We start from the raw sequence: 55,109 nt of genomic DNA on the forward strand, positions 1-55,109 counted from the left end.
AAGATCAAGGAGAAGCGCGACCGCTGAGTCACGCTTCCTTCTTCCTTCTTCCTTCTTCCTTCCTTCCTTCCTCCCCCTTCTCCGCGGATCTGCCCACAGAAGGACGCGAATGACCTCCGAGATCACCGCCGGTGACGCGCGGCCTGAAGCGCGTCGTCGCGGCGGGTGGTCGCTCGTGCGCGACGTTCTGGTGATCCTGGTCGTCGCCGTTGTCGTCTCGTTCCTCATCAAGACGTTTCTCGTGCGCTCGTTCTACATCCCTTCCGGATCGATGGAGCAGACGCTGCAGATCAACGATCGGATTCTCGTCGATGAGCTGACGCCGCGGTTCGGCGGCTACGACCGTGGCGACATCGTGGTCTTCCGCGATCCCGGCGGCTGGCTTCCGGTCCAAGTGGAGCCCGCGCAGAGCGTCGCGGTACAGGCGGTCGACTGGTTGATGTCGATCGTGGGCATTTCGGCGTCGGACAGCAAGGATCATCTGATCAAGCGGATCATCGGCATCGGCGGAGACCGCGTCGTGTGCTGCAACGCGCTGGGGCAGATCACGGTCAACGGGACGCCGATCGATGAGACCTCCTACCTCAACCTCGCGGCGGGTCAGAGCGCACCCGAGGTGATGCCGTTCGACGTCACCGTTCCGGTCGGCTCCCTGTGGGTGCTCGGCGACAACCGCGACCACTCGCGGGACTCCCGCTACAACGTGGACCAGCCGTCGCGGGGCTTCGTTCCAATCGACAATGTCGTCGGTCGGGCCTTTCTGACGACGTGGCCGCTGACCAGATTCGGCTTGCTCGACTTCCACCACGATGTCTTCGACGGGACCCCGGCGCCGCGATGACGGTCGTGATGCCGCGGCTCACGGTCGAACGTCGGCTCCTGCGTGAGCACACGCTGATCATCGCGTGCGACGAGGTTGGACGCGGTGCAGTGGCGGGGCCGGTCGCGGTTGGTGCAGTCGTGATGGATGCCGCGGCAGCGCGCCGCCGGATCCCCGAGGGGCTGCGTGACTCGAAGCTGGTCGCGGAGCACCACCGGCCTGCCGTGGCTGCACGCGCCGCGGGGTGGGTGCCTGCATCGAGCGTCGGGTGGGCGTCTGCGCGAGAGATCGACGAAGTCGGGATCATCCGCGCACTGGGCTTGGCGGCGGTTCGGGCGATCGCTGATCTGAGGACGTGCGTCGTCGTGCCGGAGGATGCCGTGGTCATTCTCGACGGAAACCACGACTACATCACCCCGGCCGGCGGTGCCGGTCTCCGCGTGCAGCCCATCATCAAGGCCGACCGCGACTGCGCGTCCGCGGCGGCGGCATCCGTCCTCGCCAAGGTCGCCCGTGACGAGCTGATGGTGAGGCTTCATGATGAGCAGCCTGTCTACGGCTGGGCGCGCAACAAGGGTTACGCGAGCCCCGCGCATCGCGAAGCGATCCGCGCACATGGGCTGAGCCCCCACCACCGGGCGTCGTGGGCTATCACGGACGCTCCGACGCTGTTCCGACTCGGCGACATCTAGACTGGAAAGACCATGGACGACGAAGTATTCGAGGACTACGACCGCGAGCTGGAACTGGCGCTCTACAAGGAGTACCGCGACGTGGTGTCGCAGTTTCAGTACGTGATCGAGACCGAGCGTCGGTTCTATCTCGCCAACGACGTCAACGTCGTGCGTCGCGACACCGAGCACGATTTCTACTTCGAGATCTCGATGACGGACGTCTGGGTATGGGACATCTACCGCGCGGACCGCTTCGTGAAGTCCGTCCGGGTGTTGACCTTCAAGGATGTCAACGTCGAAGAGCTTCAGCGCCGTGACTTCCAGCTGCCGGACGAGCTGTCGCTCGATTCCTGAGGCGACTCCATCGCCCTCTCCCCAGGCGGCTGATCTTCGCGACTGTCCACCGATCGGTCGTGTTCGAGGGCGGGCGTTCGCCGACGCGAGCACCCTGCTCTCATGGCACAAAAGGACGACCGCGGTCGCGCAGGCGAGCATCGCGCGGCGCGGCATCTGCAGGATCAGGGGTTCACGGTTGTCGACCGCAACTGGCGGTGCGCAGCCGGTGAGCTCGACATCGTCGCCGTCGACGGGCGTGATCTCGTTGTCGTCGAGGTCAAGACGCGACGCACCGAGTGGTTCGGCCATCCGTTCGACGCCGTCGACAAGCGCAAGCGCGATCGCCTCTGGCGGCTTGCCTGCACGTGGGTGACAGCTCACCCTGATCTTGCTCGCGGCCGGCGCCTGCGACTCGACGTCATCGGAGTCACGGGGGAGGATCCGGCGACGGCCATCCTCGAGCACCTGGTGGACCTGCGATGACGCTCGGGCGTACCTGGGGCGTCGTGCTCTCGGGACTGCGCGGCGACCTCGTCGAAGTCGAGGCCGACCTGTCGAACCAGGTCCCGGGATTCCAGATCATCGGGTTGGCGGACAAGGCGATCGGCGAAGCCCATCAGCGCGTGCACAACGCGTGCTCCAACAGCGACCTGCCGCTTCCGCGCCGCAAACTCACGGTGAATCTGTCCCCGGCGAGCCTTCCGAAGCAGGGATCGGGGCTCGACGTGGCGATCGCGATCTCCGCGATCGCCACGGTGCGGGCGATGGATGCCGCTTCGCTCGCGTCTACCGTGCACATCGGCGAACTGGGCTTGGACGGGCGTCTGCGTCCCGTTCCCGGTGTGCTGCCGGCGGTGCGCGCGGCCGCACGAGCGGGAATGCGGCGCGTGGTCGTCCCCCATGCCAATCGCGCTGAAGCCGAACTGGTGTCGGGTGTCGAGGTCACCGGCGCGGTCGATCTGCGCGATGTCGCCCGCCACCACGGTCTGGACGTTGAGGACGCCGGCCTCGCTCCCGTGCCGATCGCCACCGTCGAGGTCGCCCCATCGGTCGAACGACTCGACCTGGCCGACGTGATCGGTCAGCAAGACGCGGTGGATGCCCTCGTCGTCGCCGCGGCGGGCGGCCATCACGTCCTGATGAGCGGGCCGCCCGGAGCCGGCAAGACGATGCTTGCTCGGCGGCTGCCGGGCATCCTCCCTGACCTCGACGATGAGGCGGCGCTGCAGGCCGCTTCGCTCCGTTCGCTCGCCGGGCTGCCCGTGCCCGGTCTCAGTCGGACTCCGCCGTTCGAGGCTCCGCACCACTCGGCAAGCGTCGCGGCGCTGGTCGGCGGCGGCAGTCGCACCGTGCGCCCGGGCGCGATCGCGCGGGCGAGTGGTGGCGTGCTCTTCCTGGATGAGGCGGGCGAGTTCGGCGGCCAGGCGCTGGACGCGCTGCGGCAGCCCCTGGAGAGCGGGGATATCGAGATCCATCGCGCCGGATTCCGTGCGACCTTCCCGGCCCGATTCCAGCTCATCCTGGCGACCAATCCCTGCCCCTGCGGCAATTACGGCGTGCCGGGCGGGGAGTGCGTGTGCCCCTCGCTGTCCATCCGCCGGTATCTCGGGAAGCTGTCCGGTCCGCTGCTGGATCGCATCGACATCGAACTTTCGCTGCAGCGGGTCGCGGTCGCGCGGCGCGCGGATGCGGATGTCGCGACCATCACCACGGCGCACGCGCGCGAGCTGGTCGCCCAGGCGCGCGAGCGCGCACTGGCGCGGTTGCGCGGCACGCCGTGGCGCATGAACGCGCAGGTATCCGGTTCCTGGCTGCGGACCGGACCGATGGCACCGGAGCCCGCGATCCGGCGGCCGCTGGATGCCGCGCTGCACCGCGGCTCGCTGACGCTGCGCGGCTACGACCGGGTGCTCCGCGTGGCCTGGAGCGTCGCGGATCTGGCCGGTCGCGAGCGCCTCTCGGTGGCGGACATCGGGCGCGCGCTCTACCTGAAGAAGGGAGCTCTCGCATGAGCGATATCGACCTGCGCCCCTCGGTGGCGCGCGCCGCGCTCGGCGCACTCGTCGACGTCGATGATGATACGGCGGCAGTGACGGCCTACGCGCGCGCGCTCTGGTCGACGCTCACCGAACCCGGCGACGGCGTGGCCGGTGCCCTCGTCGCGACCTTCGGCGCCGTGCGGGCACTCGAAATCGCGGTGGGTGATTCGTCCGCAGAGGCTCCGGCGGCGCAGGCCGGTCTGAGCTCTGCTGCGCTGAGCGCCGGACGAGCGCGCTGGCAGCCGCGGCGCGGCGATCACAGGCAGGCATTGGATACGGCGCGCCGAGCCGGTGTACGCCTCATCACGCCCGAGGACGCGGCGTGGCCGGTGCGGCTGACCGATCTGGGCGCGCACGCGCCACTGTGCCTCTGGACGCTCGGGGATATCGCCCAATTGGCGCCCAAGGTCGCGGTCGCCCTCGTCGGCGCGCGTGCGGCGTCGGCATATGGTGAGCATGTCGCGACTGATCTGGCGGCCGAGTGTGCATCATCAGGGATCGCCGTCTTCTCGGGCGCAGCCTACGGGATCGACGGCGCCGCGCACCGGGGGGCGCTGTCGGTCCGCGGCTCCACGATCGCTGTACTCGCCGGCGGCGTGGAACGGCCCTACCCGGCTGGACATCGAGATCTCATCGACCGCGTCGCGCGCCAGGGGGTCGTCGTCGCCGAGGTTCCGTGCGGGTCGTCGCCGACCAAGTGGCGCTTCCTCGGCCGCAACAGGCTGATCGCAGCACTCTCGGACGCGACCGTCGTCGTCGAGGCGGGGTGGCGGTCGGGCGCGCTGAACACGGCCCATCACGCCGCCGAACTCGGACGCCCGCTCGGCGCGGTACCCGGAGCGGTGACCAGTGCCACCTCGGCCGGGTGCCATCGCCTGCTCCGCGAGTTGGATGCGGTGTGCATCACGGGTCCCGCGGATGTGCGGGAGATGCTCGGCGCCGGTGACGTCGAACAGTTCGATGGCGCGCTGTTCGATGCGAGGGACTACACGGGGGAGCGCAGCCGCATCCTCGATGCGTTGACGAGCCGATCCGCGCGGTCGACGGTCGACGTCGCACGTCGTAGCGGGTTCTCGGTCGCCGATGCCGCAGCACTGCTCGGGTTGCTGGAGCTGGAGGGCACCGTCACGCGATGGGGCGAGGGATGGCGGCGCGGCCCCGGAGAATGACGGTGTGGCCGACGTCGTCGGGTCAGCCCGGAGGGCATGCTGGTGCTATGCGAATCTCGGAGGCGGCGGCCGCGTGGGCCCACGACCTCACACACGTGCGCCGGCTGGCGCCCGCGACGGTGCGTGCGTACCGCAGTGATCTGCGGGACCTCGCGGAATCGCTGGGAGATCCCGACGTGACCGATGTGGACCTCGAGATGCTCCGCGAGTGGTTGTGGCGCGCGACGCAGCGCGGTGATGCCCGCTCGACACTCGCACGCCGCACCGCGTCGGTGCGGGGGATGTTCGCGTGGGCGACCGAGGAACAGCTCATCGCGATCGATCCCAGCCTGCGCCTCGTGGCTCCCAAGCGAGGTCGCACGCTGCCCACCGTTGCCACCGCTGCCACCATGAGCACTGTGCTCGACGCGGCGCGTGAGCGTGCCGCCGACGGTGACCCCGTCGCCCTCCGCGATGCGGCGCTGCTCGAGTTGCTGTATGCGGCCGCATTGCGCGTCGCCGAGATCTGCGGGACCGAACTCGCCGACCTCGACCGCGCCCGCCGCACGGTGCGGGTGCTCGGCAAGGGCGGCAAGGAGCGGGTCGTGCCCTACGGGGGCCCGGCCTCCGACGCACTCGACGCGTATCTTGTCCGCGGCCGCCCCGCACTCTCCGCCCGTGGCGCCGGTACCCCCGCCGTGTTCCTCGGTGTGCGTGGAGGGCGCCTGGGCGCACGATCGGCCTACGAGATCGTCTCGCGCACGGTCGCCCCGGCGCTGGGCGCGACGACGGTGGGTCCGCACTCGCTCCGGCATTCCGCCGCGACGCATCTGCTCGATGGCGGTGCGGACCTCCGCACGGTGCAAGAGATGCTCGGTCACGCGAGTCTCGGAACCACCCAGATCTACACTCACGTCTCCGCCGAGAAGCTGACGGCGAGCTATCGCCTCGCCCATCCCCGCGCGTGAGCACGCGGCGTGCGAACCAGACGTCAGCAGCACGGCAGCAGGACCGCCCGTGGAATCGCGCTCACGAGCAGCATCGGGTTGATGTATTCGCCGTTCTCCCGGACTCCGAAATGGACGGTGCCGCCGACCGCGTGCCCGCCGGATGCCGCCGCCGCGACGGCCTCGCCGGCGCGCACCGGCGCACCCACCGGCAGGCTTGCCGTCACGGGTTCGAGCGTTGTGACGAGGCCGTGGCCGTGATCGATCGTGAGCAGCGGACGCCCTGCGACGCTTCCCGCGAACGCGATGACCCCCGCGGCCGGCGCCACGATCGCTGTGCCGGGCGACACGGCGAGATCGATGCCACGGTGCCCCGGACCATAGCTGTGCGCGGGTGCGCGATAGGGCTCGGTCACCTGCACCGGATCGACCGGCCACTGCCAGCCTTCTCGGCCGGTGGCAAGCGGGATGACGGCCGCCGCGGGCGGGGCAGCACCCGTGACGCAGAGCACGGCGACAAGCAGCACGACGGCGATCGATCGCATGTCGGACAGCTTTGCCGGGCACCACTGCGCTGCACGCGTGAGCGGCGCGATCGGTGGAGAACTGCGCCCGGCGATCGACGGGGGAGGAAGCTCCGCGGCTGATACACTGAGAGGGCATCCCGCTTGTCGGGGTGACTCCGCGTGCCCATAGCACCGCGAGGACGATCGGTTCTCGCATCGCGGCATCCACATCCCAGGTCCCCCCGCTCCGGCGGTGGGTGGGTGTGCGCCGGGCACCAGGCTCGCTGCGACCGTCCGGTCCGGCGAGGACAACCGAAAGGGCGCCCCCGCGCGCCGGAACAGGAGAACGGCCATGGCCGTCGTCACCATTCGCCAGCTGCTCGACAGCGGCGTCCACTTCGGACACCAGACCCGCCGGTGGAACCCGAAGGTCAAGCGATTCATCCTCACGGAGCGCTCCGGCATCCACATCATCGACCTGCAGCAGTCGCTGGGATTCATCGACAAGGCCTATGAGTACGTCCGCGAGACCGTCGCCCACGGCGGCACGGTTCTGTTCGTCGGCACGAAGAAGCAGGCTCAGGAAGTCATCGCCGAGCAGGCGACGCGCGTCGGCCAGCCGTATGTCAACCAGCGCTGGCTGGGTGGATTGCTGACGAACTTCCAGACGGTCTCCAAGCGTCTGGCTCGCATGAAGGAGCTCGAGGAGCTCGACTTCGAGAACCCGGCGGAGAGCGGCTTCACCAAGAAGGAGCTCCTGCTGAAGAAGCGTGAGCTCGACAAGCTGCACAAGTCGCTCGGCGGTATCCGCAACTTGCAGAAGACCCCGTCGGCCATCTGGGTCGTCGACGCGAAGCGCGAGCACCTTGCCATCGACGAGGCGAAGAAGCTCGGCATCCCCGTGATCGGCATTCTCGACACGAACGCCGACCCCGACGAGTTCCAGTTCCCGATCCCCGGCAACGACGACGCGATCCGCTCGGTCGGCCTGCTGACCCGCATCATCGCCGACGCCGCCGCCGAGGGCCTCATCCAGCGTCACCAGCCGAGTGAAGAGGCACAGGATGCCGAGCCCCTGGCCGATTGGGAACTCGAGCTGCTCGAGCAGCCCGTCACCGACGCTGCCGAGGACGTGGTCGAGGTCGAGGTCGAAACCATCGCGTCCGGATCGGACGAGGCAGCACCCGTGCAGGACGAGGCCGCGGAAGCAGTCAAGGAAGCCGCGGAGTAATTCCGCCACGGTACATCCACGAGAACTCACCACAACCAAGGAGCCGCCACCCATGGCAAACTTCACCATCGCTGATATCAAGACGCTGCGGGAGCAGCTCGGCACGGGAATGGTCGACACCAAGAAGGCGCTCGAAGAGGCCGACGGCGACCTCGAGAAGGCCGTTGAAATCCTGCGTCTCAAGGGCGCGAAGGGCAACGCGAAGCGCGCCGACCGGTCCACCAGTGAGGGCCTCGTCGCCGCCGCTGAAGTGAACGGCAAGGTGACGATCATCGAGCTGAACACCGAGACCGACTTCGTCGCGAAGAACGAGCGGTTCATCGCACTGGCCGACAAGGTGCTGGCAGCAGCGGCCGCCGTAGGCGCAGAGACAGTCGAATCCGCTCTTGCCGCGGATGCCGGCGGCCAGTCCGTGGCCGACCTCATCTCGGGCGAGGCCGCGATTCTCGGCGAGAAGGTCGAGCTCCGTCGCGCACGTACGCTCACCGGTGACGCATTCGAGATCTACCTGCACAAGACCAGCAAGGATCTGCCTCCGCAGATCGGAGTCGTGGTCGCCTACTCCGGTGCGGATGCCGAAACCGCGCGCAGCATCGCGCAGCACATCTCGTTCGCCAACCCGACCTACCTCTCACGCGAGGACGTCCCCGCAGCCGAGGTCGACAAGGAGCGCGAGATCGTCACCGAGATCTCCCGCAATGAGGGAAAGCCCGAGGCGGCGCTGCCGAAGATCGTCGAGGGTCGCGTCGGCGCGTTCTTCAAGCAGGTCGCCTTGCTCGATCAGGACTATGCGAAAGACAACAAGCTGTCCGTCGGCAAGGTTGCCGAGTCCGCAGGCATCACTGTCACCGACTTCGCACGCTTCAAGGTCGGCGCCTGAGGTGCCGAAAAGGGGCCCGCATCCCCGGATGCGGGCCCTTTCCATGCGCATGACTTCGATAGTCTGCATCCGAGAAGAGGAACCCGCGTGATCGATGAGCACACCGGACGCCGGCGCGTCCTTCTGAAGCTGTCCGGCGAGGCCTTCGGCGGTGGCCAGCTGGGCGTGAATCCGGATGTCGTCGGTCAGATCGCGCGCGAGATCGCCGCGGCCACCGGCCGGGTCGAGATCTCCATCGTCGTCGGCGGCGGCAACTTCTTCCGCGGCGCCGAGTTGAGCCAGCGCGGCATGGACCGTGGCCGCGCCGATTACATGGGCATGCTCGGTACCGTCATGAATGCCCTCGCACTGCAGGACTTCCTGGAGCAGGCGGGAGCGGCCACCCGCGTACAGTCCGCGATCGCGATGACGCAGGTTGCCGAACCCTACATCCCTCGGCGCGCTGAGCGGCACATGGAGAAAGGGCGCGTGGTGATCTTCGGCGCCGGCGCGGGTCTGCCGTATTTCTCCACCGACACCGTCGCGGCCCAGCGCGCGCTGGAGATCGGCGCCGACGAGGTGCTGGTGGCCAAGAACGGCGTCGACGGGGTCTACACGGCCGACCCGAAGAAGCACGCCGGCGCCACCAAGATCGACCGCATCACCTACCAGGACGCGTTGCAGCGCGGTCTCAAGGTCGTGGACTCGACGGCCTTCAGCCTGTGCATGGACAACGGCATCGACATGCGGGTGTTCGGCATGGAGCCGGCGGGCAATGTCACCCGCGCGCTCCTGGGCGAGCCGATCGGCACGCTCGTCACGGTCTGAGCTCCGGGAGCACCCGGCAGTAGACTTACCAGGACGTACCGACGAATGGAGTGACCGTGATCGGCGAGATCCTGGCAGACACGAAAACGCGCATGGCGAGGGCGGTAGAAGCCGCGAAGGAGGACTTCGCGACCGTCCGCACTGGACGCGCGAATCCTCAGCTCTTCCAGAAGATCCTGGTCGACTACTACGGTTCGCCGACGCCGCTGGCACAGCTCGCCTCGCTGGGCAACCCCGAGGCGCGCACCCTCATCGTGACGCCCTACGACAAGTCGGCGCTCAAGGCTATTGAGCAGGCCATCCGCGACACTCCGAACATCGGAGCCAATCCGACGAACGACGGCAACATCGTCCGTGTCACGCTGCCCGAGCTGACAGCGGATCGCCGCAGGGAATACGTGAAGATCGTTCGCAACAAGGGCGAGGATGCCAAGGTGCATCTCCGCGGCATCCGCCGCAAGTCGAAGGATGAACTCGACGCACTCAAGAGTGACGTGGGCGAAGACGATCTCGCGCGTGGGGAGAAGGAACTGGACGTCCTCACCCGCACGTACGTCGACGAGATCGATGAGGCGCTCAAGCGCAAAGAGGCCGAACTCCTCGAGGTCTGAGATCCGCCGATGACCGATCCTTCGGACTCAGCAGCGACGGACGATGTCGCTCCCGCCCATCTGTCTGCGCGACCGGCGGCCGAGACCAATCCGTCGTTCCACGAGCAGGTTCGCGCCGCCCGCAGCGAGCTCGAGCAGCAGGTCGGCAAGGCGCGTGCGGACTTCGAGCAGGTTCAAGACAGGATCAACGAACGCACCGGACGCAATCTGCTGCTGGCGACCCTGATCGCGCTCGCGATCGGCGCGGTGGTGCTCGGAACGCTCCTGTTCGTCAAGTGGCTCTTCCTGCTCTTCGCGCTCCCGGTCTGCCTGCTGGGCGTGTACGAATTCTCGCGCGCGCTGCAGACGTCCGGGCGTCGCGTCGACGTCTGGCCGCACCTCGCCGCCGCGCTCGTGATCACGGCGTCAGGCTTCTTCCTCGATCACTGGACGCACTGGGTTCTGACCTTCGTCGCCGTGGCCTTCGTGATCGTGTGGCGCCTTCTGGCGCAGATGGCCGCTGCCGACGGGCGCACCTATGGCGAAGTGCTCTCGGACGTGCTCGTCGCCGGATTGATCCAGATCTACGTCCCCTTCCTGGCGGGCTTCACGCTCGTGCTGTTGCGCCAGGATCAGGGCGAGTACTGGTTGTTGGCGATGATCGTCACGGTTGTCGCCGCCGACACGGGTGCCTATGCCACCGGCCTGGCGCTCGGGCGCCACCCGATGGCGCCGCGCATCAGCCCGAAGAAAACGTGGGAAGGGTTCGCCGGGGCGGCGGTGGCAGCGGCTGCCGCCGCCACCCTCTTCGCCATCTTCGTGCTCCACTCGCCGGCGTGGACCGGTGTCGTGTTCGGGCTCGTCATGCTCGTCTCCGCCACCCTCGGGGATCTCGGGGAATCGATGATCAAGCGCGACCTCGGCATCAAAGACATGAGCTCGTGGCTGCCCGGGCACGGCGGCGTGCTGGACCGCCTCGATTCGATCCTCCCGTCGGCGCCCGCCGCGCTCGCGATGTACGTCCTCTTCTTCCCACTGGTGGGTTCATGACCGATCAGCCGATGTCGGAGGCGTCGCCCTTCCCGCTCGCGAGCGGGCGGACGAAGGGGTATTCACCCGCCGCGGTGGACGCCTTCCTCGCGCGGGCGCGTGACGCCTTCGAGTCCGACGATGAGACCGATGTGGATGCCGGCGTGATCCGCACAGTCGCCTTTCCACTCGTCACGCGCGGGTATCAGGTCCTCTCCGTCGACGCCGCTCTCGGCCGCGTCGAGGATGCCTTCGCCGCGCGCGAGCGGGAGCGCGCGCTTGCGCGCGCGGGCGCACGCGCCTGGGTGAGCCAGTCTCGCCAGCTCGGTCAGGAGATCCTCGACCGCTTGACGCGACCTCGGGGGCACCGCTTCTCGCGCACGGGACCGTTGCGTTACGGCTACCGCATCGACGAGGTCGATCTCGTCGCCGATCGGATAGCGGGCTTCCTCGAGACGGGCGAGGCCGTATCGGTGGAGCAGATCCGCACGGTCGCGTTCCGCATGCAGCGCCGCGGGTACAGCGAAGCTCAGGTCGATGCCGTGCTCGATGCCATCGTCGAGGTCATGCTGGCGGTCGTGTGAGCGGCCTCGCATGACACGGCACGGGGTGCCCGCTAGAATCGGGGAACTGTGACTTCCGAAGCTGATCTGGTCCCCCAGGAGCCCCGCGCGATTGCTCCGCTCTCGCGGGCCGCCGCTCGCGCACGACCTCAGCAGCCCGCGCGGTGGTCGCGTCGCCGCGGCGTCATGGCGACGTTCGCCGTTTTGGCAGTCGCCGGATTCGCTGCTGCGTATGTTGGACCGCTCGCGGCGTCGACGTCTTCGGCGCAGGCCGCCGAACTCGATCCCGTGTCGCTGTACGCGACCTCGATCCACGATGCCCAGCAGTACCTGGCAGCGTCCGGGCGAAGCGTCGTCGACCTCGGTCGAGACGATCTGACGTATACGGTCTCTGTGACGCCGAAGCCGGCGACCACGTCCACGCCTGTGCTGACTGCAGCGAGTGGAACGCCGGCCCCGGGCCGCTGGTCACCGCCGTTCGTCGCGCCGGATCCGGGGTCTGCGCAGGCGATTGCGTATGAAATGGTCGCAGCCCGGGGATGGAGCGACGGCGAGTTCGCGTGCCTCGTGGCGCTGTGGAACAAAGAGTCGGGGTGGCGTGTCAACGCCTACAACGCTTCCAGCGGTGCCTACGGCATCCCCCAGGCGCTGCCGGGAGGAAAGATGGCGTCGGCGGGCGCGGACTGGTCGACAAACCCGGCGACCCAGATCAGCTGGGGCCTGGGCTACATCGAAGGCCGCTACGGCACACCCTGCGGCGCATGGAATCATTCGCAGGCCAAGGGCTGGTACTGAACGCATGCCCCGCGCGCACCGTCGGAGGCCCGAGCCTGCTGACGACTCGTTCGAGCGGATGCTGAACGGCTGGAAGCGCGCCGAGACGCGCCGTGGTCTCGAGTGGACCGTGCAGCCCGTCTCAGCTGCGAAAGCACTGAAGACCTACACCTGCCCCGGTTGCGGACGTGACGTGGTTCCAGGAATAGCGCATGTCGTCGTTTGGCGCGCCGACGGTGTCCTGGGCGATGCTGCAGACCTGGCCGCCCGGCGGCATTGGCACTCGGCGTGCTGGAAGATGGGTTGACATGGAGATTCGCGGACCCCTACAGCTCCCGGCGCGGCGCGAGCAGATCGAGCTGCACACACTGGACGGTCTGACGCTCGTCGGAGAGCTGGCACTGCCCGAACATCGGGCACCCGTCGCCACGCTGGTGACCTTGCATCCGTTGCCGACGGCCGGTGGCTTCATGGACTCGCACATTCTGCGCAAGGCCGCGGGCCGGCTTCCGGCTCTGGCCGACCTCGCCGTCCTGCGGTTCAATACGCGAGGCACCTCCTCGCCGCGCGGGACCAGTGAAGGCGCCTTCGACGGGGGAGCAGCCGAAGAATTCGACGTCGCCGCAGCGATGCAGTTCGTTCATGACCGTGCCCTGCCGCATCCTTGGCTCGTCGGCTGGTCCTTCGGCACCGAGCTGGCCTTGAAGTATGGTCGTGACCACGCGATCGACGGCGCCGTTCTGCTCTCACCCCCGCTTCACCGGGTCACTGACGACGAGGTCGCCGCCTGGCACCATGATCCTCGCCGACTCGTGATCTTGGTGCCGGAGTTCGACGACTACCTTCGTCCCGCAGAGGCGAGAGAGCGCTTCGCCTCGGTACCGGAAGCGACCCTCATCGCCGTTGACGGCGGCAGGCACCTGTGGGTGGGGGAGACCCAGACCCGCCGGGTGCTGACCGAGATCGTGGCGGCCACGAACCCCGACGCGCTGCCCCTGCCGGTGGAGTGGGACGGGGCCCAAGGCCAGATGCCCTTCCCCGGCTAGAGCTCGTTCTGCCGAGGGATGATGACCTGTCGGTAGATGATGAGGATGCTGGCGGCGACCGGGATCGCGATCAGCGCGCCGAGGAGACCCAGCAGCGAACCGCCGGCCAATGCAGCGATCACCACGACGGCGCCCGGCACCGACACGGCGCGATTCATGATGCGCGGTGACAGGACGTACGCCTCGACCTGCATGTAGACCGCGTACCAGATCAGCGCGACGAGCGCCGTCAGCGGCGATCCGAGACCCGGGATGAGGCAGGTGAGCACGATGATCGTCGAGCCGGTGAGCGTTCCCACGAGCGGGATCAGCGAGAAGAAGAAGGCCACGACGGCCAGGACGGCGGGGAAAGGGGCTCCGATGATCGTCAAGAAGATCGCGCTGAGCACGCCGTTGATGACGCCCAGCGTGACTTGTCCGATGACGTAGAAGCCCACGGACGCCGTGATCTGCTCGGACAGGTCGATGAATCGTGCGCGCTTCGAAGCCGGCACAAGCTGATAGACGGCTGCCTTGAGCGATCGTGTCGAGGCCGTGAAGTAGATCGTGAGGATCAGGACGACGAGCGCACCGGTCAAGCCGGAGATGATGCCCGATCCGATGCCGATCAGGGTTTCGCCGGCGACGCCGCCGATCTGCCCGACATCCAGCGTCTCGTACCAATCCGAAATGTACGTGAAGAGCTGGTCGACATTGAGCATGGGGAAGGTTTCGTGCAACCAGTTCGTCAGGGTCTCCACCGGATTCCATTCGCCGGACACAGCGCTGGCTACCAGCTCCTGGATCTGGCCGACCAGTTGCGTGATCTGTCCCGCGATGATGGGAACGATCATCACGATGATCCCGCCGAACGCGGCCAGCAGCGCGACGAACGTGATCAGGAGCGCGGCCCAGCGGGGGAGCCCGCGGCGCTCGAGCCACGATACGAGTGGGTCAAGGCCCAGCGACAGGAACAGGGCGGTCCCGACGTAGAGGAGGATCGTCGACAGCGACGAGACGCTCTGGATCAGCATGATGCCGACCCCGACGCCGAGCGTCACTATCAGGGCGGTGCGAAACGGGTGCTGTAGCTTCACAGAAGACCTTCTTGCTGTCGTGGTGTCCGACATACATTACGCACGGAGCGCTCGAATGCCCTCGCGCCGCCCCCTCTGGGAGGATATTCAGGCCGCTTTCGCTAGTCTGGAGAGTCGATGTGTGTCTGCGGGCTCTGCGCGCATGCGGAAAGGTGTCATTCGTGCGTTTCGTCTGGGCTGTGGTTGCTTTTGTGCTTGCCGCCGTCATGATCGGGACGGGGATCGCTCAGCGCACGGTGCTGCAGGGTCCGACGACGGTCGACCAGCCCATCCACGTCGCCGCTGATGTGCCTTACGTAATGATCGACGGTGCGGTGCTCAACAGCCATGACGGCCCCCAGACGCTCCGCGTCGTGGGCCCGGGGACGATCTTCGCCGCGTACGCCCGCACGGACGACCTGAGCGCCTGGCTGCAAAAGGCGGATTACGCGCACCTGACCCTCGGCAATGATGGCGCGATCGTCGCCGAGACCGTCGTGCGGACCGAGGGAGGCGCGGACGCCGCGGTTGCTCTCAGCCCCATCGACTCCGACCTGTGGCTGGAGCAGTTCCAGCAGGACAACGTGCTGGACACCCGACTGCAGCTTCCCGAAGACATGAGCGTCCTCGTCGCCAGCGACGGCACACGGGCGGCTCCCGGCGACCTGACACTGTCGTGGCCGACGGGCGCAACGACTCCGTGGGCCGGCCCGTTGATCGTGGGCGGCAGCCTGCTGCTGGTGGCCGGTCTGGTGCTCTATTACCTCGGCGTGCGTCACGCGCGCCGGTCGAGGGGCCCCCGGCGTAAGGGCCTGCCGGTACCGGTGACCGAACCCATCGATCTCGCGATCGAGGCCGGCGACAAGGGTGTGATCTCGGCCACTCCGACGCGTCGATCCCTCACGCGCGGCAAGCGGTCGTTCGTGATCCTCCCGGTGGTCACGGTTTCTGCGCTGATGTTCGCCGGCTGCTCACCCGATGCCTGGCCGCAACTGGCGGGCTCGCCGACGCCGTCCGCGACCCCGAGCATCATCGTCCCCGACGACCAGGGGAGTCCGGCCGTCACTGAAGCGCAGGCAGACCGAATCGTCTCTCGCATCGCGGCGCAAGTGGCGATCGCCGATGAAGCGAACGACGCGGCGGCGGCGGCAGTCCGGCTGGACGGGGCGGCGCTCAAGGTCCGCGAGACGAACTACCGGCTGCGCACGGCGATCGCCGACCAGAACTCCCTCGACCCGATTCCCTCCTCGGGCATTCGCGTGCTGCTTCCCGAGGCTTTCGACGGGTGGCCCCGATCATTCTTCGCCGTGGTGGGTGGGGGCGCGGATTCGCCGGATAAGATCCTGAGCGTGACGCAGGCAGATGCCTGGTCTGACTACAAAGTGACCTACATGGCCGACCTCGCCGCGGACACCAGCTTGAACCTCGCGCCCTCTTATGTCGGGGCCATCTCGATCGACCCCGACTCCCCCTTCCTGCTTCTGGCGCCGTCGCAGCTCGCGGCCGCGTACGCTGACGTGCTGGACAAGGACCGTGACAGCGAGTTCGCTCCGCTCTTCGATGTCGACACCGATGCGTTCCGTACGCAGGTCGCCGCGAACCGGGCGTCGCGGCTCGACAGTTTCAACCAGACGGCGGCAGAGACCGGCACGCTTTCGTTTGCGGCGTCGGCCGGCGACACCGCTCCGGTCGCGCTGGCGACTCTCGACAGCGGCGCGATCGTCGCAGTCGAGGTCAACGAGACCGACACGGTCACCCCGACCAGCACCGACGCGGTGATCAAGCTCGACGACAGCCCCACAGTCAAGGCACTGGCGGGTGTGAGCCAGTCCGGCACGGGATTCACCACGACCTATGTCGACCAGCTCTTCTTCTTCGTCCCCGCGCAGAGTTCGGAGCAGCGGATCCAGTTCCTCGGCTACTCTTCCAGCATTCTCGACGTGAAGGCGGTCACACCATGAGCGATCAGACACCCCTTGCCCAGAGCCCCAGCGCCGTTCTCCGCGGCGCCGTCGATTTGACGTCTCTGCGTTCGCGTGCGGCGGCCCCCCCGACAACCCCCCCGGCAGGGCAAGCACCGGCGCTCGTCTTCACCGCGACCGATGAGAACTTCGGCGCCGTGCTCGAACTCTCGCACACGGTGCCGGTCGTCGTCGATCTGTGGGCCGAATGGTGCGGGCCCTGCCTGCAGCTCAGCCCGGTGCTGGAGCGGGTCATCACCGAGCTCGGCGGGCGCCTCGTGCTGGCCAAGGTCGACGTCGACGCCAACCCTCAGCTCGCGCAGAGTTTTCGGGCGCAGTCGATCCCGCTCGTGGTCGCCCTGGTCGCCGGCCAGCCCGTGCAGTTGTTCACCGGTGCTGTTCCGGAGCAGCAGGTCCGCGAGGTGTTCGCCCAGCTGCTGCAGCTGGCGGCGCAGCAGGGTGTGACCGGAACCGTGCCACAGGGAACTGCGTCAGCCGAGCAGGACGACACCGAGCCGCCGCTGGCGCCGCACCATCAGGAAGCGTTCGATGCGATCGAGGCGGGCGACTATGCGCGCGCCGCGATCGCGTACGAGGCGGCCCTCGCCGAGAACGTGCGCGACGAGCAGGCGCGCGCCGGACTCGGGCAGGTGCGGCTGCTCGAGCGGGTGCAGGGGCTCGACCCTCACGAGGCCCGCGCGGCGGCTGCCGCCTCGCCCGAGGACCCTCAGACGCAGTTCGCCGTTGCGGATCTCGATCTTGCCGGCGGTCATGTCGATGACGCATTCGACCGGCTTCTCGACCTTTTCGCGATTCTTCCCGAGGCCGAGCGCGGGCCGGTGCGCGAGCGCCTGCTCGAACTGTTCGGGCTCGTCGGCGACGCGGATGCGCGCGTCGTGCGCGCCCGCGGCCGCCTCGCCAGCCTGCTGTTCTAGGACCCGGCGCTGTGGCTGAGCCACAGCACACCCAGCGGCGGCAGCGTCATGCGCGCGCATCCGGCGTCATCGGCGTGCACGGATCCGAGGTTGCCGACGCCGGATCCGCCATACTCGCGGGCGTCCGTATTGAGGATCTCGGTCCAGGTGCCGCTCGCTCCGAGATCGAGCGAGAAGTCGTACAGCGGAGTTCCGGAGAAGTTGCCGATGATCGCAACCGTGTTCCCGTGGTGGTCGCGGCGCGCGAAAGCGATGACACTGGGGTTCCAGTGCGGGGCGCCGAGACGCGTGAACGCCGACGCATCGCGGTCGCGTGACCACAGTGGTGCGTGCGCGCGGTAGACTCGATTGAGGGCCCCCACGAAGTCATGAAGCTCGCGGTGCGCAGGCTGGTCGAGTAACCACCAATCCAGGGGCCGCGACTCGGACCACTCCGACATCTGCCCGAACTCCTGGCCCATGAACAGCAGCTGCTTGCCGGGGTGACCCCACATGTATGCCAGGAACGCACGCATGTTGGCGAGCTTCTGCCAGTGGTCGCCCGGCATCCGCGTGAAGAGGCTGCCCTTGCCGTGCACGACTTCATCGTGGCTGATCGGCAACAGATAGTTCTCGCTGAAGGCATAGACGAACGAGAACGACAGCTCGCCTTCGTGATACGAGCGGTACATCGGGTCTCGCTTGATGTACTCGAGCGAATCGTTCATCCAGCCCATGTTCCACTTCAGGCCGAACCCGAGGCCCCCCGCGCTGGTCGGCGCGGTGACGCCGGGATAGCTGGTCGATTCCTCGGCGATCATCGCGATGCCGGGATAGCGTTTGTATGCGGTCGCGTTGACCTCTTGGAGAAAGCTGATCGCCTCGAGATTCTCCCGCCCCCCGTAGATGTTCGGCTCCCACCGGCCCGGCTCGCGGGAGTAGTCGAGGTACAGCATCGACGCCACCGCATCCACACGTAAGCCGTCGACGTGGAACTCCTCGAACCAGAACAGTGCGTTCGCGACGAGGAAGTTTCGCACCTCGTTGCGTCCGTAGTCGAAGATCAGGGTGCCCCAATCCTCGTGCTCACCGCGGCGCGGATCGGGATGCTCGTAGAGTGCATCACCGTCGAATCGCGCCAGCGCGAATGCGTCCTTCGGGAAATGACCCGGCACCCAATCCATGATCACGCCGATCCCGGCCTGGTGCAGGCGGTCGATGAGATAGCGCAGATCATCGGGCGAGCCGAAGCGGCTGGTGGCGGCGTAATAACCCGTCACCTGGTAACCCCACGAGCCGCCGAACGGGTGCTCGGCCAGCGGAAGGAACTCCACGTGAGTGAAGCCCTGCTCCGTCAGGTAGTCGATCAGGGGGTCTGCGGCTTCGCGGTAGGTGAGGCCGGGCCGCCACGAGCCGAAGTGCATCTCGTAGACCGACATCGGCTGGTCGCTCGGGGAACGAGAACCGCGTTGCCCGAGCCACGCGGCATCCATCCATTCGAAGGTGCTCTCGGTCACGATGGATGCCGTGGAGGGCGGTACTTCGGCGCACTGAGCCATCGGATCGGCCTTCGTGATCCAGGGGCCGGCCTGGGTCAGCAGCTCGAACTTGTAGCGGGTGCCGACGCCGAGTTCGGGCACGAAGATCTCCCACACCCCGCTGGAGCCGAGGGAACGCATCGAGTGCCCCTGCCCGTCCCACGAGTTGAAGTCACCGATCACGCGGACTGCGCGCGCGTTCGGCGCCCACACCGAGAACGACACGCCCGAGACGCCGTCGAACCGGTGCACACGCGCACCGAGCACCCGCCAGAGCTCTTCGTGGCGCCCTTCGCGAATCAGGTGCAGGTCGAGCTCGCCCACCGTCGGAAGATGCCGATACGGATCGTCGCTGGTGTAGGAGAGGCCGTCGTCGTAGGTGGCCTCGAGCGTGTAGGAGGCGGGTGCGGTATCGGTCGTGCCCTCCCAGATACCACCGCGCAGGTGCGCGAGCGGCACCCGCTCGCCGTCCGGGAGCAGGGCCGTGACCGTTCGCGCGAGCGGACGACGTGCGCGGATGACCCACCCTCCGTCTGCATGACCGTGGAGCCCCAGCACGTCGTGCGGTGCGTAGTACGACCCGGTGGCGACGGAGTCGAGGACGGCGTCGGCAGGAACGTTCATCGTGTGCCTCTCACGTGCAGGATGTGGACGGGTTCGAAGAACGCGTCGAGGCGGACGAAGTTGTGATCGGACCAGGTCCAGGTGGATCCGGTGATGAGATCCTCCACGACGAACGGCGCGCCAGGCGTCCCGCCCCACGCCGTCTGGTCGAGATGGACCGTCGTCTGCCGCACCGAGTGCGGGTCGACGTTGGCCACGACGATGATCGTGTCGGATTCTCCGTCCGCGGTGAGGGGAGCGGGAATGTGCTTCGAATACACCAGGATCGCGTCGTCGTCGCTGTAGTGCACGCGCAGGCCGCGCAGCTGGCGGAGCGCGGGGTGCGCCCGCCGGATCTCGTTCAGGCGCCGCAGGTACGGTGCGAGGGAGTCGCCCGAGGCTTCGGCACCCGCCCAGTCACGGACCTTGTACTCGAACTTCTCATTGTCGATGTTCTCCTCGGCGCCGGGACGTGCGACGTTCTCGAAGAGCTCGTACCCGGCGTAGACGCCATAGCTGGCGCCGGCTGTGGCTGCGATCGCCGCCCGGATCCTGTAGGCCGGGCGGCCGCCGTACTGCAGGTACTCGGTCAGGATGTCGGGCGTGTTCACGAAGAGGTTGGGGCGCATGATGTCGGCGGTCTCGCCCGTGATCCCGGTGAGGAACGCCTCGAGTTCGGGCTTCGTGTTGCGCCAGGTGAAGTAGGAGTAGCTCTGCTGAAAGCCCGCCTGCGCGAGCGCGAGAAGAGGCGCCGGACGGGTGAAGGCTTCGGCGAGGAAGATGACATCCGGATGCTCGGCGTTCACCGTCGCGATCAGCCATTCCCAGAACTGCACCGGTTTGGTGTGCGGATTGTCCACGCGGAAGATCCGCACACCCTGTCCGATCCACAATCGCACGATGCGCAGGACCTCGGCGCGGATACCCTCGGGGTCGTTGTCGAAATTGATCGGATAGATGTCCTGGTACTTCTTCGGCGGGTTCTCGGCGTACGCGATCGAGCCGTCGGGGAGGGTCGTGAACCATTCCGGATGCTGGGTGACCCAGGGGTGGTCCGGCGCGGCCTGCAGCGCGAGGTCGAGCGCGACCTCCAGACCCTGGGTGGCGGCCGCGCGGACGAACGCACGGAAGTCGGCGAGGGTGCCCAGGTCCGGATGCACGGTGTCATGGCCACCGGCCGTCGAGCCGATCGCCCAGGGTGAGCCAGGATCGCCGGGCCCGGCCGTGAGCGTGTTGTTGGGTCCCTTGCGGTTGGTCTCGCCGATGGGGTGGATCGGCGGGAGGTAGAGCACGTCGAACCCCATCGCCGCGACGGCGGGGAGGCGCCCCATCGCCGAGCGGAATGTCCCGCTCTTGATGGATCCGTCCTTGCGGCGGACGGCGCCCTCGGACCGCGGGAAGAACTCGTACCAGGCGCCGACGCCCGCCCGCTCGCGCTCGACGAGCAGTTCGCGCGTCGGGCCCGCGGTGGTCAGCGAGGTGAGCGGCCGAGCGGTGAAGAAGGCGGAGAGCTGCCGGTCGCCCACGACGATCAGTGCGTCGTCGTCGGTGACGTCGGGGTCTTTCAACGACTGCGCCGCCGCTCTGAGCGCGCGGCGCTCGGCGGCGGGCCGGTCCTTCTGGGCAGCGGCGCGCGTGAGCAGTCCGACGCCCATCATGCGCATGAGCGGCCCGTCGACACCGGCGGCGATCTTGAGGGCGGCGGCGTGAGCCCACGTGGCGAAGTCGTCCGCGAACGATTCGAACCGGAAGCGCCACAGTCCCTCCTCGATCGGCGAGATGAGGACGCTCCATCGGTCGAAACCATCGCCGAGGGCCGTCAACCGGTGCAGGGATTCGTGTCCTGAGGGCGAGAAGACGCGCACGTGCACGCCGATGAGATCGTGCCCCTCGCGAAACGCCGTCGCGGTGAAGGGGACGGACTCCCCTGCGAAGGCGGAGGGCCGGAAGGCCGGGTCGAGGGCACGAGGACGTTCGTGCCCGAGCGGGATTCGGCCGGTGTGGGTGCCGGCATCGGGAGCCAGCACGCCGACGGGTCGGAGAGGGATCTCCGCGGTGCTCCGAAGGGGCCGGGAAGCAGGAGTGCTCGTCGTCTTCGCCACGCCTCGAACCTACCGCCGTTGAGGTCGGGGCCTGCGGTCGTCGTGCGGCGCGGTGGAGATCATGAGGAGGCACGACTGCGATTGCGGTGACAGCGTTGATCCCGTCTCTTTCGACGAGCGAGGGCTCGTCCGGCGCTGCGACCGGGTTTTCTGCGGCGGCAGTCCTCGCGGCCTCAGCTCATGCGGAAGAGCTGCATCGCCGTCCCGGGGAGGGCCAGCACCTCGCCCGGCGCGAACAACACTTCAGGCTCGTCCGGACGCTCGGGCACACTCGACCACAGCGACACGAACTCGGTGATGCCGTCGATCCGGGGAAGCGTCACATCGATCGGGCGCTCCGTGCCGTGCACGACCAGCAGAATGCGATTCGGAGCTTCGGTGTCCGGTGTGGACTGCGCGTCGTACTGCAGCGTGCGGTGGGACGGATCGGCCCACCGTTCGCTCGACATGGTCTCGCCATGCTCGTCGTACCAGTCGATGACCGACGAGTTCGGGATCGTGTGGACGGCGTGGGCGAACCTCCGTGGACGAAGAGCGGGGTTCTCCCTGCGCAGCTGGATGAGCCGCTGCACGTGCGCGAAGAGGTCTTCTTGCCACGGCGCGTGCTGCCAATCGAGCCAGGTGAGCGGCGAGGAATGGCAATAGGCGTTGTTGTTGCCGCGCTGAGTGCGTGCGAACTCGTCACCCGCGGTGATCATGGGAATGCCGGCGGACAGCAGCAGAGTGCCCATGAGGTTGCGCATCGCGCGGCGGCGGGCGGCGAGGATGTCCGGGTCGTCGGTGGCGCCCTCGGCGCCGTGGTTGAACGAGCGGTTGGTGTCTGCGCCGTCGCGGCCCTGCTCGCTGTTGCCCAGGTTGTGCTTGATGTCGTACGACACAAGGTCGCGGAGGGTGAATCCGTCGTGCGCGGTGACGAAGTTGACACTCGCGAGCGGACCCCGCTCGTCGCTGAACGTGTTGGAAGACCCCGCCAGCCGTGTGGCGAATCCGCCGACGCCGGCGGGAGCCGTGCCGGCGCGCCGTGTGTAGTCGACGTCGCTCAGCCAGAAGTTGCGGACTCGGTCGCGATAGCGATCGTTCCACTCCGCCCACCCCTCTCCGAAGTTCCCCGTCTGCCAGCCGCCCATCCCGACGTCCCACGGTTCCGCGATGTTCTTGACCCCCGCGAGGGCGGGGTCGTCGATGATCGCCCGCAGCAGCGGGTGATCGGCGGTGAAGACGTGCTGCGCATCACGACCGAGAGTTGCCGCCAGATCGAACCGGAATCCGTCCACCTGCAGATCGTTCGCCCAGTACCGCAGAGAATCGAGCACCAATCGGGCCGCGGCATCCGTCGACGTGTTCAGGGAATTGCCGCATCCGGTGACGTCGATGTAGGCGCCGTCATCGTGCTGACGGTAGTACGCGCGGTTGTCGATGCCTCGCAGGCTCGAGCGCGGATCGGCCATGCCGAGCTCGGCCGTGTGGTTGAACACGACATCGAGTATCACTTCGATCCCCGCGGCATGGAGGGACTTGACCATCTCCTGGAACTCACGCACGATGCCGGTCGCTCCCCGCGCCGACGACTCCGCGGTGGCGTAGCCGCCGTGCGGCGTGAAGAAGCTGACGGTGTTGTATCCCCAGTAGTTCGTCAGACCGTACTGCAGCAGCCGCCGCTCCGTCTCGAACGCGTGCACGGGCAGGAGCTCGACCGCCGTGACGCCGAGCGAGCGCAGGTGGTCGATCATGGTGGGGTGCCCGAGACCGGCGTAGGTGCCGTGCAGCGCGGGCGGCACATCGGGGTGCCGCTTGGAGAGCCCCGCGACGTGGGCCTCATAGATGACGGTGCGATCGAGGGGCGTCGCGGGCTTCGTGACGCCTTCCCAATCGAAGCCGGACTCGACGACCACAGATCGCCACTGGCCCCGACGCACCGCGGCGAGGCCACGACCGTAGGGATCGATGAGCAGGCTCTCGGGGTTGAACGTGTTGCCGAGACCCGCGGGTCCGTCGACCCGAAGGGCATAGGGCGTGCCGGGGCGGAGACTCGGCGTCGTGATCTCCCAGACTCCGCCGCCGGCCGGCGCGAGTGGGAGCGCCTCGGTGATCCAGTCGAGATCGGTCTCGTCGAAGATGACAAGTTCGACACTGGTCGCCGCCCCCGACCAGATCCGCAAGCGTCCGCCGCCACCGCCCAGCGTGACCCCCAAACCGTCGAGCGACGCGCTGAGGAATGCGGGGGGAGCCTTGAGGGGGCTCGAGTGCGTCGGGCTGAGCATGCGCTCTACAGTAGTAAATGCCGTGAGTCGGGCATGTAACGCGACGAGGAGGGCCATGTCGATCTACCTCGATCACGCGTCGTATTCGCCTTTGCGTGCCGTCGCGCGCGATGCCTGGCTCTCCGCGACCGATGTCGTGGGCAACGCGTCTTCCGTGCACGGTGCCGGACAGCAGGCACGGAGACTGCTGGAGGAGTCACGTGAGGCCGTGGGCGCGGCGCTGCGCTGCGAACCCATCGAGGTGGTCTTCACTTCTGGCGGCACCGAATCGGTCAATCTCGCGGTGAAGGGTCTCTGGTGGTCGCGTGACGGGGGCGTGGATGCCGTGGTTCTCCCGGACGGCGAGCATCACGCGACGATGGATACCGTCGCGTGGCTCGCGCAGGCAGAAAGTGCGCGGGTGCGCCCTGTCCCGCTCGATCGGCAGGGCCGGATCGATCCGGCCCTGTTCGCCGAGGCGCTTCCCGGGGCAGCTCTCGCGACCGCCCTGATCGCCAACAACGAGGTGGGGACGCTTCAGGACGCCACGGCACTCTCCGCCGCGGCGGCGGACGCGAGTGTGCCTCTGCACCTGGATGCAGTCTCCGCTCTCGGGCACATCCCGGTGGACTTCGCCGGGTGGCGCGCCGGAGGCGCCGGCACGGGCGGCCTCGTCGCGCTCAGCATCTCCGGACACAAGATCGGGGCGCCCGTCGGCACCGGCGCGCTCGTGGTTTCTCGCCACGCGGCCCTTACCGCCGGACTGCACGGAGGCGGCCAGCAACGCGGTCTCCGCTCGGGAACGCCCGACGTCCCCGGTGCGGCCGCGCTCGCCGCCGCCGCTACCGAGGCGGTCGCCGAGCAGGCGGCGGAGCAGGCGCGGCTGATTGCGCTGCGCACCCGCCTCATCGCGGGCGTCCGCGCGGCGGTGCCCGCTGCCGAACTCCTCGGCGACCCGGACGATCGCCTGCCGGGCAACGTCCACCTGCACTTCCCGGGCGCCGCGGGGGAGTCGCTTCTGTTCCTGCTCGATCAGGCGGGGATCTCGGTGTCGACCGGGTCGGCCTGCCAGGCCGGGGTCGCCGAGCCTTCGCACGTGGTCATGGCGCTCGGGCGGGATGAACGGGTCGCGCGGTCGGTGCTGCGGATCACGCTGGGCCGCACGACGGTCCCAGCCGATGTCGACGCCATCGTCGCCGCGCTGCCGGAAGCGTATGCGCGGGCATCCGGATTCCGCACAGTCGCGCGCTCGTAGACTGGGTGCGTGCGGATTCTGGCGGCGATGAGTGGTGGAGTGGACTCCGCCGTGGCTGCTGCGCGTGCCGTCGAGGCCGGTCACGACGTCGTCGGCGTTCATCTGGCACTCTCGCGCGCCGGCGGCACGCTCCGGGCGGGCAGCCGGGGCTGCTGCACGATCGAAGACGCGCTGGACGCCCGTCGCGCCGCCGATCTCCTCGGTATCCCGTTCTATGTGTGGGATTTCTCGGAGCGCTTCCGCGATGATGTGATCGCCGACTTCGTCGCTGAGTATCAGGCTGGTCGCACACCGAACCCCTGCATGCGCTGCAACGAGAAGATCAAGTTCGCCGCCCTGCTCGAGCGCGCCCTAGAGCTCGGGTTCGACGCGGTCTGCACCGGCCACTACGCGCTCCTGGTCGATGGTCTCGACGGCCGTGAACTGCATCGCGCGTCGGATGCCGCCAAGGATCAGTCGTACGTTTTGGGCGTTCTCACCGCCGACCAGCTGGCGCACACCTATTTTCCGCTGGGTGACACGCCGTCGAAGGCACTCGTGCGGGCCGAGGCGGCCGAGCGCGGCCTGACCGTCGCGCAGAAGCCTGACAGCCACGACATCTGCTTCATTCCGGACGGCGACACCCGCGGCTGGCTGGCAGGGAAGGTCGGCGCGCAGCGGGGTGACATCCTCGATCGCACGGGCGCCGTCGTCGGGACTCACGAGGGCGCGCACGCGTTCACGGTCGGCCAGCGCCGCGGGTTGTCGATCGGGATCCCCGCCGCCGACGGCAAGCCGCGCTTCGTGCTGGAGGTGCGGCCGGTGTCGAACACCGTCGTGGTCGGCCCGAAAGAAGCCCTCGCCACGCGGGAGATCTCCGGCATCCGCGTGACGTGGACGGGCGCGCCGCCCGCGGCCGAGGAGTTCGGCTGCCACGTGCAGATCCGGGCGCACTCCGATCCCGTTGCCGCACGCGCGCGGTGCGCGGCGTCCGGCGTCACGGTTGTTCCGGAGGTGCCCTTCGACGGCGTCGCTCCGGGTCAGACGGCGGTGCTCTACCTCGGAACGCGGGTGCTCGGTCAGTTCACCGTCGATACGACGGTGCCGGCCGTGGCCGCCGGAGTCTGACGCGGGGCGATGTCGGGGGTGCGTCCTACACTTGCCGAGTGACGGATGCCGCTGACCTGACCGCGTTGCCCGATGATCTCGGCCTCGCGGATCTCGACATTGCGGATCTCGACGCCGCGCGCCGCGAGGCCGAGCGTCTCACCGGGTTGATTCTGGACGCGCGTGAGGCCTATTACGGTCACGATGCCGAGCTCGTCGATGATGCGACGTACGACGCGTGGATGCGGGCTCTGGAAGAACTCGAGCGACGTTTCCCGGAGGTCCAGGGGCAGGACTCGCCCACGCTCACCGTCGGTGCGGCCGAGTCGTCGATGTTCGCCCCTGTCGCGCACGCCGAGCGGATGCTCAGCCTGGACAACGTCTTCAGCGTCGAGGAGCTCACGCAGTGGTGCGAGAAGACGAGCGCGGCTGCGGGGCGGCGCGTCCGCTGGCTCACCGAGCTGAAGATCGATGGACTCGCGATCAGCTTGAGGTACGAGAACGGTCTGCTGGTCTCAGCGGCGACCCGCGGCGACGGGCGGGTCGGCGAGGATGTGACGCAGAACGCCCTCCGCGTCACCGGGATCCCGCGGCGGCTCCACGGCACCGGCCACCCTGAGCTCGTCGAAGTGCGCGGCGAGGTCTACATTCCGGTGGCGGAGTTCGACGCGCTCAATGAGCTGCAAGCCCGCCTGCGTGAAGAGGTGCTCGCCGAAGCGCGCGCCCGCGGGATCGACGACGAGAAGGCCGCCCGCAGCGCCGCACGCCGGTTTCCGGCATTCGCCAACCCGCGCAACGCCGCCAGCGGGGGTCTGCGTCAGCAGCTCGAGAAGAAGACCGGGCTCGAACTCGAGGCAGGTCGCGCGCGGCTCGACTCGCTGCGGCTGTACGTGCACGGGATCGGCGCCTGGGCCGACCCTCCCGCGCCCTCGCAGAGCGAGATCTATGCGCTGCTGGACGGGTGGGGCCTCCCGACGAGCCCGTACTTCCGCACGTTCGACGATGTCTCCGGGGTCAGGGACTTCGTGGCCCATTACGGCGAGAACCGTCACGAGGTCGTGCACGAGATCGACGGGATCGTCGTCAAGGTCGACGAACTGGCGCTTCACGACGAGCTCGGTGCGACCAGTCGCGCGCCCCGCTGGGCGATCGCATACAAGTACCCCCCGGAGCAGGTGAATACGAAACTCCTCGACATCGTCGTTTCGGTCGGTCGCACGGGGCGTGCGACACCGTTCGCCGTCATGGCACCCGTCCGCGTGGCCGGGTCGGTCGTGCGCCAGGCGACGCTGCACAATCAGGAGGTCGTCAAGGCCAAGGGAGTTCTCATCGGCGACACCGTGGTCCTCCGGAAGGCCGGCGATGTGATCCCCGAAGTGCTCGGACCCGTCGTCGAGCTGCGCGACGGGACGGAGCGCGCCTTCGTCATGCCGGCGCTCTGCCCGGAGTGCGGTTCGCCGCTCGCGCCGGCGAAAGACGGCGACATCGATCTGCGGTGCCCGAATACGCGCTCCTGTCCTGCGCAGGTCCGTGGGCGTGTGGAGCACATCGGTTCGCGGGGGGCGCTCGACATCGAAGTGCTCGGCGAGGTGACCGCCGCCGCTCTGACGCAGCCCGAAGTGCCCCCGACACCGCCACTGGTCACCGAGGCGGCGCTGTTCGAGCTGACCCTGGCCGATCTCGTGCCGATCGAGGTCATCGTCCGCGATGCCGAGACGGGGGAACGGCGGGTGGATGCGTCGACGGGCGAGTACGTGCGGCGTGCTCCGTTTCAGAAGCTCGGTCCTGCGTCCTACCCGCCCGAAGCCGCACATCTCGACGCCGCCGCACGGCGCGCCGCCGGCATCCGCAAGGACTATCGCGAAGTGCTGCCGTCCGAGGCCGCTCTGAAGCTGCTGACCGAACTGGAGAAAGCCAAGACGAAGGAACTGTGGCGCTTCCTAGTCGCGCTCAGCATCCGTCACGTGGGTCCAGTGGCCGCCCGCGCCCTCGCCCAGTGGTTCGGGTCGCTCGAGGCCATCCGTATGGCGACACGCGACGAGCTCGCGGCGGTGGACGGAGTAGGCGAGATCATCGCCGATTCGCTGCGGGAGTGGTTCGGCGTCGACTGGCATCGGGAGATCATCGAACGGTGGGCCGCCGCAGGTGCACAGCTCGCGACTCCCGGACACCCGGGACCTGGAGCGGCGGTCGTCACGGACGGCGTGTTGGCGGGTCTCACCGTCGTGGCGACCGGAAGCCTCGACGGCTACACGCGCGAAGGCGCGCAGGAGGCGATCATCGCAGCCGGGGGCAAAGCGGCATCGAGCGTCTCGAAGAAGACCGATTTCGTCGCGGCCGGTCCCGGGGCCGGATCCAAGCTCGGTCGAGCCGAAGAGCTCGGCGTGCGCATCATCGATGCCGCTCAGTTCCGGATCCTCGTCGAGCAGGGACCGGAGGCGCTCGGGGAGCGCGGTCCCGACGCGGGCGAACATGCCACCGGCGAGGGGCCACCGTAGACTGGTCGGGTGTCTGAAATCACCCCTGATCTCGTGCGCCACCTCGGCGTGCTCGCCCGGATCGACCTGAGCGACGAGGAGGTGCAGCGCCTCACCGGACAGCTCGACGCGATCGTCGACAACATCGCCAAGGTGTCAGAGGTGGCGACCCCGGATGTGCCCGCCACGAGCCACCCGATCCCGTTGCACAACGTGTTCCGTCCCGATGTCGTTGGCCGGATGCTGAGCCGCGAAGAAGTCCTGCAGAACGCCCCGGATGCCGCTGACGGACGGTTCCGCGTGACCGCGATCCTGGGAGAAGAGCAGTGAGCGAACTGATCCGGCTCAGCGCCGCCGATCTGGCTGCGCGGCTGACTGCGGGCGAGGTCTCGAGCGTCGAGGTTACTCAGGCGCACCTCGACCGCATCGCCGCGGTCGACGCTGACGTGCACGCCTTCCTGCACGTGAGCGACCATGCGCTGGACATCGCCGCCGACATCGACCGTCGGCGCGGCGCGGGAGAGCGGCTCGGGGCGCTGGCCGGAGTGCCGTTGGCGATCAAAGACGTGCTCGTGACGACCGACATGCCCTCGACCAGCGGATCGAAGATCCTCGAAGGGTTCCTGTCGCCGTACGACGCGACGGTCGTCGCCCGCGCGCGTGCCGCGGGCCTTGTTCCGCTCGGCAAGACGAATATGGACGAGTTCGCGATGGGCTCATCGACCGAGCACTCTGCATACGGTCCCACTCACAACCCGTGGGATCTGGAGCGCATCCCCGGCGGTTCCGGCGGCGGGTCGGCCGCCGCCGTCGCCGCGTTCGAGGCGCCGATCGCGCTCGGTTCCGACACGGGAGGATCTATCCGTCAGCCGGCGCACGTCACCGGAACGGTCGGACTCAAGCCCACCTACGGCGGCGTCAGCAGGTTCGGTGCGATCGCGCTGGCCTCGAGCCTCGACCAAGTCGGACCCGTCTCGCGCACGGTCCTCGACTCGGCGCTGCTGCACGATGTCATCGGCGGTCACGACCCGCACGACTCGACGTCGCTGACCGACGTGTGGCCTTCCTTCTCCGAGGCCGCCCGCGACGGCGCCCGCGGTGATGTGCTGAAGGGGCTGAAGATCGGCGTCATCCGCGAGTTGCCTGACAGCGGCTTCCAGCAGGGAGTGTCGGCATGCTTCCGTGCCGCGCTCACGCTCCTCGAATCGCAGGGTGCAGAGATCGTGGAGGTCAGCGCGCCGCACTTCGAGTACGGCGTCGCGGCGTATTACCTGATCCTGCCGGCCGAGGCGTCGAGCAATCTCGCGAAGTTCGACTCGGTCCGCTTCGGGCTGCGCGTCGACGTCCCGGGCGGCACTGTAGAGGATGTCATGGCACGCTCGCGCGACGTCGGCTTCGGCGACGAAGTCAAGCGGCGCATCATCCTGGGCACTTACGCGCTCTCAGCGGGGTACTACGACGCTTATTACGGCAGCGCGCAGAAGGTGCGCACTCTCATCCAGCGCGACTTCGACACCGCGTTCGCGCGGGTCGACGTCATCGCGACCCCGTCGGCGCCCACCACCGCCTTCCGGCTGGGGGAGCAGCTCGACGATCCGTTGCAGATGTATCTCAACGACGTCACCACGATTCCGGTGAACCTCGCCGGCGTTCCCGGGATCTCGATCCCCTCCGGGCTCGCCGCCGAGGACGGGCTGCCCGTCGGCATCCAGTTCATCGCTCCTGCCCGGGAGGACGCCCGCCTCTACCGTGTGGGAGCCGCACTCGAAGCTCTGCTCGTCGACGAATGGGGCGGTCCGCTGCTGGATCGCGCGCCGCTACTGAGAGAGGCCCGCTGATGGCGAAAGACGCCGTGCTCGACTTCGACAACGCTCTCGAGCTGTTCGAGCCGGTGCTCGGCTTCGAAGTGCATGTCGAGCTGAACACGGCCACGAAGATGTTCTCGGCCGCCGGAAACCCCGCGCACGCCGACAACCATGACGCTGCGCCGAACACGCTGGTCGCGCCCGTCGACATGGGTCTGCCCGGTTCGCTGCCGGTCGTGAATGAGACCGCCGTGCGCTATTCGATCAGCCTCGGTCTCGCCCTCGGCTGCTCGATCGCGCGATCGAGCCGCTTCGCGCGCAAGAACTACTTCTATCCTGACCTTGGCAAGAACTATCAGATCTCGCAGTACGACGAGCCGATCGCCTTCGAAGGCGAGGTGCAGATCGAACTGTCCGACGGGACCGTGATCGACGTTCCGATCGAGCGTGCGCATATGGAAGAGGATGCCGGCAAGCTCACTCATGTGGGAGGCGCCACCGGACGCATTCAGGGCGCGGAGTATTCGCTCGTCGACTACAACCGCGCCGGTGTGCCGCTGGTCGAGATCGTCACGAAGCCGATCTTCGGCGCCGATCACCGTGCCCCCGAGGTCGCGAAGGCCTATGTTGCGGCCATTCGGGATATCGTCCTGGCACTGGGGATCTCGGAGGCGCGCATGGAGCGCGGCAACCTGCGGTGCGACGCCAACGTCTCGTTGCGGCCCCGGGTGCCGGCCGGTGAGCCGGCAGCACCCCTCGGTACGCGCACCGAGACCAAGAACGTCAACTCGCTCCGATCGGTCGAGCGTGCCGTGCGCTATGAGATCCAGCGCCAGGCCGCGATTCTCGCCGGCGGCGGCACGATCGTCCAGGAGACGCGGCACTGGCATGAAGACACCGGGCGGACCTCGCCCGGACGTCCGAAGTCCGATGCCGATGACTACCGCTACTTTCCGGAGCCTGATCTTCTGCCCGTCGTTCCCTCGGAGGAACTCATCGAGGAACTGCGCACTGCGCTGCCCGAAGCGCCCGCTCTGCGTCGCCGGCGGTTGAAGTCGGACTGGGGTTTCACGGATCTCGAGTTCCAGGACGTCGCCAACGGGGGGCTGCTCGCCGAGGTCGAGGCGACCGTCGCGGCGGGGACATCGCCTGGGGCCGCGCGCAAGTGGTGGACAGGTGAGGTCTCGCGCCTGGCGAACGCTCGAGGCGTCGAGGCGTCCTCGCTCGTGGCGCCGGCATCCATCGCCGCACTGCAGCACCTCGTCGACGCCGGCACGCTGAACGACAAGCTCGCCCGTCAGGTGCTCGAGGGTGTCATCGCCGGCGAGGGCACCCCGCAAGAGGTCATCGACGCGCGCGGGCTCGCGGTCGTCTCTGACGACGGGCCGCTGATCGCCGCGATCGATGAAGCGCTGGCCGCCCAGCCTGACGTGCTCGAGAAGATCCGCGACGGCAAGGTGCAGGCGGCCGGTGCGGTCATCGGAGCCGTCATGAAGGCCATGCGCGGCCAGGCCGACGCAGCGCGCGTGCGCGAATTGGTGCTGGAGCGCGCGGGCGGCAGCTGACCTTCGGGCTCGGCGTTCAGGCCTGACGTTCGAAGGCGGCGAGGTGGTTCTGCGAACCGGCGAGCAGTCGCTCCAGCACGGTGACGACGTCCGCGGGTGCGGTGGCGATCGTGTCGGTGAGGTCGGCGATATCGGTCTGCTCGATCGTGATGCCCACCTCGATCGCGTCGGCGAGGGATTGCGAACCCTTCGCGATCAGTTCGTCGTAGAGTGACTGGAGCGCGGGATCTGTGAACACCCCGTTCTCGTCGACGCGGGGATCCTCGACGGCGTACGCGGGAAGCAGCGCAGACACCTGCTCTTGATGGGAGACCTCCGACGAGGCGATGTTGTCGAAGATCTGCGCCCCCCAGAGATCGCCGAGGGTGATGTACACGTCGTGAGCGAGCTTCTCCTCCTCGATGAGGTACGCCAGCTGTGACTGCACCGAGGGGGCCGCTTCGGGTGCGGAGGTTGCCTCTGCGGGCGTCGCCGTTTCCGGCGCCGCGGTCGTTGAGGTGCCGGTGGGGGTCGGGTCGGGAGCCGTGGATGTGGTCGTCGCGCACCCTGCGAGCGCCGAAACGGCAACGGCGAGCGCGACCAGGCTGAGCGGGCGGGGGAGTGTGGGGGACATGATGGTCCTTTCCTGTCGATACCCCCTACGGTATTCCTGGACGCCTGTGGACCGCAGAAGAGACAGTGAGCAACTGGCTGAGAGTTCGGGGGCCCGAATGTCGGCGGGTCGCGAGAGAATCGAGACATGGGACGCGGCGACGGGACGGGGAGAGTCGTCTCTCCCGACGATGCCGACGACACCGGCACGCGCATTCTTCATGTCGATATGGATGCGTTCTACGCGTCCGTCGAGGTGCTCGATCACCCGCATCTTGCCGGCAAGCCGCTGATCGTCGGCGGGGTCGAGGGGCGCGGCGTCGTCGCGAGTGCGTCGTACGAAGCGCGGCGCTACGGCGTCCGTTCGGCGATGTCGGTTCAGGTCGCGCTTCGGCTGTGTCCCACCGCGATCGTCGTCGTGCCGCACTTCGAGCGCTATGCGTCGCTGTCGCGGCAGGTCATGGACATCTTCCACTCCGTGACGCCTCTGGTCGAGCCACTGTCGATCGACGAAGCCTTCCTCGATGTGTCGGGTGCCCGGCGTCTGTGGGGAAGTCCGGGGAAGATCGCGCGCGAGTTGCGTGCGCGCGTGCGCGCCGAGACGGGTCTGGTCTGCAGCATCGGTGTGGCACCGACCAAGCATGTGGCCAAGATCGCCTCGACGCTGTCCAAACCCGACGGGCTTCTCATCGTGAGCGCCGGCGACACCGCGGCCTTTCTGGCCGCGCGGCCGGTCGGAGCGTTGTGGGGTGTCGGCCCCAAGGCGGCCGAGGCACTGGAGGGCCGGGGCATTCGCACGGTCGCCGACATCCTCGCCGCGCCGCCGTCGGTGCTCGAGCGGGCGCTCGGGGCGGCGACCAGCCAGCGCATCCGGCAGCTCGCGCAAGGTCACGACCCCCGCGCCGTCGAGGTGGAGCGTGTCGAGAAGAGCATCGGGCACGAAGAGACCTTCCTCGAGGATGTCGCCGACGCCGCCGTCCTGCGCAGCGAACTGCGCCGACTGGCGGACCGGGTCGCGGCCCGGCTGCGGGACGGCGGCTGGGAAGCGGGCACGGTCGCGCTGAAACTGCGCTACGCCGACTTCACGACACTCTCGCGAGCGTCGACTCTGCCCGAGCCCACCGACGTCGGGCAGCGGATCGGAGACGTCGCGATCGGACTCTTCGCACATCTCGAACTTTCGCAGCCCGTGCGATTGATCGGCGTCCGCGCCGAGAAGCTGCGACCCTCAGGCGGCGGCATGGCTCCGCTGTGGGACGACGATGCTGACTGGAAACGGATCGATGCAGCCCTCGACGGTGCCCGCGAGCGCTTCGGCGGCGGCGCCGTCACCCGTGCCAGTGTGATCGGACCGCGGCGCGATGTGAACACCCTGCCCACCAGTCCACGGCTGCCGGGGATCCCCCGCGACTGAAGCGATGGTGCGCACGGCGCGGGCTCGCAGTACGGTGGGAGCATGCCCAATCTCGCACTCGAACTCGGCAAGCAGTCGGCGTCACTCGGCGTGAACAGTGTCTACGGACCACAGCAGGATGTCGGCGGCGTCACGCTCGTGCCGGTTGCGCTCGCGTGCACCGGCTTCGGCGCCGGCGAAGCCGACGAGGGAAACGGCGGTGGAGGCGGTGGCGTCGCGATCCCGCTGGGCGCGTACATCCGCAAGGGCGACGATCTGCGTTTCGAGCCGAACCTCGTCTCGCTCGCTGCCGTTGCGATCCCGCTGGTGTGGGTGACCGGTCGCGCGCTCAACCGCGTCATCCGTGCACTCAAGCGCTGACGACACCGACTTCGCCACCGCTCTGCGGGCCGCCGCCGATCAGATCGTCGCCGCGCTCGAGACGGCTCGACCGGCGGCACGCGTTGCGTTGATCGACGGGCGGTCTGGCTCGGGGAAGTCGACGCTGGCGGCAGACATCGTCGCGCGCAGCGACGACCGCATCCAGCTTGTCGCCCTCGACGATCTCTACCCCGGCTGGGACGGACTGGCGGCGGGGGTCGAGGAGGCGTTGCGGTGTGTCATCGCACCCCAAGCGGCCGGCATCCCGGGCAGATGGCGCCGCTGGGACTGGGCCCGAGGATCGCGCGCGGAGGAGCATGTCCTCGATCCGAGAAGGCCGCTCCTGGTCGAGGGTGCGGGCTTGCTCACGCCCGCGACGGCGGCGCTGGCGGATGTAGCCGTGTGGCTGGAGTCGCCGGCATCCTCTCGGAAACGCCGCGCACTCGCCCGCGATGGTGACCCGTATCGAGCGCACTGGGAGCAGTGGGCGGCACAAGAGGCGCGGCACCTTGCGGCGAATCGGCCGCAGGAGCGCGCGACGCTGGTCTTCTCGATGCCGTGATCAGCTCTCGAGCGCTCGCACCAGTCCGTCGAGGCGGTAGCCCAACCAGTCGTACACGCCGAAGCGAACATCGCCCTCGACGTGATCATCGTCGGTCTGGATGCCGAGCCGCGTCGCCAGCACGAGCCGCAGTGCGCTGAGCGTGCGGAGCCACGCGTCGGATGCAGCGCGGTCCAAGACGACGAGCAGGCGCTCGTCCGGCCGCGCGACGTCGACGGAGTCGGGGGACAGCCGCGCTCCGTCCCGGAGCAGTGTCGCGGACACGAGCTGTGCGTCTGCGCGTCGCCGGTCGAGCAGGTCGGACTGTGTCAGGCGGCGGAACTCGGCGGCCGCGGCGTCATCGTTCCGGTATGCAGCGGGGACGAGTCGCGCGACGGCGGGATCGGCGGTCAGGTCGCCGAGCCCGCCGACACTCGTCAGTACCTGAAGGAACTGCTCGACGAGATCGGTCAGGTACGCGGCCTCGATGACCGAAAGATCGAGTTCGAGCGGGCTCGTCATGCGCCGGCCTCGCGCACCGTGGCCCACAGTCCGTAGTCGTGCATCGCTTGCGCGTGCAGTTCCATCTGCTCGCGCGCGCCTTCCGCGACGACGGCGTGGCCGTCGTGGTGCACGGCGAGCATGAGCGCTTCGGCGCGATCGGCGGAGAAGCCGAAGTACTCTCGGAAGACGTGTGCGACGTAGCTCATGAGGTTCACGGGGTCGTTCCAGACCACCGTCTGCCACTGCCCGAAACGTCCCGCGTCGATGTGGAGGTCGAGATCTTCCACAGGCAAAGCGCCACTCATCACGCCCACCCCAGTTCGTGCAGACGGGCGTCGTCGATGCCGTAGAAGTGCGCGATCTCGTGCACCAGTGTCGTGTGTATCTCGTCACGCAGATCGTGGAGGTCGTCGCACGCGTGCAGGTGCGGCTCGCGGTACACGATGATCCGATCGGGTAGCTCGCCCATTCCGTAATGGTCGCGTTCGGTCAGGGCGAGTCCGTCGTACAGCCCCAGCAGGTCGAGGTCGCCGCTTTCCGGACGGTCCTCGACGACGAAAACGATGTTGTCCAGACCGTCGAGCATCTCGTCCGGGAGCCTGTCGAGCTCGTCGGTCACCAGACGGTCGAATGCGGCGGCATCCATCTCGATCAAGACAGCCTCCCACCCGGGGAGAAATCGGGGTGAGTAACGGGGCTCGAACCCGCGACATCGGCCACCACAAGGCCGCGCTCTACCAACTGAGCTATACCCACCATGTGCCCATCTCCGGGCAACCCGTCAATTGTATTACAGCTCGTGTGCGAACGCCGACACGGCCGAGGCTGCCGCCTCGCGCGCTTCGTCGGAGGTCGGACCGGGCGCGGCGACGAAAACGGCTTCGCGGTAGTACGCGAGCTCGCGGATCGATTCGCGGATGTCCGCGAGGGCCCGGTGGCCACCGTCTTTCGCCGGCGCTTGAAAGTACGCCCGCGGATACCAGCGGCGAGAGAGCTCTTTGATGCTCGACACGTCGATGTTGCGGTAGTGCAGCCAGCGGTCGATGCGCGGCATGTACTTGGCGAGGAACATGCGGTCGGTGCCGATCGTATTGCCGCCGAGCGGCGCCTTCCCCTCCGGGGCGAACCGCTGGATGTACTCGAGTGCTTCGAACTCGGCTTCGGCCAGGCTGACGCCGTACGGGATCTCGTCGAGAAGACCCGAGCTCGCATGCATCTGGGTCACGAACTCGTTCATGTTCGCGAGCGCCGCATCGTCGGGCTTGATCACGATCTGGAAACCCGGGTCACGTGCCCTCAGCTCGAAATCGGTCACGACGATGGCGATCTCGACGAGTTCATCGACCGCCAGATCGAGACCGGTCATTTCGCAGTCGATCCATACGATCCGGTCGTTCTCCGCGGTAGTCCCCATCCCGCCATCCTAACGAGCGCCGCCGACACGCCCGTCGCGCAGCGGCCAGACCGATGATGCGTCGGCGAGAGCGTCCCCCCAGGAGGATTCGAACCCCCGACCTTGCGGGTAGAAACCGCTCGCTCTTCCACTGAGCTATGGAGGGTGGTGAGACGCCCTCTACCGTACCGCGTCGTCCGCCAGTGCCGAGTCGAGCCGAGCGGCGTTCAGGCAGTCTGCGCGGCTGAGGCGATGCGCACGGCGCGCCGGCGCCGATGATCGAACCGCGGAAGAGCGACGTGCACGAGCGGTCCGATGCCGACGGCGAAGATCACCGTCCCGAGTCCCACCGTGCCGCCGAGCAGCCACCCGGCGACGAGAACGCCCGCCTCTACCCCAAGCCGAGCGGCCCAGATCGGCCAGCCGAACCGCGAATGGAGCCCCGTCATGAGCCCGTCTCTTGGCCCGGGGCCGAAATCGGCGCCGATGTAGAGACCAGACGCCACGGCGACCAGGACCATGCCGACCATGAAAACGACCAGATCCCAGCCGAACCCGGGAATGTGCGGAAAGACCGCGATCGTGGCCTGCATGCTGGTGCCGACGAGCGCGATGTTGGCGATCGTGCCGAGACCCGGCCGCTGACGCAGGGGAACCCAGAGCAGGAGCACGAGGAAGCCGATGATGTTGGTCATCCAGCCGATGCCGACGCTCGTCTGCCGCGCGAGTCCCTGAGCGAACACGGTCCACGGGTCGAGTCCTATGCCCGCCTGGACGGTGATGCCGCAGCCGACGCCGTACAGGACGAGTCCGATGAAAAGTTGCGCGAGACGAAGAGGCATGAAGACATCCAATCGCACAATTGGACTGTAATGACCAGTCCAATTGGGCTAGCGTGGACGCATGGATTCTCGGTTGACGGCGCGCTCGCTGGCCGCCTCCCTCGGCGGGTGGCGCACGCGGGAGCCGGCGTACGAGGCGCTGGCCGACGGCATCCGGCTGCTGTGCCTCGACAATCGACTGGCGCCCCGCACAGCTCTACCGGCCGAGCGCGAGCTCGCCGCCGCGCTTCAGCTGAGTCGAACGACGGTGGCCGCCGCCTACCGGAGCCTCCGCGGGACGGGTCACATCGAGAGCGTCCGCGGTTCGGGAAGCATCACTCTTCCGCTCGGTCGCAGACAGCTCGGACAGGTCACGGTCGATGCGGACGACGTCGATCTCCAGCAGGCGAGCCCGGCGGCCTGGCCCGGGTTGGCGGCAGTGATGAGCGAAACGGCGCAGGATGCGGCCTCTCTCGTCGCGCAGTCCGGCTACGACGTCCTGGGTTCCACCGCGCTCCGGTCGCTGGTCGCTGAGCGATACACCCTGCGCGGCATTCCGACGGCGGCCGATCAGATCATGATCACGACGGGAGCGCAGTCGGCCATCCACCTGCTTGCGAGCGTCCTCCTCCGGCGCGGCGACCGCGCCGTGATCGAGACACCGACCTACCCTCATGCCGCGGACGCGCTGCGGGAGGCGGGAGCGCGGCTCGTCGGTGTGCCCGTGACGACGGATGGCTGGGATCTAGACCGCGCCGAGCAGGCGTTCGCACGCACCGGCCCGACTCTCGCCTACCTGATGCCGAGCTTCCAGAACCCGACGGGCCGGAGCATGTCCGGCCTCGAACAGTCCGCGATCGCGCGGGCGGCGGGTCGTGCGGGAACCGTCCTCATCGTCGATGAGACGACGGCGGAACTCGCAATCGATCCACACCCGGTCGAGGGGATGTTCGCCGGCGAGCGTGCCTTCGCCGCCGCGGAGGTCATCCGCGTCGGGTCGCTGGGCAAGACCGTGTGGGGCGGACTGCGCATCGGATGGATCCGGGCCGATCCCGCATTGGTCACGCGCCTCGTCGCTGCGCGGCCGCGACGCGACCTCGGGACCCCCGAGTTCGAGCAGGCCGTCGCGGTGCGGCTGATGCCGCTGCTGCCCGAGATCCTGATCCAACGCGCGGCGCTTCTCCGCGAAGGCCGGGATGCCGTCACCAGCGCGCTTCATCGGCACCTGCCCGCCTGGCGCGTGCCTCACGTGGCCGGCGGAGTGGCGCTCTGGGCGGAACTGGACGCTCCGCTGAGCTCCGGCCTGGTTCTGGCGGCGCGCGCCCACGGCGTCTACTTGTCAGCCGGGTCGCGCTTCGCCGTCGACGGCGGCCATGATCGCCACCTCCGCATCCCGTTCACGGCACCCGCCGATCAGCTTCGTCGCGCCGTGGACGTGCTTGCGCGCGTGTGGCCGACCGTGCGCGCGGCCGCTCCGGTGTCTGGTGGGGAGCTCCTCGAGGCCGTCGTCTGAGTCATCGCAGCAGTCGCAGGCACTCGAGTGCCTCGCCCGCGCGCCGGAAGTCGCCTACATCGCGGAACGTACCGCTGGCGGGATGAAATCGGCGGGCCCGGTAGCGCATGTCGTCCGGCTCCCCGGATGCCACGAGCTGACCGAGTGCGCGACCGGCATGGTCGAGCACTCGCCACCGTTGCGCGCCTATCGGGACGACGCGTACCCGGGCCGCGTGGATGGTTGACGGGGCAAGCCCGATGATGGTCATGGCAGATTCCTCTCCGTTGGCTGATGGTCCCTTGACCGAACGCTACGCGCGACCTCCGACACCGCGATCCGGCGTCCATCAGTACCTTTCCTCCCCAGCGCGCAGATCTCCGGTCCTCTCCACAGATCGAGTCCTCTGGGCACTGCGGCGAGCCGCGGCGCTGCACTCTGAATGTGCTTCGGCCACGGTGGGCACACGGTGTCGGAGCGGGCCGAGGACCGACTTCGGCATACGAGAGAGGATCTGTCATGACCGAATACATCACCGTCGTGGGCAACATTGCCGATGTTCCCGTGAGGCGGGAACTGCCGGGAGGCGACACGGTTGCGAGGTTCCGTCTCGCCGCCACGACTCAGCGCCGCCAAGAAGACGGGGCGTGGGTCGACGCGCACACGAGTTGGTACGCCGTTTCGGCATATCGACGGCTGGGCGAGCATGCGCTCGCTTCGCTCGAGAAGGGCCAGCGCGTCATCGTCAACGGAAGATTCCGCGTGCGCCAGTGGGAGTCCAACGGCAAACACGGCACCGACGCCGAGATAGACGCCGATGCACTCGGTCACGATCTTCTGTTCGGCACGACGAGCTTCTACCGTGACGAGCGCAACCGCGTTGCGGCGCGGGCCGAGACGGAACAGCCCTCGGAGTCGGGCTGGGCTCCGTCTGCGGGGGAGCAGCAGCCGGACTCGGCCGCGCACCCAGAACAGCAGTCTGAGGAGTCTGAGCAGGCTGCGGAGCAGGCGGAGACCTCCACGCCGACGCCGCACTTGGTCGGTGTCGGCGGGTGGGACAGGCGGCCGCTGGGCGACTCGACGCCCTTCTGACGGATGCCGATGTCACCGGTTCGGCGTCGCCGATCCGTCGGGTCAGACGACCTAGACTGCTCGGGTGCGTCGAACCGATCCTCGTCCCGCTCGCCTGCCCGCCGTCGCGGTCACGGTGGTCATGGGCGTGCTGGCAGGGTCTGGGTGCGCCGCGGCTCCTGAACCTGCTCCCGCGACTGAATCTGCTCCGGCGAGCCCGACGGCATCCGCGACTGCAACCGACGCCCCGACCTCTGGACCGGCACTCATCCCGGACGGATCGGCCGACGACAACCTGCCATACTTCAGCGCGGTGATCAAGGGCGTCTGGGGCACCGACCAGAGCGTCCAGGGCCGCTCCTACATCGACGCGCTCGTCGCCGCCGGCTTTCCGAAGGCCGAGATGGAGCTCACGCAGGATCGCACCACCGTGGACAACCCTGCCGATGCGATCCAGTTCTCGGTCCGCTGGCGGGGCGAGTGTCTCGTCGGCCAGGTGGGGCCCTCGACGCCGGAGCCCACCGCGGTGGTGCTTCCGCAGGTGCCCGGTGGCACGTGTCTGATCGGGCAGACGCGGCCCATCGACTGGTGAGGGCCGTGCCACTGCCCACGTAGACTGGGGGCGATATGGCCGAATACATCTACTCCATGGTCCGTGCCCGTAAGGCGGTCGGCGAGAAGCTGATCCTCGACGACGTCACGATGGCGTTCCTGCCCGGCGCCAAGATCGGCATGGTCGGGCCGAACGGCGCTGGAAAGTCGACGATCCTGAAGATCATGGCCGGGCTGGACAACCCGTCCAACGGCGAGGCCAAGCTCGCGCCGGGATTCACCGTCGGCATCCTCATGCAGGAGCCCGAGCTCGACGACACCAAGACCGTGCTCGAGAACATCGAGGACGGCGTTGCGATCAAGGCGAAGCTCGACCGGTTCAACGAGATCTCCGCGCTCATGGCCGACCCCGACGCAGATTTCGACAGCCTGCTGGCCGAGATGGGCACGCTCCAAGAGGAGATCGACGCGGCCGATGGATGGGAGCTCGACTCTCAGCTGCATCAGGCGATGGATGCGCTGCGCACACCACCGGCCGACGCGCCGGTGGCCCCGCTGTCGGGTGGAGAGCGGCGCCGTGTCGCGCTGGCCAAGCTGCTCCTGCAGAAGCCCGATCTGTTGCTTCTGGATGAGCCCACCAACCACCTCGACGCCGAGAGCGTGCTCTGGCTCGAGCAGCATCTGCAGGCATATAAGGGTGCCGTGATCGCCATCACCCACGATCGGTACTTTCTCGACAATGTCGCCGAGTGGATCGCGGAGGTCGACCGCGGTCGCCTCATCGGCTACGAGGGCAATTACTCGACGTACCTGGAGAAGAAGGCCGAACGACTCGACGTTCAGGGCAAGCGTGATGCGAAGCTCGCCAAACGGCTGAAGGACGAACTCGACTGGGTCCGCTCGAGCGCCAAGGGCCGTCAGACCAAGTCGAAGGCACGCCTGGCGCGATACGAAGAGATGGCCGCCGAGGCGGAGGGAAAGCGGAAGCTCGACTTCGAAGAGATTCAGATCCCGGCCGGTCCGCGCCTGGGCAGCATCGTCATCGACGCGAAGAAGCTCCACAAGGCGTTCGGCGACCGCGTCCTGATCGACGACCTCAGCTTCAACCTGCCGCCCAACGGAATCGTCGGCGTCATCGGACCCAACGGCGTCGGCAAGACGACTCTCTTCAAGACGATCGTCGGTCTCGAGCACCTCGACGGCGGCGATCTCAAGATCGGCGAGACGGTCAAGATCAGCTACGTCGACCAGTCCCGCAGCAACATCGACCCGGAGAAGACACTGTGGGAGGTCGTCTCGGATGGCCTGGACATCATCACGGTCGGCAAGACCGAGATCCCGTCGCGCGCATACGTTTCGAAGTTCGGCTTCAAGGGCCCCGACCAGCAGAAGAAGGCAGGGGTCCTCTCGGGTGGTGAGCGCAACCGGCTGAATCTGGCGCTGACCCTCAAGGAGGGCGGCAACCTCCTCCTCCTCGATGAGCCGACCAACGACCTCGATGTCGAAACTCTCGGGTCCCTCGAGAACGCGCTGCTGGAGTTTCCCGGGTGCGCTGTCGTGATCACCCACGATCGCTGGTTCCTCGACCGCATCGCGACCCACATCCTGGCGTACGAGGGCACCGAAGAGCATCCCGCGAAGTGGTACTGGTTCGAGGGCAACTTCGAAGCGTACGAGGCGAACAAGATCGAGCGCCTCGGTGCGGATGCCGCCAACCCCGCCAAGTCGACCTACCGAAAGCTCACGCGTGACTGACCCCTCCACAGGCCCGGGCGCCGGGCTACGGCTGCACGTCCCCATCCATCTGCGGTGGGGCGACCTCGACGCGTTCAACCACGTGAACAACGCGACGATGCTCAAGCTCCTCGAAGAGGCGCGTGTGCGTGTCTTCTGGTCTCCGATCGACGGCGAGGTCGCACCGGACACCGCCGTCATCGACAGCGGTGCGGATGCCGGCGAGGTCACCCTCATCGCACATCAGGAGATCGAGTATCTCGCTCCCGTGCCGTACCGGCGTGAGCCGCTGGATGTCCAGATGTGGTTCGGAAAGCTCGGCGGTTCGAGCGTTCAGGTCTGCTACGAGGTCCACAGCCCGACGACCGACGAGCCTCAGGAGCTCTACGCGCGGGCGACGTCCGCGGTCGTGCTGGTCGACGCGCAGACCTTCCGGCCCGTGCGACTGAGTGAGCGCATGCGGGCGGCGTGGTCGCCCTACCTCGGCGAGCCTGTCGCCTTCACGCGTCGCTGACCTCGGGCGTGACCGACCCGGCCGGGACGCGAATCATGATCTCCTGCGCGACAGTCGCGACCAGCTCGCCCTCACGGGTGAACAATCGGCCCCGGGCGAGTCCGCGACCTCCGCGCGCGCTGGGGGACTCTTGCGCATAGAGCAGCCACTGGTCGACGCGGGCGGGGCGGTGCCACCACATCGCATGGTCGAGACTCGCGACCGTCAGACCCGGCAGAGACCACGCGATCCCGTGGGCGCGCAGGACGGCCTCCTGGATCGTGAGGTCGCTCATATACGCCAGGATGGCCCGATGCACCGCAGGATCGTCACCGATCGGGCGGCGCACCCGCATCCAGACGTTCTGCGTTGCGGCTGACGCAGTCGATGTCGATGTGTAGATCGCACCGTCGGCGTGGACGATCTCGATGGGACTGTCGGCGAGAAGCCGGTGTGAGAGCGGGTGGACGTCGGGCAACGCGGCAGACGCAGCCTCGGGCGACGGCACGCCGGTCGGCATGGGGCTCTGGTGGTCGAGCCCCGGGTCGTCGCGCTCGAACGAGGAGATCATCGAGAAGATCGGCACCCCGTTCTGGAACGCCTGCGTCCGTCTCGTCGAGAACGAACGGCCGTCGTGGATGCGGTCCACGGAGAGAGTCAGTCCCTGCGCCGCATCCCCGGGACGCAGGAAATAGCCGTGCATCGAGTGGGGCACGCGATCGTCTTCGGTCGTCCGATCGGCGGCGATGATCGCCTGGGCGAGGACCTGCCCCCCGAAGATGCGTCCCTTCGGCATGCGGTGGGAGACGCCGGTGAAGATGTCTTCCGTCGTCCGCGCGCCGCTCGACGCGAGATCGAGCACCCTGAGCATGGTCGCCACCGGATCGGCCTGCTGCGCCACGTCTGCTCCTGTCCGGGGCAGCCACCCGCTGTGGGCCGCCCGCTTGATAGTTTAGGGCGGATGTCACCGCGCCTTCTGTTTCCCGATGCCCCCTCCGCCGCCGATGCGCTGACGTTCGCCCAGCGGGCAGCGCGACTGGGGGACGGGAGTGTGCGCCTTCGCGCCCGCCGTGGGACGCTGGCTCTCACCTCCGCGCCGCTCGCTCCGCAGGGTCTGCTCGACGCGACGCCCACGGTTTTGGGGATGCGCATGGTGCGTGTGGATCCCGAGCTGGAATGCGACATCGTCGTGGAGGCGACGACGGTGGCGGCAGTCCCGGATGATCCGCGCGCGCTCCTCTTGCCTGAGATGGCCGTGTCGGCTCCGTGGGCCGGGATCTCACCGCCCCGTTCGGGATGGGAAGCGGGTGGCGGGATCTCGGCGGCGACGCTCGCCGAGCGTGCGCAGTGGGGGATCGCGGCGGTCGCCGAAGCCGTGCCCGAAGCGGCGGGCGAGGAGATCGTGCGGGCCGTCCGTGCCGATGTGTGGGGTCGTGCCGACGATGACATCGACGGGCTGCCGCTCGGGGTCGCGTTCGCAGCCTTCGCACTGGGCTTCATCGGCGGCGAAGAAGTCGCGACGGTGCGATCCATCGGCCCGTGGACGAGACTGAGTCTCGTCCGTGGGCACGTGCTCACCCGGGGTACCGTGCGCAGCGGTCTCACCGGCGTGCGGGCGACCGGGCCGTCCGTCTGAGCGCGTCGGCCCGCGATCGGCTTCGCCTTACGGCTGTTGTGTGGTCGCCTGTGCGGATGCCGGTGGCTCCGACGTGTCGGGGTGGATCATCAGCCCGTCAGCGCCGTGCGGGCGGGCGGGTCCGATTCCGGTGGGCTCGAACGTGTTGACCATCGCGAACGCGGTGCGTTCCAGGTAGTCCCACAGCGTCGCGGCGTGCAACGGCGAAAGCCGCAGTTCGTCCACCGCGACGCGCATGTGCGCCAGCCATCGATCCCGCGCATCCGGATTCACGTGGAAGGGAACGTGCCGCATGCGCAGACGGGGGTGGCCGCGGCGTTGACTGTAGGTGGTGGGTCCGCCCCAGTACTGCTCGAGGAACATGGTCAGGCGTGCGGCGGCCGGGCCGAGGTCGTCTTCGGGGTACATCGGCTTGAGCACCTCATCGCCGGCCACACCGCGGTAGAACGCGTCGACCAGACGGACGAAGGTCGGGTGGCCGCCCACCTCGTCGTAGAAGCTCGTCGACTTGTCGTCGCTCATGGCCTGGGCTCCGGGGGCTGATTGTTCGCGCGCGCAGAACCCGGATCTGTCCCCGCGCCGGTCGGTGGAGTCTTTCCGGTGCGCTTCGGCTTCCAGTGGGGCTTCTCGGGAGTGGACACCGGAGTCGGGCGGGTCTTGGGCGGGTTGGCCCCACGCACGCTCTGAGCGCCCTCAGGCCCCGACAGCGTGATGGAGTTGAGCCGCGGCAGCGTGAGGCCGAGGCCGTCGATCGCGTGTTTGAGGCGCATGCGAAGTTCACGAGCGACATCGTCCTTCGACCCGGCGCGCGTCTTCATGACGAGACGGATGACGAGGGCATCGCCCGACACCGACTCGAGGCCCCAGACCTCGGGCTCCTCGAGAATGCGCGAGCGCCACTTGAGGTCTTTCGCGAGGTCTTTCGCAGCGTGCATCATGGCCTTCTCTACCTGGTCGACATCGGAGTCGGCAGCCACGGCGAGGTCGATGATGACTCGAGACCATCCCTGCGACATGTTGCCGATGCGGGTGATCTCGCCGTTGCGGACGTACCAGAGTGTGCCGTTGACGTCGCGCACATGGGTGATCCGCACGCTGACGTACTCGACGATGCCGGTCGCGAGACCGAGATCGACGACATCGCCGATGCCGACCTGGTCCTCAGCGACGATGAAGATGCCGTTGAGGACGTCCTTCACGATGTTCTGGGCGCCGAAGCCGAGTCCGGCGCCGATGGCGGCCGACAGCAGCGCGAACGAACCGAGCACGGTCGGGTCGATGACGTAGATGATCATGAGCAGTGCGATGATCGCCAGCGCGATATTGAGGATGTTCTGCAGGATCGTGCCGAGCGTCCGCGTGCGCTGGACGAGCCGAACCTGTGCCAGCGGGGAGGCATCGATGGCCCGCGTGTCGTCGACGTTCGCCTTCGATTTCGCCCCGGCCACGATCCGTCGAACGATCCGCCGGATGGCGAAGCGCAGAAGCCATGACACCACGAGGGCGCCGACGATGATCCCCACGACCGCGAGCAGGTTTCCGCCCACGTCGATCGCGAGATTGCCCCACCACCCCCAGGACCAGTCGGATGGGGGTGGTGTGGTCGCGATCGAGATGACGCTCATCGGGACGATCCTAACGAGAGTCCATGTGCGTTCCATGGCACCGCGCGCCGTCCGGCGGGGTTGAGCAGATCCGCACACCGACGCCCGCTCATAGGCGACACCGCCGCGGCCGTGAACGGCGGCGCACTCCGGGCCGCCCATCCCCCTGGCTCACACAGCTAGGCGTCCCGTGACCGCAGGATCGCCCAGCCGGCGAGGAGCGTCGCGGTGGGCCAGGCGAGCAGCGTGAGCACCGGCACGACGACATCGGTCGCGTTCGCAGCCACCAGGGTTGAAGCGGCATCCATCGGGAGGTACTGATTCAGCTCCACCAGCCAAGCCCAGGCTTCGCCGCCGATCGAGAACAGACTGAGGATGATCGGGGCGACGAACAGGAGTCCCACGGTGGCGGCGATCGCTCCCGCGCCGTTGCGGATGATGAATCCCCAGCCGAGTCCGATGAGCCCGACCGCGGGCAGGGCCAGCAGACCATACGCCAGAGGAACCGTGGAGAGCTCTGGATCGGTCCAATCGATGCCGCCGTCATCGAGGAGCGGCGAGGTGGCGGCGATCGCCATCAGAGTGCTGACGACCACGGTGAGCACGAGAAAGCCCGCCACGGCAATGGCTTTGGCCAGCAGTACGGCGCCGCGACGCGGCTCTGCAGTCAGAGTGGCGCGGATCATCCCCGTTGAATATTCACCGGTGATCGCGATGGCTCCGAAGATCCCGGCGATCAGCAGGGAGAACTGCATCGGTGCGGTGATCGCGTTCACGGGTGGGAACTCTCCGCCGAAGTCGCGTGACGCCGAGGCGACCAGCAGGGCGATGCCCACCGAAACCGCCACGGCGATGCCCAGCGACCACCACGTCGAGCGCAGGGTCGCGAGCTTCAGGATCTCGCTGCGCAGAACGCGTGCGAATGAGAGGCGAGCGTTGCGTGGGACGGACCTCCTCGACCGGGTCCGGCTGCGGGCGGCCCCGGTCATCGGGCCTCCTTCGTCTTGTATTCGACGGCTTCCTCGGTCAACGCGAGGTAGGCGTCTTCGAGTGAGCCCGCGCGGGGCACGAGCTCGTGCAGGGGGATGCCATGGGCTGCTGCTGTGTCGCCGATAGCCGCAGCCGTGAGACCGCCGACCTCCAGCACGCCGGGGGCGAGGTCGGCGACGGTCACGCCGGCGCCGGCGATCGCGTGGGCCAGGTCGGAAGCGCGAGGGCTGCGCACCGTCACCACGGTATGGGTCCACGCGCCGACGAGGTCATCCAGCGCAGCGTCGGCGAGCACGCGCCCACGTCCCAGCACGATCACGTGGTCGGCGGTCAGAGCCATCTCACTCATCAGGTGACTGGACAGGAGCACGGTCCGCCCCTCGGCTGCCAGCGCTCGGACGAACTGCCGGACCCAGCGCACACCCTCGGGGTCGAGCCCATTGATCGGCTCATCGAGGATGAGCGTCTGTGGGTCGCCGAGAAGGGCCGTCGCGAGTCCCAGGCGCTGTCCCATGCCGAGCGAAAACCTCCCCGCGCGTCGGCGCGCCACGGAGGTGAGCCCGGTGAGCTCGATCACGTCGTCCACCCGTGAGCGAGGAATGCCGTGCGTCGCCGCCATCGCGAACAGATGATTGCGCGCGCTGCGGCCGGTGTGGACGGCCTTGGCGTCCAGCAGCACCCCGACTTCGGTCAGCGGCGAGCGCAGTGACCGATACGCGCGTCCGTCGACCGTGACCGAGCCGGACGTGGGCTCATCCAGCCCGACGATCATCCGCATCGTCGTGGACTTGCCCGCGCCGTTGGGCCCGAGGAAGCCCGTGACCTTCCCCGACTGCACCGTGAACGAGACGTCGGAGACCGCCGTCTTCTCGCCGAAGCGCTTTGTCAGGTTGCGTGCGACGATCATGGGTTCGACGCTACGCGCACCGCCGGGCGGCCGCATCCGACCCGGGGAAAATCATGAGCTCTGCACAGCGGCGCCGGTCTCCTGCGCATCGCGCTCCTGCACAGCGAGCGCGCGCTCGACGCCCGCGAGGTTCTCGCTGACGAGGCGGCGCAGAGCCGGCGGGGCATCGGCATGGACTTCGAGCCACCCGCGGGTCGAGTCGCGCAGCGCGGCGCTCGCGAGCGGAGCCGGGTACAGCCCGACGATCAGGTAGTTCGCAATCTGGTAGGTCCGCGAGTTCCAGATCGGCAGCAGCATCTCGAAGTAGGGCTTGACGAAGGCAGACAGCGCCTCGACGCCGGCAGGGTGCGTCAGGCCGAGCGCAGCGGACCGGATCACCGTGTTGGGCAAACCCTCGCTGTCGACGAGCGATTCCCAAGCGATCGTCTTGTCGGCGACGCTCGGGAGCGCCGCCTTCGCCTGCGCCGCGAACTCCCCGCCCTTGGCGGTGTTGTCGGCAGCAAGCGCGTCGTCGATGTCCGCCGCCGTGACGACCCCACCCGCTGCGAGCGAGACGAGAAGCGCCCAGGAGAGGTCGGCGTCGATGTCGAGACCGTCGAGCACGGTCTCACCGTCGCGCAGGGCGCGCACCGCTTCCCAGTGCGCAGGGGTCGCGGCGGCCGAGGCGAAGGCCGTCGCGAACTGCAGCTGGCTGTCGCTTCCCGCCGCTGCGGACTGGGCGAGGCTCCACAGGCCGTCGGCGACCTTCTCGCGCGTGATGGCGCGCTTCTCCGGGGTGACGTAGGAGTTCGCCGCCAACTGCAGCTGACCGAGGGTCGTGCGGACGGTGGTCGACTCGGTCTCGGCGCCGATGTTGCGCAGCACGAGGTCGACGTAGTCGGATGCCGACGCCTCCGCATCGCGTGCCTGATCCCATGCGGCGCCCCAGACGAGGGAGCGCGCCAGCGGGTCCGTGATCTTTCCCAGATGCGCGATCGCGGTCTGCAGCGACCGCTGGTCGAGGCGGATCTTCGCGTACGCAAGGTCGTCGTCGTTCAGGAGCACGAGGTCCGGCTGAGTGAGACCCTTCACTTCCGGCACCTCGGTGAGATCGCCGTCCACGTCGAGCTCGACGTGATGGGTGCGCACCAGGGCATCCCCCTCGAGCGTATAGAAGCCGACACCCAATCGGTGGGGACGGATGGTGGGGTAGTCCGCCGGGGCCGTCTGCACGATGGCGAATCGGGTGATGACCCCGTCCACATCGGCCCTGATCTCGGGGGAGAGCGTGTTGACGCCTGCAGTCTCGAGCCACTTCCTCGACCATGTCTCGAGCTCGCGGCCGCTGGTGGCCTCGAGCTCGATGAGCAGGTCGCGGAGCTCGGTGTTGCCCCACGCGTGCTTCTGGAAATACCGGGAGACCCCCGCGAAGAACGCCTCGATGCCCACCCATGCGGCCAGCTGCTTGAGGACCGAGCCTCCCTTGGCATAGGTGATGCCGTCGAAGTTCACCTGCACGTCTTCAAGATCGGTGATCGTCGCGACGACCGGGTGGGTCGAGGGCAGCTGATCCTGGCGGTACGCCCAGGTCTTCTCCATCGCGTTGAAGGTCGTCCACGCCTCGGTCCACTCTGTGGCCTCGGCGGTTGCGATCGTCGACGCCCACTCCGCGAATGATTCGTTCAGCCACAGGTCATTCCACCACTTCATGGTGACCAGGTCGCCGAACCACATGTGCGCGAGCTCGTGCAGGATCGTCACGACGCGCCGCTCCTTGACCGCATCCGTCACCTTCGAACGGAAGACGTAGGTCTCGGTGAACGTCACCGCGCCGGCGTTCTCCATGGCGCCGGCATTGAATTCCGGCACGAACAGCTGGTCGTACTTCGCGAACGGGTACGGGACGCCGAACTTCTCTTCGTAGTACGCGAAGCCTTCGCGGGTCTTGTCGAAGATGTAGTCGGCGTCGAGATGCTGCCACAGGCTCTTGCGTCCGTATACGCCCAGAGGAATGACACGGCCTGACGCGCTCGTGAGCTCCGAGAACGCTTCTTCATACGGGCCGGCGATCACAGCGGTGATGTAGGACGAGATGCGCGGTGTCGGCTCGAACGTCCAGGTGCCACGATCGCCGTCGAGCACGGGTGCAGGCGTCGGCGAGTTCGAGATGACCTTCCATGCCGCGGGGGCCGTCACGGTGAACTGGAACGTCGCCTTCAGGTCGGGCTGCTCGAAGACCGCGAACACACGCCGCGAATCGGGCACTTCGAACTGTGAGTACAAGTACACCTCACCGTCGACCGGATCGACGAAGCGGTGCAGGCCCTCGCCGGTGTTCGTGTAGAGGCAGTCGGCGACGACGACCAGCTCATTCTCGGCGGCGAGAGTCGAAAGAGCGATCCGCGAGTCGGCGAACGCGGATGCGGGGTCGATCGATCGGCCGTTCAGCGTGATCTCGTGCACGTCGCGTGCGATCAGATCGACGAAGGTGGACGCGCCGTCGATCGCTGCGAACCGGATCACGGCCCGGGAACGGAAGACCTCCGCGCCGGTGGTCAGATCCAGCGTGATCTCGTAGGAGACCGCGGATCCTGAGCTGCTCGAAGGATCGACGATCGCGCGCCGCTCCTGTGCTTCACTCCGGGTGAGGTTCTCTCCAGGCACTGCGGTACTCCCGTGGGTTCAGGGTGCGCCACCGCGGACAGGCGCTGCTGGCGCCGACGGCAACCCGACCAGCCTACGTCTTCATAGGATGGTCGGCATGCGCATTCACATCGCGACGGACCATGCCGGGCTGGAGTTCTCGACGCAGCTGCAGCATCACCTGGCCCAGCAGGGACACGACGTGACGGACCACGGTCCGATCGAGTACGACCCGCTCGACGACTACCCGGCGTTCTGCATCCGCGCCGCCCAGGCGGTCGTGCGCGATCAGGATGCGGGGCTTCCCGCGCTCGGAATCGTCTTCGGGGGTTCGGGCAACGGCGAGCAGATCGCTGCGAACAAAGTGCGCGGCATCCGTGCGGCGCTCGTCTGGAGCATCGCGACGGCCGAGCTCGCGCGAGAACACAACGACGCAAACGTCATTGCGATCGGTGCGCGCCAGCACACGGTGGAGGAGGCGATCGGCTTCATCGACCGGTTCATCGCGACGCCCTTCTCGACCGAGGAGCGCCACGCGCGACGGATAGCGCAGCTGTCGGCGTTCGAGTCCGACGGGTCGCTGCAACCCGACCCGCGCGCAGCCGTGGGGGGTGGACGATCCGCCGAGCAGATCGAATCGGACCGTCGGCAGGCTCAAGGACCGCGGTAGTGCCGGAAGGTCATTCGGTCCACCGCATCGCGCGCGAGTTCGATCGGAACATCGTCGGGCGGGAGGTCGCCGCATCCAGCCCGCAGGGACGATTCGCCGAGGGAGCCGCGATCCTCAACGGTCGAACGGTGACACAGGCGCGCGCCGTCGGCAAGCAGATGTTCGTGGAGTTCGATGACGAGATCTGGCTGCGCGTGCACCTCGGCATCTACGGCGCGTGGGATTTCGCCGGGGAGCTCGTGATCGATCCGTCGGGGGAGCGCGCGCCGAATTCGATCGGCGCGCCGCGGCGGTCCCGGGTTCACGTGCGGATGAGCGAGCAGACGCAGGGCCTCGGGGATGTCGCCGACGAGTGGCCGCCACCGGTGGTCGGACAGGTGAGGCTGCGGCTGCTGACCGAGCTCGCCTGCGCGGATCTGCGAGGCCCGACCGCGTGCGAGCTGCAGACACCCGATGAGGTCGCCGCGAGAATCGCGAAGCTCGGACCCGACCCGCTGGTCGGCGACTCGGCGGCGGGCGAGGAGCGCTTCGTCGCTGTCGTTCGGCGGGGGCCCGCGCCGATCGGTCTGCAATTGATGGATCAGAGTGTCGTGAGCGGGATCGGCAACGTGTATCGCGCCGAGCTGCTGTTCCGCGCGGGGCTCAACCCGCACACCCCTGGCCGCGACGTCTCGGAAGAGGTGCTCCGGGCCATCTGGCGCGACTGGGCGTGGCTGCTGGCGATCGGGGTCGAGACCGGGCAGATGATGACGATGGATGATCTGGATGCCGACTCCTATCGCCGTGCCCTGGCCCATCGCGATGATCGACACTGGGTGTACCACCGTGCCGGCGCGCCCTGCCGCGTCTGCGGCACGGCGATCGTGATGGAAGAGATGGGTGCCCGGAAGCTCTACTGGTGCCCGAGATGTCAGGCGTGAGGAAGACATGAGACAGAATCCGAGTTTCGCGATGACGGATCTCACCGAGCTCCGCCGTGTGGTCGATCAGAACCCGTGGATGACACTGGTCAGCACCACCGACGGCGGTCTCGTGGCGTCGCACTACGCGATGCTTCTCGATGACGATCGTGACGACCTCACGATCGTGGGCCATGTGGGCAAGCCCGACGATGCGATCCTCGGGCTCGGTGAGCGTGAGCTGCTCGTGATCGTTCAGGGCCCGCACGGATACATCTCGCCCGGCTGGGGGGGAGCCGGGCCGAACGTCCCGACGTGGAACTTCGTCTCGGTGCACCTTTCGGGGGTCCCGGAGGTGCTGACGCCGGATGAGAATCTCGTCGTGCTCGAGCGGTTGGTTCGGCGCTTCGAATCGTCCTCGTCCGATCCGCGGTTCCTCTGGGAGCTGCCCAATGACGCGGATTTCGTGCACAAGCTGGAGCGTGGCACGGTCGGCTTCCGGCTCACTCCGACGAAGGTCGTCGCCAAGCGGAAGCTCAGCCAGAATCGGCCCGACGAGGTGGTGGACGAGATCATCCTCCAGCTCGAGCAGGGGACAGGCGGGTATGTGGATCCTCGGTTGCCCGGCGAGATGCGGCGCGCTCACGACGCCCTGCGGGCGGCGCGGCGTGCACGGGATGCGCGGTGACTCTCGCGCTCGGCGAGCGCGTCGGCGTCATCGCGAATGCGCGCCTCACCGGTGGCGACCGGCTTGATCCGTTCGGTTCCGACCCCGTCGACCTCCACCTGCGGGGCGGGCTCATCGCCGACATTGCGCCGGCGGGGGCGCTGGTCCGTCGCGGCGCGGTGCTCGATGCGGCCGGCGGGTGGGTGATCCCCGGCCTCTGGGATCACCATGTCCACACGGTGCAGTGGGCCTTGTCGGCCCAGCGCGCGGACCTCGGCGACACCGCCACGGCCGCGGAGGCGGCCTCGGCCATGGCCGGTGCGCCCGTGCTCGCCGATGGTCGCCGCATCGGCGCCGGGTTCCGCGACGCCCTCTGGCCCGACGCGATGGAGCGTCTCGCCCTGGATGCGGTGACCGGCGAGGTGCCGACGTACCTCATCAATGCCGATGTGCACAGCGTGTGGCTGAACTCCGCGGCGCTGCGTCGCGAGGGGTTCGAAGCCACGGCGTCGGGAGTCTTGCGCGAAGAGCCCGCGTTCGAGATCTCGCGGCGGCTGAACGCCGCCGATCCGTTCGTGAGCGACGTCCTCGTCGATGCCGGCCTGCGCGCGGCGGCGGCGCGAGGAATCGTCGGTGTCGTCGATTTCGACATGGCCTGGAACGCCGAAGCCTGGGCGCGGCGGCTGGGCAACGGATTCGACGCGACGCGGGTCTCGTTCGGCGTGTATCCGGAGCTCCTCGACCGCGCGATCGCGGAGGGACTTCAGACGGGTGACGCCATGGATGCCGAGGGCCTCGTGCGCGTGGGGCCGCTCAAAGTCATCACCGACGGTTCGCTCGGCACCCGCACGGCGGCGTGTGCGCAGGCCTACCCCGGCGAGCCCCGCAACCACGGCGTGCTGACCGTGCCTCCGGATGAGCTCATTTCGCTCCTCACCCGTGCGACAGGCGCCGGGCTCGCGTGCGCCGTGCACGCGATCGGCGACCTCGCGAACACGAATGCGCTGGATGCGTTCGCGATCGCCGGCGCCTACGGGACGATCGAGCACGCGCAGCTGGTGGCGCACGCCGATCTCGCCCGGTTCGCTCGACTGGGAGTCGCCGCGAGCGTGCAGCCCGCGCATGCTGTCGACGACCGCGACCTGACCGACTCGATCTGGGCAACTCAGACCTCGGTGCCATATCCGCTGCGCTCCCTCGCCGATGGCGGTGCGAACCTGATGTTCGGTTCGGATGCCCCGGTGTCGCCGCTCGATCCGTGGGCAGCGATCGCGGCGGCCGTCTTCCGCACGCGCGCCGGGCGCGCGCCCTGGCGACCGGAGCAGGGTGTGGATGCCGCCACGGCTGTCGCGGCATCCACCGCCGGAGGGTCGCAGACAGGCAGCGCGCTGTCTCCCGGCGACACCGCCGATCTCGCTGTCATCGACCGCGACCCGCTGACGGCGGACGAGCCATCGCTGCGTGCGACCCGGGTCGCGGCGACGCTCCTTGCGTCACGCCTCACTCACCTGGCCTGAACCGTTGTGGCGCCCGCTAGTGTGTGAGCCATGACGATCGCCGAAGACGCTTCGATCCTGTCCCTCGCGGGGCGCACACCGCAGCTGCACGAGACGGCGTTCGTCGCCTCCGGCGCCCGCGTGATCGGCGATGTCACCGTCGCCGAGGGCGCGAGCGTCTGGTACAACGCCGTCGTGCGCGGCGACAGCGCGTCCATCACCATCGGCGTCGGCAGCAACCTGCAGGACAACGTGTCCGTGCACGTCGATGCCGACCATCCCGTCGTCATCGGCCGCGACGTCTCGGTCGGTCACAATGCGGTGGTGCACGGGTGCTCGATCGGCGACGGATCACTGATCGGAATGGGCAGCGTCGTGCTCTCTGGGGCTCAGATCGGAAGCGGATGCCTGATCGCCGGGGGAGCCGTCGTGCTGGAGGGCATGATCGTGCCCGACGGGTCGCTCGTCGCCGGTGTGCCCGCGAAGGTGCGGCGCGAGCTCACGACCGGCGAGAGGGCCGGCATCCAGCAGAACGCTCAGATCTATCGCGCCCACTCGGCGAGCCATGCCGAGGCTTCGCCCGCCTGACGCTGCCGGCGCGAGTGGGATGTGGAGGGGCTGACGAGAATCGAACTCGCATCATCTGTTTGGAAGACAGAGG

56 protein-coding genes and 2 tRNA genes are annotated in these 55,109 nt (G+C 68.1%); 38 read left to right on the top strand and 20 right to left on the bottom strand.

The genetic code is table 11. The features are described from left to right. Positions 1 to 109: 109 nt before the first annotated feature. The 7 genes from lepB (at position 110) to QZV81_RS03535 (ending at position 5,985) form a co-directional block, all read left to right on the top strand. On the top strand, positions 110 to 841 hold the full coding sequence (gene lepB, locus QZV81_RS03505) for a signal peptidase I (RefSeq protein ID WP_292832575.1): 732 nt from the start codon (positions 110 to 112) through the stop codon (positions 839 to 841). Further along, a complete protein-coding gene (locus tag QZV81_RS03510) occupies positions 838 to 1,512 on the top strand; it encodes a ribonuclease HII (protein WP_292832578.1) in 675 nt (224 codons plus the stop codon). The genes lepB and QZV81_RS03510 overlap by 4 nt, the downstream gene beginning before the upstream one ends. Positions 1,513 to 1,524: 12 nt before the next feature. Then, entirely contained in the window at positions 1,525 to 1,848 is a 324-nt protein-coding gene (locus tag QZV81_RS03515) for a DUF2469 domain-containing protein (protein WP_261579708.1), read from the top strand. 102 nt (positions 1,849 to 1,950) lie between these two features. Further along, complete coding sequence (locus QZV81_RS03520) at positions 1,951 to 2,313, top strand: YraN family protein (RefSeq protein ID WP_292832586.1); 363 nt, start codon at positions 1,951 to 1,953, stop codon at positions 2,311 to 2,313. Beyond that, positions 2,310 to 3,842: a YifB family Mg chelatase-like AAA ATPase gene (locus QZV81_RS03525; RefSeq protein WP_292832589.1), complete on the top strand. Its 1,533-nt coding sequence runs from the start codon at positions 2,310 to 2,312 to the stop codon at positions 3,840 to 3,842. Before QZV81_RS03520 ends, QZV81_RS03525 begins: the two co-directional genes overlap by 4 nt. Continuing rightward, entirely contained in the window at positions 3,839 to 5,038 is a 1,200-nt protein-coding gene (gene dprA, locus QZV81_RS03530; protein WP_292832592.1) for a DNA-processing protein DprA, read from the top strand. Before QZV81_RS03525 ends, dprA begins: the two co-directional genes overlap by 4 nt. A gap of 47 nt (positions 5,039 to 5,085) precedes the next feature. Further along, positions 5,086 to 5,985 carry a tyrosine-type recombinase/integrase gene (locus QZV81_RS03535; RefSeq protein ID WP_292832595.1) on the top strand — a complete coding sequence of 300 codons (900 nt, stop codon included), beginning with the start codon at positions 5,086 to 5,088 and terminating at the stop codon, positions 5,983 to 5,985. Positions 5,986 to 6,008: 23 nt separating this feature from the next. On the opposite strand, the gene QZV81_RS03540 is transcribed toward QZV81_RS03535, so the two are convergent. Then, entirely contained in the window at positions 6,009 to 6,509 is a 501-nt protein-coding gene (locus QZV81_RS03540; RefSeq protein ID WP_292832598.1) for a M23 family metallopeptidase, read from the bottom strand. A 313-nt stretch (positions 6,510 to 6,822) separates the two neighbouring features. Between QZV81_RS03540 and rpsB the strand changes: the two genes are divergently transcribed. The 9 genes from rpsB to QZV81_RS03585 all read left to right on the top strand — a co-directional run bounded on the left by rpsB (position 6,823) and on the right by QZV81_RS03585 (position 13,390). Further along, the gene (gene rpsB, locus QZV81_RS03545; protein ID WP_292832601.1) at positions 6,823 to 7,701 is read left to right on the top strand and encodes a 30S ribosomal protein S2; all 879 of its coding nucleotides are present in this window, start codon (positions 6,823 to 6,825) and stop codon (positions 7,699 to 7,701) included. Between the two features lie 52 nt (positions 7,702 to 7,753). Further along, the gene (tsf, locus tag QZV81_RS03550) at positions 7,754 to 8,581 is read left to right on the top strand and encodes a translation elongation factor Ts (protein WP_292832604.1); all 828 of its coding nucleotides are present in this window, start codon (positions 7,754 to 7,756) and stop codon (positions 8,579 to 8,581) included. An 87-nt stretch (positions 8,582 to 8,668) separates the two neighbouring features. After that, positions 8,669 to 9,388: a UMP kinase gene (gene pyrH / locus QZV81_RS03555; RefSeq protein ID WP_292832607.1), complete on the top strand. Its 720-nt coding sequence runs from the start codon at positions 8,669 to 8,671 to the stop codon at positions 9,386 to 9,388. 56 nt (positions 9,389 to 9,444) lie between these two features. Continuing rightward, the gene (gene frr, locus QZV81_RS03560; RefSeq protein ID WP_292832732.1) at positions 9,445 to 9,999 is read left to right on the top strand and encodes a ribosome recycling factor; all 555 of its coding nucleotides are present in this window, start codon (positions 9,445 to 9,447) and stop codon (positions 9,997 to 9,999) included. 9 nt (positions 10,000 to 10,008) lie between these two features. Continuing rightward, positions 10,009 to 11,028, top strand: a complete 1,020-nt coding sequence (locus QZV81_RS03565; protein WP_292832610.1) for a phosphatidate cytidylyltransferase — start codon at positions 10,009 to 10,011, stop codon at positions 11,026 to 11,028. Continuing rightward, positions 11,025 to 11,591, top strand: coding sequence for a DivIVA domain-containing protein (locus QZV81_RS03570; RefSeq protein WP_292832613.1), 567 nt, complete (start codon positions 11,025 to 11,027; stop codon positions 11,589 to 11,591). Before QZV81_RS03565 ends, QZV81_RS03570 begins: the two co-directional genes overlap by 4 nt. Before the next feature lie 48 nt (positions 11,592 to 11,639). After that, on the top strand, positions 11,640 to 12,365 hold the full coding sequence (locus QZV81_RS03575) for a lytic transglycosylase domain-containing protein (protein ID WP_363331583.1): 726 nt from the start codon (positions 11,640 to 11,642) through the stop codon (positions 12,363 to 12,365). Positions 12,366 to 12,369: 4 nt separating this feature from the next. After that, positions 12,370 to 12,651 (top strand): hypothetical protein, encoded by a 282-nt coding sequence (locus QZV81_RS03580; protein WP_292832616.1) that lies wholly within the window; start codon positions 12,370 to 12,372, stop codon positions 12,649 to 12,651. A gap of 1 nt (position 12,652) precedes the next feature. Next, positions 12,653 to 13,390, top strand: a complete 738-nt coding sequence (locus QZV81_RS03585) for an alpha/beta hydrolase (RefSeq protein WP_292832619.1) — start codon at positions 12,653 to 12,655, stop codon at positions 13,388 to 13,390. Here QZV81_RS03585 and QZV81_RS03590 read toward each other — a convergent pair. After that, a complete protein-coding gene (locus tag QZV81_RS03590; protein WP_292832622.1) occupies positions 13,387 to 14,466 on the bottom strand; it encodes an AI-2E family transporter in 1,080 nt (359 codons plus the stop codon). The genes QZV81_RS03585 and QZV81_RS03590 overlap by 4 nt on opposite strands. A 161-nt stretch (positions 14,467 to 14,627) precedes the next feature. On the opposite strand from QZV81_RS03590, the gene QZV81_RS03595 reads away from it, so the two are divergent. Continuing rightward, complete coding sequence (locus tag QZV81_RS03595; protein ID WP_292832625.1) at positions 14,628 to 16,406, top strand: glycosyl transferase; 1,779 nt, start codon at positions 14,628 to 14,630, stop codon at positions 16,404 to 16,406. After that, positions 16,403 to 17,341 (top strand): tetratricopeptide repeat protein, encoded by a 939-nt coding sequence (locus QZV81_RS03600; RefSeq protein ID WP_292832628.1) that lies wholly within the window; start codon positions 16,403 to 16,405, stop codon positions 17,339 to 17,341. The genes QZV81_RS03595 and QZV81_RS03600 overlap by 4 nt, the downstream gene beginning before the upstream one ends. Here the strand turns inward: QZV81_RS03600 and glgB are convergent. The 3 genes from glgB to glgX form a co-directional block, all read right to left on the bottom strand. Beyond that, positions 17,338 to 19,482: a 1,4-alpha-glucan branching protein GlgB gene (gene glgB, locus QZV81_RS03605; RefSeq protein WP_292832631.1), complete on the bottom strand. Its 2,145-nt coding sequence runs from the start codon at positions 19,480 to 19,482 to the stop codon at positions 17,338 to 17,340. The genes QZV81_RS03600 and glgB overlap by 4 nt on opposite strands. Beyond that, the gene (locus tag QZV81_RS03610) at positions 19,479 to 21,563 is read right to left on the bottom strand and encodes a maltotransferase domain-containing protein (protein ID WP_292832635.1); all 2,085 of its coding nucleotides are present in this window, start codon (positions 21,561 to 21,563) and stop codon (positions 19,479 to 19,481) included. Before QZV81_RS03610 ends, glgB begins: the two co-directional genes overlap by 4 nt. Before the next feature lie 173 nt (positions 21,564 to 21,736). Then, complete coding sequence (glgX, locus tag QZV81_RS03615) at positions 21,737 to 23,824, bottom strand: glycogen debranching protein GlgX (protein WP_292832638.1); 2,088 nt, start codon at positions 23,822 to 23,824, stop codon at positions 21,737 to 21,739. A gap of 55 nt (positions 23,825 to 23,879) precedes the next feature. On the opposite strand from glgX, the gene QZV81_RS03620 reads away from it, so the two are divergent. The 6 genes from QZV81_RS03620 (at position 23,880) to gatB (ending at position 31,991) form a co-directional block, all read left to right on the top strand. Further along, positions 23,880 to 25,058 (top strand): cysteine desulfurase family protein, encoded by a 1,179-nt coding sequence (locus QZV81_RS03620; RefSeq protein ID WP_292832641.1) that lies wholly within the window; start codon positions 23,880 to 23,882, stop codon positions 25,056 to 25,058. 27 nt (positions 25,059 to 25,085) lie between these two features. Then, positions 25,086 to 26,165 (top strand): tRNA 2-thiouridine(34) synthase MnmA, encoded by a 1,080-nt coding sequence (gene mnmA / locus QZV81_RS03625; protein ID WP_292832738.1) that lies wholly within the window; start codon positions 25,086 to 25,088, stop codon positions 26,163 to 26,165. A gap of 98 nt (positions 26,166 to 26,263) precedes the next feature. Then, a complete protein-coding gene (gene ligA / locus QZV81_RS03630; RefSeq protein WP_292832741.1) occupies positions 26,264 to 28,642 on the top strand; it encodes an NAD-dependent DNA ligase LigA in 2,379 nt (792 codons plus the stop codon). A gap of 9 nt (positions 28,643 to 28,651) precedes the next feature. After that, positions 28,652 to 28,951: an Asp-tRNA(Asn)/Glu-tRNA(Gln) amidotransferase subunit GatC gene (gatC, locus tag QZV81_RS03635; RefSeq protein ID WP_292832644.1), complete on the top strand. Its 300-nt coding sequence runs from the start codon at positions 28,652 to 28,654 to the stop codon at positions 28,949 to 28,951. After that, a complete protein-coding gene (gene gatA, locus QZV81_RS03640) occupies positions 28,948 to 30,459 on the top strand; it encodes an Asp-tRNA(Asn)/Glu-tRNA(Gln) amidotransferase subunit GatA (RefSeq protein WP_292832647.1) in 1,512 nt (503 codons plus the stop codon). Before gatC ends, gatA begins: the two co-directional genes overlap by 4 nt. Continuing rightward, a complete protein-coding gene (gatB, locus tag QZV81_RS03645; RefSeq protein ID WP_292832651.1) occupies positions 30,459 to 31,991 on the top strand; it encodes an Asp-tRNA(Asn)/Glu-tRNA(Gln) amidotransferase subunit GatB in 1,533 nt (510 codons plus the stop codon). The genes gatA and gatB overlap by 1 nt, the downstream gene beginning before the upstream one ends. 16 nt (positions 31,992 to 32,007) lie before the next feature. Here the strand turns inward: gatB and QZV81_RS03650 are convergent, their stop codons facing one another. Continuing rightward, on the bottom strand, positions 32,008 to 32,604 hold the full coding sequence (locus tag QZV81_RS03650; RefSeq protein ID WP_292832654.1) for a DUF2202 domain-containing protein: 597 nt from the start codon (positions 32,602 to 32,604) through the stop codon (positions 32,008 to 32,010). A gap of 126 nt (positions 32,605 to 32,730) precedes the next feature. Between QZV81_RS03650 and dinB the strand changes: the two genes are divergently transcribed. Genes dinB through QZV81_RS03665 form a run of 3 tightly spaced genes read left to right on the top strand, consistent with a single transcriptional unit; the run spans position 32,731 to position 34,918 of the window. Further along, positions 32,731 to 33,996 carry a DNA polymerase IV gene (gene dinB / locus QZV81_RS03655; protein ID WP_292832657.1) on the top strand — a complete coding sequence of 422 codons (1,266 nt, stop codon included), beginning with the start codon at positions 32,731 to 32,733 and terminating at the stop codon, positions 33,994 to 33,996. Positions 33,997 to 34,038: 42 nt separating this feature from the next. Continuing rightward, positions 34,039 to 34,356, top strand: coding sequence for a hypothetical protein (locus tag QZV81_RS03660; RefSeq protein ID WP_292832660.1), 318 nt, complete (start codon positions 34,039 to 34,041; stop codon positions 34,354 to 34,356). Continuing rightward, the gene (locus tag QZV81_RS03665; protein ID WP_292832663.1) at positions 34,340 to 34,918 is read left to right on the top strand and encodes a hypothetical protein; all 579 of its coding nucleotides are present in this window, start codon (positions 34,340 to 34,342) and stop codon (positions 34,916 to 34,918) included. The genes QZV81_RS03660 and QZV81_RS03665 overlap by 17 nt, the downstream gene beginning before the upstream one ends. Here the strand turns inward: QZV81_RS03665 and QZV81_RS03670 are convergent, their stop codons facing one another. The 7 genes from QZV81_RS03670 to QZV81_RS03700 all read right to left on the bottom strand — a co-directional run bounded on the left by QZV81_RS03670 (position 34,919) and on the right by QZV81_RS03700 (position 37,636). Next, positions 34,919 to 35,419: a DUF2017 family protein gene (locus tag QZV81_RS03670; protein WP_292832666.1), complete on the bottom strand. Its 501-nt coding sequence runs from the start codon at positions 35,417 to 35,419 to the stop codon at positions 34,919 to 34,921. Next, positions 35,416 to 35,706 (bottom strand): ATP-dependent Clp protease adapter ClpS, encoded by a 291-nt coding sequence (clpS, locus tag QZV81_RS03675; RefSeq protein ID WP_292832669.1) that lies wholly within the window; start codon positions 35,704 to 35,706, stop codon positions 35,416 to 35,418. The genes QZV81_RS03670 and clpS overlap by 4 nt, the downstream gene beginning before the upstream one ends. Beyond that, positions 35,706 to 36,047, bottom strand: coding sequence for a metallopeptidase family protein (locus tag QZV81_RS03680; protein WP_292832743.1), 342 nt, complete (start codon positions 36,045 to 36,047; stop codon positions 35,706 to 35,708). The genes clpS and QZV81_RS03680 overlap by 1 nt, the downstream gene beginning before the upstream one ends. Before the next feature lie 37 nt (positions 36,048 to 36,084). After that, positions 36,085 to 36,157 (bottom strand) — tRNA-His (locus tag QZV81_RS03685). 34 nt (positions 36,158 to 36,191) lie between these two features. Then, positions 36,192 to 36,815, bottom strand: a complete 624-nt coding sequence (gene orn, locus QZV81_RS03690; RefSeq protein WP_292832672.1) for an oligoribonuclease — start codon at positions 36,813 to 36,815, stop codon at positions 36,192 to 36,194. 73 nt (positions 36,816 to 36,888) lie between these two features. Next, positions 36,889 to 36,960 (bottom strand) — tRNA-Arg (locus QZV81_RS03695). A gap of 61 nt (positions 36,961 to 37,021) precedes the next feature. Further along, on the bottom strand, positions 37,022 to 37,636 hold the full coding sequence (locus tag QZV81_RS03700; protein ID WP_292832675.1) for a hypothetical protein: 615 nt from the start codon (positions 37,634 to 37,636) through the stop codon (positions 37,022 to 37,024). A gap of 61 nt (positions 37,637 to 37,697) precedes the next feature. Here QZV81_RS03700 and QZV81_RS03705 point away from each other — a divergent pair, with 61 nt between their 5' ends. Then, positions 37,698 to 39,128, top strand: a complete 1,431-nt coding sequence (locus QZV81_RS03705; RefSeq protein WP_292832678.1) for a PLP-dependent aminotransferase family protein — start codon at positions 37,698 to 37,700, stop codon at positions 39,126 to 39,128. Position 39,129: 1 nt separating this feature from the next. Here QZV81_RS03705 and QZV81_RS03710 read toward each other — a convergent pair whose 3' ends face one another. Then, positions 39,130 to 39,378, bottom strand: a complete 249-nt coding sequence (locus QZV81_RS03710; RefSeq protein ID WP_292832681.1) for a hypothetical protein — start codon at positions 39,376 to 39,378, stop codon at positions 39,130 to 39,132. Between the two features lie 248 nt (positions 39,379 to 39,626). On the opposite strand from QZV81_RS03710, the gene QZV81_RS03715 reads away from it, so the two are divergent. The 4 genes from QZV81_RS03715 (at position 39,627) to QZV81_RS03730 (ending at position 42,978) form a co-directional block, all read left to right on the top strand. Continuing rightward, positions 39,627 to 40,199, top strand: coding sequence for a single-stranded DNA-binding protein (locus QZV81_RS03715; RefSeq protein ID WP_292832683.1), 573 nt, complete (start codon positions 39,627 to 39,629; stop codon positions 40,197 to 40,199). Between the two features lie 64 nt (positions 40,200 to 40,263). Then, on the top strand, positions 40,264 to 40,770 hold the full coding sequence (locus QZV81_RS03720; RefSeq protein ID WP_292832685.1) for a hypothetical protein: 507 nt from the start codon (positions 40,264 to 40,266) through the stop codon (positions 40,768 to 40,770). 35 nt (positions 40,771 to 40,805) lie between these two features. Beyond that, positions 40,806 to 42,485 carry an energy-dependent translational throttle protein EttA gene (ettA, locus tag QZV81_RS03725; RefSeq protein ID WP_292832687.1) on the top strand — a complete coding sequence of 560 codons (1,680 nt, stop codon included), beginning with the start codon at positions 40,806 to 40,808 and terminating at the stop codon, positions 42,483 to 42,485. Beyond that, a complete protein-coding gene (locus QZV81_RS03730; RefSeq protein WP_292832690.1) occupies positions 42,478 to 42,978 on the top strand; it encodes a thioesterase family protein in 501 nt (166 codons plus the stop codon). Before ettA ends, QZV81_RS03730 begins: the two co-directional genes overlap by 8 nt. Here QZV81_RS03730 and QZV81_RS03735 read toward each other — a convergent pair. Then, positions 42,965 to 43,828: an acyl-CoA thioesterase domain-containing protein gene (locus tag QZV81_RS03735; RefSeq protein ID WP_292832745.1), complete on the bottom strand. Its 864-nt coding sequence runs from the start codon at positions 43,826 to 43,828 to the stop codon at positions 42,965 to 42,967. The genes QZV81_RS03730 and QZV81_RS03735 overlap by 14 nt on opposite strands. 90 nt (positions 43,829 to 43,918) lie before the next feature. Between QZV81_RS03735 and QZV81_RS03740 the strand changes: the two genes are divergently transcribed. After that, positions 43,919 to 44,593: a hypothetical protein gene (locus QZV81_RS03740; RefSeq protein ID WP_292832693.1), complete on the top strand. Its 675-nt coding sequence runs from the start codon at positions 43,919 to 43,921 to the stop codon at positions 44,591 to 44,593. A 27-nt stretch (positions 44,594 to 44,620) separates the two neighbouring features. Here QZV81_RS03740 and QZV81_RS03745 read toward each other — a convergent pair whose 3' ends face one another. The 5 genes from QZV81_RS03745 to pepN form a co-directional block, all read right to left on the bottom strand. Continuing rightward, a complete protein-coding gene (locus tag QZV81_RS03745) occupies positions 44,621 to 45,115 on the bottom strand; it encodes a globin (RefSeq protein WP_292832696.1) in 495 nt (164 codons plus the stop codon). Next, positions 45,112 to 46,218: a mechanosensitive ion channel domain-containing protein gene (locus QZV81_RS03750; RefSeq protein WP_292832699.1), complete on the bottom strand. Its 1,107-nt coding sequence runs from the start codon at positions 46,216 to 46,218 to the stop codon at positions 45,112 to 45,114. Before QZV81_RS03750 ends, QZV81_RS03745 begins: the two co-directional genes overlap by 4 nt. A 158-nt stretch (positions 46,219 to 46,376) precedes the next feature. Then, on the bottom strand, positions 46,377 to 47,186 hold the full coding sequence (locus QZV81_RS03755; protein WP_292832702.1) for an ABC transporter permease subunit: 810 nt from the start codon (positions 47,184 to 47,186) through the stop codon (positions 46,377 to 46,379). Next, positions 47,183 to 48,094, bottom strand: a complete 912-nt coding sequence (locus QZV81_RS03760; protein WP_292832705.1) for an ATP-binding cassette domain-containing protein — start codon at positions 48,092 to 48,094, stop codon at positions 47,183 to 47,185. The genes QZV81_RS03755 and QZV81_RS03760 overlap by 4 nt, the downstream gene beginning before the upstream one ends. Before the next feature lie 51 nt (positions 48,095 to 48,145). After that, positions 48,146 to 50,737: an aminopeptidase N gene (gene pepN / locus QZV81_RS03765; protein WP_292832708.1), complete on the bottom strand. Its 2,592-nt coding sequence runs from the start codon at positions 50,735 to 50,737 to the stop codon at positions 48,146 to 48,148. 97 nt (positions 50,738 to 50,834) lie between these two features. Between pepN and QZV81_RS03770 the strand changes: the two genes are divergently transcribed. From QZV81_RS03770 to QZV81_RS03790, 5 genes are read left to right on the top strand one after another with little or no spacing between them, the layout of a single operon-like run. Further along, positions 50,835 to 51,386, top strand: a complete 552-nt coding sequence (locus tag QZV81_RS03770) for a ribose-5-phosphate isomerase (protein WP_292832711.1) — start codon at positions 50,835 to 50,837, stop codon at positions 51,384 to 51,386. Next, positions 51,386 to 52,306, top strand: coding sequence for a DNA-formamidopyrimidine glycosylase family protein (locus QZV81_RS03775; protein WP_292832714.1), 921 nt, complete (start codon positions 51,386 to 51,388; stop codon positions 52,304 to 52,306). The genes QZV81_RS03770 and QZV81_RS03775 overlap by 1 nt, the downstream gene beginning before the upstream one ends. 7 nt (positions 52,307 to 52,313) lie before the next feature. Next, complete coding sequence (locus QZV81_RS03780; RefSeq protein ID WP_292832717.1) at positions 52,314 to 52,973, top strand: FMN-binding negative transcriptional regulator; 660 nt, start codon at positions 52,314 to 52,316, stop codon at positions 52,971 to 52,973. Further along, a complete protein-coding gene (locus QZV81_RS03785; RefSeq protein ID WP_292832720.1) occupies positions 52,970 to 54,469 on the top strand; it encodes an amidohydrolase family protein in 1,500 nt (499 codons plus the stop codon). The genes QZV81_RS03780 and QZV81_RS03785 overlap by 4 nt, the downstream gene beginning before the upstream one ends. A gap of 30 nt (positions 54,470 to 54,499) precedes the next feature. After that, positions 54,500 to 55,036, top strand: coding sequence for a gamma carbonic anhydrase family protein (locus QZV81_RS03790; RefSeq protein WP_292832723.1), 537 nt, complete (start codon positions 54,500 to 54,502; stop codon positions 55,034 to 55,036). Positions 55,037 to 55,109: the final 73 nt, after the last annotated feature.

The sequence above is a fragment of the Microbacterium sp. genome (assembly GCF_011620665.1).
GTDB lineage: Bacteria > Actinomycetota > Actinomycetes > Actinomycetales > Microbacteriaceae > Microbacterium.

Bases quoted from the DNA above. Each gene is read 5' to 3' on its own strand.
- QZV81_RS03705 (WP_292832678.1), top strand. From the start codon at position 37,698: ATGGATTCTCGGTTGACGGCGCGCTCGCTGGCCGCCTCCCTCGGCGGG.
- QZV81_RS03540 (WP_292832598.1), bottom strand. From the start codon at position 6,509: ATGCGATCGATCGCCGTCGTGCTGCTTGTCGCCGTGCTCTGCGTCACG.
- QZV81_RS03510 (WP_292832578.1), top strand. From the start codon at position 838: ATGACGGTCGTGATGCCGCGGCTCACGGTCGAACGTCGGCTCCTGCGT.
- QZV81_RS03750 (WP_292832699.1), bottom strand. From the start codon at position 46,218: ATGAGCGTCATCTCGATCGCGACCACACCACCCCCATCCGACTGGTCC.
- mnmA (WP_292832738.1), top strand. From the start codon at position 25,086: ATGAGTGGTGGAGTGGACTCCGCCGTGGCTGCTGCGCGTGCCGTCGAG.
- QZV81_RS03515 (WP_261579708.1), top strand. From the start codon at position 1,525: ATGGACGACGAAGTATTCGAGGACTACGACCGCGAGCTGGAACTGGCG.
- dinB (WP_292832657.1), top strand. From the start codon at position 32,731: ATGGGACGCGGCGACGGGACGGGGAGAGTCGTCTCTCCCGACGATGCC.
- QZV81_RS03715 (WP_292832683.1), top strand. From the start codon at position 39,627: ATGACCGAATACATCACCGTCGTGGGCAACATTGCCGATGTTCCCGTG.
- QZV81_RS03755 (WP_292832702.1), bottom strand. From the start codon at position 47,186: ATGACCGGGGCCGCCCGCAGCCGGACCCGGTCGAGGAGGTCCGTCCCA.
- rpsB (WP_292832601.1), top strand. From the start codon at position 6,823: ATGGCCGTCGTCACCATTCGCCAGCTGCTCGACAGCGGCGTCCACTTC.
- QZV81_RS03735 (WP_292832745.1), bottom strand. From the start codon at position 43,828: ATGCTCAGGGTGCTCGATCTCGCGTCGAGCGGCGCGCGGACGACGGAA.
- QZV81_RS03710 (WP_292832681.1), bottom strand. From the start codon at position 39,378: ATGACCATCATCGGGCTTGCCCCGTCAACCATCCACGCGGCCCGGGTA.
- QZV81_RS03650 (WP_292832654.1), bottom strand. From the start codon at position 32,604: ATGTCCCCCACACTCCCCCGCCCGCTCAGCCTGGTCGCGCTCGCCGTT.
- QZV81_RS03780 (WP_292832717.1), top strand. From the start codon at position 52,314: ATGAGACAGAATCCGAGTTTCGCGATGACGGATCTCACCGAGCTCCGC.
- QZV81_RS03565 (WP_292832610.1), top strand. From the start codon at position 10,009: ATGACCGATCCTTCGGACTCAGCAGCGACGGACGATGTCGCTCCCGCC.
- QZV81_RS03670 (WP_292832666.1), bottom strand. From the start codon at position 35,419: ATGACGAGCCCGCTCGAACTCGATCTTTCGGTCATCGAGGCCGCGTAC.
- QZV81_RS03770 (WP_292832711.1), top strand. From the start codon at position 50,835: ATGCGCATTCACATCGCGACGGACCATGCCGGGCTGGAGTTCTCGACG.
- QZV81_RS03680 (WP_292832743.1), bottom strand. From the start codon at position 36,047: ATGGATGCCGCCGCATTCGACCGTCTGGTGACCGACGAGCTCGACAGG.
- lepB (WP_292832575.1), top strand. From the start codon at position 110: ATGACCTCCGAGATCACCGCCGGTGACGCGCGGCCTGAAGCGCGTCGT.
- ettA (WP_292832687.1), top strand. From the start codon at position 40,806: ATGGCCGAATACATCTACTCCATGGTCCGTGCCCGTAAGGCGGTCGGC.
- QZV81_RS03585 (WP_292832619.1), top strand. From the start codon at position 12,653: ATGGAGATTCGCGGACCCCTACAGCTCCCGGCGCGGCGCGAGCAGATC.
- gatB (WP_292832651.1), top strand. From the start codon at position 30,459: ATGGCGAAAGACGCCGTGCTCGACTTCGACAACGCTCTCGAGCTGTTC.
- QZV81_RS03700 (WP_292832675.1), bottom strand. From the start codon at position 37,636: ATGCCTCTTCGTCTCGCGCAACTTTTCATCGGACTCGTCCTGTACGGC.
- clpS (WP_292832669.1), bottom strand. From the start codon at position 35,706: ATGAGTGGCGCTTTGCCTGTGGAAGATCTCGACCTCCACATCGACGCG.
- QZV81_RS03580 (WP_292832616.1), top strand. From the start codon at position 12,370: ATGCCCCGCGCGCACCGTCGGAGGCCCGAGCCTGCTGACGACTCGTTC.
- orn (WP_292832672.1), bottom strand. From the start codon at position 36,815: ATGGGGACTACCGCGGAGAACGACCGGATCGTATGGATCGACTGCGAA.
- QZV81_RS03760 (WP_292832705.1), bottom strand. From the start codon at position 48,094: ATGATCGTCGCACGCAACCTGACAAAGCGCTTCGGCGAGAAGACGGCG.
- QZV81_RS03745 (WP_292832696.1), bottom strand. From the start codon at position 45,115: ATGAGCGACGACAAGTCGACGAGCTTCTACGACGAGGTGGGCGGCCAC.
- QZV81_RS03620 (WP_292832641.1), top strand. From the start codon at position 23,880: ATGTCGATCTACCTCGATCACGCGTCGTATTCGCCTTTGCGTGCCGTC.
- glgB (WP_292832631.1), bottom strand. From the start codon at position 19,482: ATGAACGTTCCTGCCGACGCCGTCCTCGACTCCGTCGCCACCGGGTCG.
- QZV81_RS03525 (WP_292832589.1), top strand. From the start codon at position 2,310: ATGACGCTCGGGCGTACCTGGGGCGTCGTGCTCTCGGGACTGCGCGGC.
- dprA (WP_292832592.1), top strand. From the start codon at position 3,839: ATGAGCGATATCGACCTGCGCCCCTCGGTGGCGCGCGCCGCGCTCGGC.
- QZV81_RS03740 (WP_292832693.1), top strand. From the start codon at position 43,919: ATGTCACCGCGCCTTCTGTTTCCCGATGCCCCCTCCGCCGCCGATGCG.
- QZV81_RS03600 (WP_292832628.1), top strand. From the start codon at position 16,403: ATGAGCGATCAGACACCCCTTGCCCAGAGCCCCAGCGCCGTTCTCCGC.
- QZV81_RS03790 (WP_292832723.1), top strand. From the start codon at position 54,500: ATGACGATCGCCGAAGACGCTTCGATCCTGTCCCTCGCGGGGCGCACA.
- glgX (WP_292832638.1), bottom strand. From the start codon at position 23,824: ATGCTCAGCCCGACGCACTCGAGCCCCCTCAAGGCTCCCCCCGCATTC.
- QZV81_RS03570 (WP_292832613.1), top strand. From the start codon at position 11,025: ATGACCGATCAGCCGATGTCGGAGGCGTCGCCCTTCCCGCTCGCGAGC.
- tsf (WP_292832604.1), top strand. From the start codon at position 7,754: ATGGCAAACTTCACCATCGCTGATATCAAGACGCTGCGGGAGCAGCTC.
- QZV81_RS03535 (WP_292832595.1), top strand. From the start codon at position 5,086: ATGCGAATCTCGGAGGCGGCGGCCGCGTGGGCCCACGACCTCACACAC.
- QZV81_RS03660 (WP_292832660.1), top strand. From the start codon at position 34,039: ATGCCCAATCTCGCACTCGAACTCGGCAAGCAGTCGGCGTCACTCGGC.
- QZV81_RS03520 (WP_292832586.1), top strand. From the start codon at position 1,951: ATGGCACAAAAGGACGACCGCGGTCGCGCAGGCGAGCATCGCGCGGCG.